This is a genomic window from Flammeovirga aprica JL-4 (genome assembly GCF_012844305.1).
Taxonomy (GTDB): domain Bacteria; phylum Bacteroidota; class Bacteroidia; order Cytophagales; family Flammeovirgaceae; genus Flammeovirga; species Flammeovirga aprica.
Window position 1 is genome coordinate 57672 of sequence record NZ_JABANE010000012.1, and the last position, 52137, is coordinate 109808.

Annotated in this window: 39 protein-coding genes (1 of these 39 cut by a window edge); 16 read left to right on the forward strand and 23 right to left on the reverse strand. The window is 35.5% G+C overall.

All coding sequences use genetic code 11. The features are described from left to right. A protein-coding gene (gene bamA / locus HHU12_RS06345) for an outer membrane protein assembly factor BamA (RefSeq protein ID WP_169655917.1) crosses the window boundary here: on the reverse strand, positions 1-1462 show its 5' portion. The gene continues 1076 nt to the left of window position 1, outside the view; 1462 of the gene's 2538 nt are visible here — the first part of the coding sequence; it begins with the start codon at positions 1460-1462; the stop codon falls past the left edge of the window. Between the two features lie 39 nt (positions 1463-1501). Then, positions 1502-2230 carry an isoprenyl transferase gene (locus tag HHU12_RS06350; protein WP_169655918.1) on the reverse strand — a complete coding sequence of 243 codons (729 nt, stop codon included), beginning with the start codon at positions 2228-2230 and terminating at the stop codon, positions 1502-1504. A gap of 245 nt (positions 2231-2475) precedes the next feature. Here HHU12_RS06350 and HHU12_RS06355 point away from each other — a divergent pair, with 245 nt between their 5' ends. Beyond that, positions 2476-2976: a TRAP transporter small permease subunit gene (locus tag HHU12_RS06355; RefSeq protein WP_169655919.1), complete on the forward strand. Its 501-nt coding sequence runs from the start codon at positions 2476-2478 to the stop codon at positions 2974-2976. Between the two features lie 4 nt (positions 2977-2980). After that, on the forward strand, positions 2981-4288 hold the full coding sequence (locus HHU12_RS06360) for a TRAP transporter large permease (protein ID WP_169655920.1): 1308 nt from the start codon (positions 2981-2983) through the stop codon (positions 4286-4288). A 192-nt stretch (positions 4289-4480) separates the two neighbouring features. Here the strand turns inward: HHU12_RS06360 and HHU12_RS06365 are convergent, their stop codons facing one another. The 8 genes from HHU12_RS06365 to HHU12_RS06400 form a co-directional block, all read right to left on the reverse strand. After that, the gene (locus tag HHU12_RS06365; RefSeq protein ID WP_169655921.1) at positions 4481-5167 is read right to left on the reverse strand and encodes a lycopene cyclase domain-containing protein; all 687 of its coding nucleotides are present in this window, start codon (positions 5165-5167) and stop codon (positions 4481-4483) included. Continuing rightward, positions 5151-5633 (reverse strand): sterol desaturase family protein, encoded by a 483-nt coding sequence (locus HHU12_RS06370; protein WP_169655922.1) that lies wholly within the window; start codon positions 5631-5633, stop codon positions 5151-5153. Before HHU12_RS06370 ends, HHU12_RS06365 begins: the two co-directional genes overlap by 17 nt. Positions 5634-5636: 3 nt before the next feature. Beyond that, entirely contained in the window at positions 5637-6302 is a 666-nt protein-coding gene (locus HHU12_RS06375) for a carotenoid biosynthesis protein (RefSeq protein WP_169655923.1), read from the reverse strand. Further along, positions 6299-7753: a phytoene desaturase family protein gene (locus tag HHU12_RS06380; RefSeq protein ID WP_169655924.1), complete on the reverse strand. Its 1455-nt coding sequence runs from the start codon at positions 7751-7753 to the stop codon at positions 6299-6301. Before HHU12_RS06380 ends, HHU12_RS06375 begins: the two co-directional genes overlap by 4 nt. A 10-nt stretch (positions 7754-7763) precedes the next feature. Continuing rightward, positions 7764-8300 carry an isopentenyl-diphosphate Delta-isomerase gene (idi, locus tag HHU12_RS06385; protein WP_169655925.1) on the reverse strand — a complete coding sequence of 179 codons (537 nt, stop codon included), beginning with the start codon at positions 8298-8300 and terminating at the stop codon, positions 7764-7766. A gap of 3 nt (positions 8301-8303) precedes the next feature. After that, the gene (locus tag HHU12_RS06390; protein ID WP_169655926.1) at positions 8304-9140 is read right to left on the reverse strand and encodes a phytoene/squalene synthase family protein; all 837 of its coding nucleotides are present in this window, start codon (positions 9138-9140) and stop codon (positions 8304-8306) included. A gap of 139 nt (positions 9141-9279) precedes the next feature. Next, the gene (locus HHU12_RS06395; protein ID WP_169655927.1) at positions 9280-10773 is read right to left on the reverse strand and encodes a phytoene desaturase family protein; all 1494 of its coding nucleotides are present in this window, start codon (positions 10771-10773) and stop codon (positions 9280-9282) included. Between the two features lie 206 nt (positions 10774-10979). Next, positions 10980-13670 (reverse strand): alpha-L-rhamnosidase-related protein, encoded by a 2691-nt coding sequence (locus tag HHU12_RS06400; RefSeq protein ID WP_169655928.1) that lies wholly within the window; start codon positions 13668-13670, stop codon positions 10980-10982. A 257-nt stretch (positions 13671-13927) separates the two neighbouring features. On the opposite strand from HHU12_RS06400, the gene HHU12_RS06405 reads away from it, so the two are divergent. From HHU12_RS06405 to HHU12_RS06415, 3 genes are all read left to right on the forward strand, one after another. After that, positions 13928-15487, forward strand: coding sequence for a protein adenylyltransferase SelO (locus HHU12_RS06405; RefSeq protein ID WP_169655929.1), 1560 nt, complete (start codon positions 13928-13930; stop codon positions 15485-15487). A 157-nt stretch (positions 15488-15644) separates the two neighbouring features. Then, positions 15645-16460: an orotidine-5'-phosphate decarboxylase gene (pyrF, locus tag HHU12_RS06410; protein ID WP_169655930.1), complete on the forward strand. Its 816-nt coding sequence runs from the start codon at positions 15645-15647 to the stop codon at positions 16458-16460. Between the two features lie 93 nt (positions 16461-16553). Beyond that, a complete protein-coding gene (locus tag HHU12_RS06415) occupies positions 16554-17549 on the forward strand; it encodes a 3-oxoacyl-ACP synthase III family protein (RefSeq protein ID WP_169655931.1) in 996 nt (331 codons plus the stop codon). Positions 17550-17643: 94 nt separating this feature from the next. On the opposite strand, the gene HHU12_RS06420 is transcribed toward HHU12_RS06415, so the two are convergent. Together HHU12_RS06420 and HHU12_RS06425 are read right to left on the reverse strand one after the other, a co-directional pair. Next, positions 17644-18396 carry a sensor histidine kinase gene (locus HHU12_RS06420; RefSeq protein WP_169655932.1) on the reverse strand — a complete coding sequence of 251 codons (753 nt, stop codon included), beginning with the start codon at positions 18394-18396 and terminating at the stop codon, positions 17644-17646. 66 nt (positions 18397-18462) lie between these two features. Then, the gene (locus HHU12_RS06425; RefSeq protein WP_169655933.1) at positions 18463-19494 is read right to left on the reverse strand and encodes a radical SAM/SPASM domain-containing protein; all 1032 of its coding nucleotides are present in this window, start codon (positions 19492-19494) and stop codon (positions 18463-18465) included. A gap of 154 nt (positions 19495-19648) precedes the next feature. Here HHU12_RS06425 and HHU12_RS06430 point away from each other — a divergent pair, with 154 nt between their 5' ends. The 5 genes from HHU12_RS06430 (at position 19649) to HHU12_RS06450 (ending at position 23074) form a co-directional block, all read left to right on the forward strand. After that, complete coding sequence (locus tag HHU12_RS06430) at positions 19649-20656, forward strand: helix-turn-helix transcriptional regulator (RefSeq protein ID WP_169655934.1); 1008 nt, start codon at positions 19649-19651, stop codon at positions 20654-20656. Positions 20657-20784: 128 nt separating this feature from the next. Beyond that, entirely contained in the window at positions 20785-21375 is a 591-nt protein-coding gene (locus HHU12_RS06435; RefSeq protein ID WP_169655935.1) for an acyl carrier protein phosphodiesterase, read from the forward strand. Further along, positions 21362-22015: an ion channel gene (locus HHU12_RS06440; protein WP_169655936.1), complete on the forward strand. Its 654-nt coding sequence runs from the start codon at positions 21362-21364 to the stop codon at positions 22013-22015. The genes HHU12_RS06435 and HHU12_RS06440 overlap by 14 nt, the downstream gene beginning before the upstream one ends. A gap of 64 nt (positions 22016-22079) precedes the next feature. Continuing rightward, positions 22080-22460 (forward strand): DUF1987 domain-containing protein, encoded by a 381-nt coding sequence (locus HHU12_RS06445; RefSeq protein ID WP_169655937.1) that lies wholly within the window; start codon positions 22080-22082, stop codon positions 22458-22460. Between the two features lie 365 nt (positions 22461-22825). Continuing rightward, positions 22826-23074 carry a hypothetical protein gene (locus HHU12_RS06450; RefSeq protein ID WP_169655938.1) on the forward strand — a complete coding sequence of 83 codons (249 nt, stop codon included), beginning with the start codon at positions 22826-22828 and terminating at the stop codon, positions 23072-23074. A gap of 90 nt (positions 23075-23164) precedes the next feature. Here HHU12_RS06450 and HHU12_RS06455 read toward each other — a convergent pair whose 3' ends face one another. Together HHU12_RS06455 and HHU12_RS06460 are read right to left on the reverse strand one after the other, a co-directional pair. Continuing rightward, positions 23165-25150, reverse strand: coding sequence for a glycoside hydrolase family 97 protein (locus HHU12_RS06455; RefSeq protein WP_205959797.1), 1986 nt, complete (start codon positions 25148-25150; stop codon positions 23165-23167). A 58-nt stretch (positions 25151-25208) separates the two neighbouring features. Continuing rightward, positions 25209-25967 carry an endonuclease/exonuclease/phosphatase family protein gene (locus tag HHU12_RS06460; protein WP_169655940.1) on the reverse strand — a complete coding sequence of 253 codons (759 nt, stop codon included), beginning with the start codon at positions 25965-25967 and terminating at the stop codon, positions 25209-25211. Between the two features lie 360 nt (positions 25968-26327). Here HHU12_RS06460 and HHU12_RS06465 point away from each other — a divergent pair, with 360 nt between their 5' ends. Continuing rightward, positions 26328-26948 (forward strand): HD domain-containing protein, encoded by a 621-nt coding sequence (locus tag HHU12_RS06465; protein WP_169655941.1) that lies wholly within the window; start codon positions 26328-26330, stop codon positions 26946-26948. 114 nt (positions 26949-27062) lie between these two features. On the opposite strand, the gene HHU12_RS06470 is transcribed toward HHU12_RS06465, so the two are convergent. From HHU12_RS06470 to HHU12_RS06500, 7 genes are all read right to left on the reverse strand, one after another. Then, the gene (locus HHU12_RS06470; protein WP_169655942.1) at positions 27063-27773 is read right to left on the reverse strand and encodes a hypothetical protein; all 711 of its coding nucleotides are present in this window, start codon (positions 27771-27773) and stop codon (positions 27063-27065) included. Between the two features lie 26 nt (positions 27774-27799). Then, a complete protein-coding gene (locus tag HHU12_RS06475) occupies positions 27800-28528 on the reverse strand; it encodes a hypothetical protein (RefSeq protein ID WP_169655943.1) in 729 nt (242 codons plus the stop codon). A gap of 130 nt (positions 28529-28658) precedes the next feature. Next, positions 28659-28940, reverse strand: coding sequence for a hypothetical protein (locus tag HHU12_RS06480; protein WP_169655944.1), 282 nt, complete (start codon positions 28938-28940; stop codon positions 28659-28661). 205 nt (positions 28941-29145) lie between these two features. Continuing rightward, positions 29146-29697, reverse strand: a complete 552-nt coding sequence (locus tag HHU12_RS06485) for an REP-associated tyrosine transposase (RefSeq protein ID WP_169655945.1) — start codon at positions 29695-29697, stop codon at positions 29146-29148. Between the two features lie 330 nt (positions 29698-30027). Further along, the gene (gene ileS, locus HHU12_RS06490; RefSeq protein WP_169655946.1) at positions 30028-33399 is read right to left on the reverse strand and encodes an isoleucine--tRNA ligase; all 3372 of its coding nucleotides are present in this window, start codon (positions 33397-33399) and stop codon (positions 30028-30030) included. Between the two features lie 333 nt (positions 33400-33732). Continuing rightward, entirely contained in the window at positions 33733-33870 is a 138-nt protein-coding gene (locus tag HHU12_RS06495) for a hypothetical protein (RefSeq protein WP_169655947.1), read from the reverse strand. Between the two features lie 235 nt (positions 33871-34105). Beyond that, positions 34106-36220 carry a tetratricopeptide repeat-containing sensor histidine kinase gene (locus HHU12_RS06500; RefSeq protein ID WP_169655948.1) on the reverse strand — a complete coding sequence of 705 codons (2115 nt, stop codon included), beginning with the start codon at positions 36218-36220 and terminating at the stop codon, positions 34106-34108. Between the two features lie 112 nt (positions 36221-36332). Here HHU12_RS06500 and HHU12_RS06505 point away from each other — a divergent pair, with 112 nt between their 5' ends. Then, positions 36333-37013 carry a response regulator transcription factor gene (locus tag HHU12_RS06505; protein ID WP_169655949.1) on the forward strand — a complete coding sequence of 227 codons (681 nt, stop codon included), beginning with the start codon at positions 36333-36335 and terminating at the stop codon, positions 37011-37013. Between the two features lie 51 nt (positions 37014-37064). On the opposite strand, the gene HHU12_RS06510 is transcribed toward HHU12_RS06505, so the two are convergent. Together HHU12_RS06510 and HHU12_RS06515 are read right to left on the reverse strand one after the other, a co-directional pair. Further along, entirely contained in the window at positions 37065-43595 is a 6531-nt protein-coding gene (locus tag HHU12_RS06510; protein ID WP_169655950.1) for a S8 family serine peptidase, read from the reverse strand. A gap of 77 nt (positions 43596-43672) precedes the next feature. Continuing rightward, complete coding sequence (locus tag HHU12_RS06515) at positions 43673-47758, reverse strand: T9SS-dependent choice-of-anchor J family protein (RefSeq protein ID WP_169655951.1); 4086 nt, start codon at positions 47756-47758, stop codon at positions 43673-43675. Between the two features lie 852 nt (positions 47759-48610). Between HHU12_RS06515 and HHU12_RS06520 the strand changes: the two genes are divergently transcribed. The 4 genes from HHU12_RS06520 to HHU12_RS06535 all read left to right on the forward strand — a co-directional run bounded on the left by HHU12_RS06520 (position 48611) and on the right by HHU12_RS06535 (position 52091). After that, positions 48611-49309, forward strand: coding sequence for a hypothetical protein (locus HHU12_RS06520; RefSeq protein ID WP_169655952.1), 699 nt, complete (start codon positions 48611-48613; stop codon positions 49307-49309). 130 nt (positions 49310-49439) lie between these two features. Further along, the gene (locus HHU12_RS06525; RefSeq protein WP_169655953.1) at positions 49440-50042 is read left to right on the forward strand and encodes a hypothetical protein; all 603 of its coding nucleotides are present in this window, start codon (positions 49440-49442) and stop codon (positions 50040-50042) included. Positions 50043-50092: 50 nt separating this feature from the next. Then, a complete protein-coding gene (locus HHU12_RS06530; protein WP_169655954.1) occupies positions 50093-50956 on the forward strand; it encodes a hypothetical protein in 864 nt (287 codons plus the stop codon). Positions 50957-51077: 121 nt separating this feature from the next. Further along, the gene (locus HHU12_RS06535; RefSeq protein WP_205959798.1) at positions 51078-52091 is read left to right on the forward strand and encodes a bestrophin family protein; all 1014 of its coding nucleotides are present in this window, start codon (positions 51078-51080) and stop codon (positions 52089-52091) included. Positions 52092-52137 lie beyond the last annotated feature (46 nt).

Consider the following 52137-nt stretch of genomic DNA (forward strand, 5'->3'; position numbering starts at 1 on the left):
GTGAGAAGTTGTTAAAGACTAGACCTACAGTACCTACGAAACCGTAGAAACCACCCCAACCACCGGAAAGTTCAATTTGGTCATTGGCTTTTTCTGTTAAACCGTACTGAATATCTACTGTACCGTTTGACATATTTGGCTTTGGCTGAATATCAATTGTTTCAGGATCAAAATAACCTAAAGTTGATAATTCACGCTGTGTTCTGATTAAATCGGCACGGCTAAATTTCTGTCCTGGTAAAGTTCTAATTTCACGATAAACTACGTGGTCGGAAGTTTTAGTATTACCATTTACGATGATTTTTGAGATGTAAGCTTGTTCACCTTCAAAAACTCTCATTTCAATATCCACTGAGTCACCTACAACAAGTACTTCTACAGGAGTAACGTTGAAGAATAAGTAACCGTCATCCATATATAATGCAGAGATATCTGCACCATTAGGGTTAAACGATAAACGTTTATTCAATTCTGTTGTGTTGTAAACATCTCCAGGAGAAATACCCAATACTCTGCCTAATTGCTCATCAGTATATTTATAGTTACCCGTCCAATTGATACTTCTGTAGTAATAACGCTTACCTTCATACATATCAATTTCTACGTTTACTAACTTCTGATTGACATCGTAAACCGAATCTCTTACGATTTCAGCATCACGGTAACCCTCTTCGTTGTAATATTCAACTAATGATTTCTTATCATTTGCATACTCTTCAGCGATAAATTTAGAAGGAGTGAAAATTCTACCAAAACGCTTTTCTTTCGTTTTCTTTAATTTTCTCTTCACTTTCTTCTCTGTCAATTCCTCAACGCCGGCAAGCTTTAATTCATTGATCTTTACCTTGCTGTTTTTATTAACATCAATTCTAAGAATTACTGAATTGGCTAAAACAGGATCTTTCTCACGTACAATTTTCACTTCCGTATTCTTAAAACCTTTTTCAGCATAATGTGCTTTAATCAGGTTTTGAGTATTACGAATCATAGATTCCGTTACGATACGGCCTCTAACCAACTGTACCTTATCAGTAAGTGTTTTTGCTTGTCCTTTTTTAACGCCTTCAAAATAGAATTTTGAAAGTTTAGGTCTCTCTTTCAAGGCAATCTGAAGATAAACATCACTACCTTGAATCTCAGTAACGTTAATCTGAACATCACCAACGATACCTAATCTCCATAGTTTCTTTACCGCTTTACTGATTGCGTCGCCAGGAATCTTAATTTTCTCTCCTACTTTAAATCCGGCGATGTTGATTAATGCATTTTTATCATTAAAATCTGCACCAACAACGTCGATACCTGCAATTGTATATTCAACAGGGGTACCATAGTCTACCTTGTACTTACCACTCTGTGAACCATAGTTTGTACCAAACTGAGCATAAGTTGTAGTTATTGCGAATGTCCAAATTGAGATGAACGTTAACAGTGTATACACTGCTTTTTTAGTTGATATCATGCGTTTTGCTTGATCTCTTTTAAGTATTGTCCTTGATCTTTACGAAAGTTGTTCACTTGTTTTACCATAACGTCTTTCACGTCCTTGGTAAGAATAAATAGCTTCGTGTAGATTGTTCTTCCTAAAGTCAGGCCAAAGTACATTAGTAAAAAATAATTCAGTATAGGCAATCTCCCACAACAGGAAATTACTCACTCTATGTTCGCCACTCGTACGAATTAGAAGTTCAGGATCTGGCATATTTGCCGTAGACAAGTAACCTTTGATTGTATCTTCGTTTACTTCATCAATTTCTCCCGCCTTAAATGCTTGACACATTTTCTCTGTAGCTTGAATCAAATCCCATCTACCGCTATAGCTAAGTGCCAACACTAATGTTAGACCCGTATTCTCTTTGGTTAGTTGCATTGACTCTTCTAATTCTTTTTGACAATCTTTTGGCAACTGCTCTAAATCACCAATTGCCTTCAAGCGAACATTGTTTTTCATCAACGTTTTTGTTTCAGAGCGGATCGTTGAAACCAACAATTTCATAAGACCAATAACTTCTGTTTTCGGTCTATTCCAATTTTCAGTAGAAAAAGCATATAGAGTCAAATAATCCACCCCCAATTCAGCACATCCCTCTGTTGCCTCACGAACTGCTTTTATAGCATTGTTGTGTCCAAAGATTCGCTTTGCACCTTTTCCTTTAGCCCAACGTCCATTACCATCCATAATGATCGCAATATGATTAGGTAAATTCGCCTTATCTAACGTATAATCCATTCTAAAAATTGTCTAAAACAAAACTGAGCTCAGTAATCGAATTTATATATTACTTTGCTGAAGGGCGAAATTAAAGATAAATAGAGCAGATAACAACAAAAAACAGATTTGAAATGAAAACAAATAGTACATATTCATAAGAATAATGTATTTTTACACAAGTTAACAATCTACATACAATAAACTATTTTACGCTGTGTACACAGTATCAATGAGATACTATTTTTTAACACAACAATTGCTCTATGAATAAATTTTCTAGCAAATTAAACTTACTGAATAAAAAAATAGGAAGTTTTGTGTCCTATTTCTCAATATTGCTGATTCTCATCGTTTGCTTTGATGTTTTAATGCGGTACTTTTTCCACACCACTTCTGCTTCTATTGCAGAATTAGAATGGCATCTGTTCGCTTGTATTTTCTTATTGAATGCCGGAAACACATTACGTCAGGACAAACATGTGAGAGTAGATGCTTTTTACTCAAAATTGTCTCATCGCTCAAAGGTTTATATTAATACGTTGGGGTTTCTATTTTTCCTCACGCCTTTTTGTTTATTGATTATTGATGCGAGTATTCCATATATCATCAATTCTTATAAAATAACAGAACATTCTACTGACCCCAGTGGCCTTCCTTACCGATTTATAATCAAAGCTACTATTCCCATAAGTATGGTTTTACTCTTACTTCAAGGGATTGGAAATACTGTGGAAGGGCTTTATTCTTTAAAAACTACAAATTAACAACATGCTTCTTGCACTTCTATTTATCTGCCTTTTCGGGGCTTTATTATTGGGCTATCCAGTTGCCTTTACATTGGCAGGCGTTTCATTGATTTTTGGCTATTTTACTTTTGGGGTTGATTTGTTTTACTTACTGCCTCTTAGGATTTTTGGAACAATGAGCAATCAGATCCTAATTTCTGTGCCCTTGTTCGTCTATATGGGGGTAATGCTTGAAAAGTCAGGTATTGCCAGCAGGTTATTGAATACCATGGCTATTCTTCTCGGGAAAGTAAAAGGCGGATTGGCTATCTCTGTGGCTATTGTTGGTGCTATGTTAGCGGCTTCTACTGGAATTGTTGGAGCAACCGTTGTCACAATGGGACTGATGAGTTTACCTAGTATGCTTAAAAGAGGTTACTCACCTGAATATTCCACAGGAATCATCGCTGCAAGTGGTACTTTAGGGCAGATCATTCCTCCAAGTATTGTATTGATTTTAATGGGCAGTGTTATGAATATATCTATTGGAGATCTATTTATTGCGGCTGTTATTCCAGGGGTACTGCTTGTGACCTTCTATATAATATATGTTTACGTTTATGCAGGTTTAAACCCAGATAAAGTACCTTCTATTCCTAAGGCTGAAATAGATGAGTTCAAGAAAACATTAAGCTTTTCATCTTTGCTAAGAACATTTGTTTTACCATTTGTTCTAATCATTGCGGTGCTAGGTTCTATTTTTATGGGAATTGCCTCTCCCACTGAAGCGGCTGGTGTTGGCGCTCTAGCAGCTACTTTATTAACTGCATTAGAAAAAAAGTTGACTTGGAAAGCTGTGAAGGAATCTGCTCTTGAAAGTGGTTCTTTAACAAGTATGGTTTTTATGATTCTTGTGGGGGCTACAGCATTCGGATTAGTTTTCAGAGGATTGGGAGGTGACGAAATATTAGTTGAGCTAATTCAAGGTTCAGATCTTTCACCTTATATGTTCCTTGCACTAGTACTATTGGGAATTTTTCTTGCCGGATTCTTCATTGATTTCATTGAAATCATCTTCATTTTTATGCCCGTTGTCACTCCTATTTTCTCTTTGTATGGATTAGATCTATTATGGGTAGCCATCCTAGTCTCACTCAATTTGCAGACTTCTTTTCTAACTCCTCCATTTGGGTTCTCCCTATTTTATCTCAAGGGAGTCGCTCCAAAAAGCATTAAAACAAGTCAGATTTATAAAGGAATCATCCCCTATATCTGCATTCAGCTCCTGCTCATTATTTTAGTGATTACCTTCCCTAAACTTGTTACCTTCCTCCCTACTATAATGGAATAGGCAATTGCACATTTAAGTTGGATTATTTTTTTTAGTCTAATCAAGGCAGAATAGAAGAGCATAGCAATAGTTACGTTATGATATTCTAACGCAGAGTAGGCTAAAAAAGAAAATCCACAACTTCCGATTTTAATTGTACAACTGCTTAAAAAAAGTGGTTTGTACTTTTCTAGAAATACAAACCACTTTTTTTTATTTTCTTTCATCGAAATCTGAAGGATATAATCGCATATTCCAACCCCTAAAACAGAGTAACATCATTCCTAAAAGATAAATAAAGTCTTCAGCTGGAATTGTGAAAATCCTCACATTGGAAAATACCTCACTGCTGTACCAAACAATTGGATCAGGCGTAAATGATCCTGTAAGGATTCCATTAAAAATCAAAAATGGAAATAACGTGATCAGATAAGACCACCAGAAAGCTTGGTTGAGAAATTTATACACTACTACCAATGCAATACAAACTACATAAAAGTTAGTAGTTGAATAAGTTCCACCATAATAAGCTTGTGAAATCGCTACTCCAATAAAAAAGTAAGCTGGGAGGTACGTCTTCTTCAGTGTATTTGGAAAATAAGCGATAACGCATTCATAAATGAATAAAAAGCAGTAGGGAATAATAAAGAAAAACATCCATTCTTCTATAGGAAGGTAAAATAAACTAATACCCACTAGATAATCAGGGTTGAAGCCCCAAAACATCATATAAGTGAAAATTATATCCCATGGGAGATAGATTATACCCATTGTAAAAAATGCAGGGATAAACCTTACCCAATTTTTATAGAAAGCTACTTTTTTGTCAAAGCTTAGTAGTAAAGGACCTAAAAGGGCCAGTATATTAATGATTAAATAGATATCAGACAGTGCTGGCATTCTTCTTTTTTTGTTTAATACTTTTTGCTTCTTTCCAAAATTTAAGAGGAACAATCAACATACCAAAACATTCACCGTCTTCTTTTGTCAATTTTTTATGATGCACCTTATGTGCTTTTCTAATCGCTCTGAAATAACGGTTGTTGGTATTGTCAAACCACTTGAATCTCCTATGAATTAAGACATCGTGCGTTAGAAAATAACATAATCCATACAAAGCAATTCCTGCTCCCATCCAAACAAAAGTGTAATGATTATATATCATTCCGAGCATAATACCCAACCATGATGGGATAGCAAAAATTATAAAAAAGTAATCATTTTTCTCGAAGAATGACTTATTAGGCTCGTGATGATCCTGATGTAAAGACCATAAAAAACCATGCATCACATATTTGTGTGCGGCCCATGCCGTAAATTCCATAAAAAGGAATGTGATCAAGACGATTAGAATGTTTAATATCATAACTTATAGTTGGATAAGCGCTAAGTTTTGGAATAAAAAATAAGTGAAAAATAAAATATAAATATAGACTGAAATCGAATTATTAGACCTTAAAAATTTCAATCGTAAAAATATAAACAACGTCATAAATACCCACCAACTGATATAATTCTTCAATGGCGGCATTCCCCCGCTCCACTTCCAAAAACCCAAGGGTTCACAGACTCTTTCTATGAACACATCCAATAGCACAACAAGTGCCGCTGATAAAATTGCTTTAAGATAGATATTTAGTTTTATTTTTTTGCTAAATGTAACTCCCGCCACAGCTAAAATCAGCCAATTGATAGCAATTAATAAAGGAACACCATCTAGTTTATAGCCTAAATTATCTAAGTAAACATATTTTCCAAAGAGAAAACCTTTGTGTACTCCTACCCACTCTACCAAAAAACTCCCTATAAAAACAAAAGTGTACCAGATTTTCAGCCGCGTATCCTTTTGATCTTCAAAGTAAAGCAACACCAAAAAAGTGGAAAATAATAAAAAGGGCGTAAATGGTAATATGAGCTGATTGAGTGGAAAAAATGCTGCGATGCATCCTACCGCGTAAAAAATAAACAAGACTATTTTTACCCACTTTTCAGCAGAGAAAGATTTTGCATTCGATATTAAAAGTGTTGCCTTCATTGGTTTGTTATTATTTCTTCAACAATTTTAGCACTATTCAAACATAATGGAATACCTCCGCCAGGATGAACACTTCCTCCTACAAAATACAAATTATTAATATCCTTTGACTTGTTTCTTTGACGGTAAAAAGCACTGTTTAGCTTATTGCTATTCAATCCATAAAGTGCGCCTTTCCAGCTTTGTGTATCTTGCTCTATCAATTTTGGAGACCAATAGGATGAGTATGAAATCAAATCCTCAAGGTTTGCATCCAATTGTTTCGATAGTATCGCCATCACCCTTTTCTCAATCTTGCGAATCACTTCAGTAGTAAATAACTCAGGTTTTGGAGGAACATTAATCATCACAAACCAGTTCTCACTTCCTTCAGGTGCATCATCAGGATTGATTTTACTGCTGATGTGAACATAGATTGTAGGGTCAGCTGGAATTTTAAACTCCTCAAAAATCTCTTGGAATTCTTTTTTATAATCTTCTGAAAAGAAAATATTATGTAGATGCAATTGCTCAAAAGACTTATTCACTCCCCAATAAAAAACCATTGCTGATGACGACAATTCTTTTTCCTTGGGCACTCTTATCTTTTTATCAAGAACATTTGGAATGAAAAAGTTGACGTCAACATTAGAAACAACAAGATCAGCATCAAAAACGCTTTCTTCTGTTTTTACACTTCTGATGCTCTTTTTATTGCTGACACTAATGCTTTCCACCTTTTGATTTTTTAGAAAAGTAACCCCTTCCTCTTCTGCCAATTTTACTAAAGAGGTCACAATTGAACGCATTCCTCTTTTCGGGAAAAATACTCCATCTTGGTGCTCCAAAGCACTGATCACTCTCATTATTGAGGGGGTTTGATAAGGATTTGAACCATTGTAAGTGGCATACCTATCAAAAAGCTGTACTAATTGAGGGTGTTTGAAATGTTTTTGATTGAATTGATGCAAAGACTCAAAAACACCGATTCTTGTTAAGACCGGCAGTGCATCCCAAACTTCTTTGGTCAGTAAGTCCGAGATTTTCGTTAAGCTATTTTCTATAAATACGGGTGAAGTCTTTTTATAGTCTTCAATAATATTCTGAAGGACTTTAGTGACATCTACACCCCATTTTTTAAATACTTCATCAGAAAATTTCCCAGGATCTGAATATGCTGTAAAAATAGATTTATCAGAAAAAAAATACTGAGTAGCTATTTCAGATTCTTCATACTGAAAATAGTCTTCAACATTCTTTCCATACAAGGCAAAAAGCTCTTCTACCAAATGAGGCAATGTAAAAAGTGAAGGCCCTTGATCAAATCGAAAACCTTCTGCTTCAAATTGCCTTAATTTACCTCCAAGTGTATCTGAGGCTTCTAAAAGAGTGACATTATAGCCTAGTTTATTAAGTCTTAATGAGGAGGCTATTCCTGCTATTCCTCCCCCTATAATTACAGCTTGTTTCATCTAGTTTTAGTTATGCGATTGCTTGATTTTTTGTCTCTCGAAAATACTTTACTTTTTCCAAACACAAACCAAACCAAGCCGTAAAATCAGTAGGTTTTTTCTTCATCCAATCTTCCAGTTCAGCTATATCAATCCATCGGATACTTTCTACCTCTTCTGGATTAGGTTTGATTACACCATCGTAATATCCCACAAATACATGATCATATTCATGTTCGATCAACCCATTACCGAAAGCTGCTTTGTAAAGTACATGATCCACCCATTCAATTTCAGTATTGAAACCCATTTCTTCTACCAAACGACGGTGGGCACCATCATGCACTTCCTCTCCTGGCTTAGGGTGGCTGCAACAAGTGTTGGTCCAAAGTCCACCAGAATGATACTTTGTCAGCGCACGTTGCTGTAATAAAAGTTTCCCTTCATTATTAAATATAAAAACCGAAAACGCTCTATGAAGCTTTCCTTCCACATGGGCTTGAAGTTTCTCCATCACCCCTACTTCTTTATCGTTTTCATCAACGAGTATTACATCATTTCTCTCCATAGCTTAAAGTATATTTACTTGGTGTCGAATATAAGACTGACAAAGAATCATGTATTTCTTTGGATCAGGTATTCTCAATCTTTCTTTTAAAATAGTTTCGGCTGGTGCGTTTTTCACTTTACTGAATAGCCTAGTATAATAAATATACGCTAAATAAACACCAAATCTTGCTTTTTTAGGCAATTGCTTGATTCCTTCAAACCCTTGATCAAAGTCTTTTTGTATGTCTTCTTCAATTTCTTTCTTGACCTCATCATTGAATACCGAAATATCAATATTAGGGAAATAAACTCTGCCCAAATCGCGTACATCTGCTTTCAAATCTCTTAGGAAATTGATTTTCTGGAAGGCAGAACCCAAAGACATTGCCAGAGGCTCCAATCTTCTGTACTCTGCTTCATCTCCTTCTAAAAAGACTCTAAGGCACATTAAGCCAACAACTTCTGCAGAACCTAGAATATAATTTTTGTATTCTTCTTCTGAATACTCTGTTTTATCCAAATCCATACGCATACTTCTGATAAACAAAGAGATCAGCTCTCTCTCAATACCATATTGGTTTACTACTTCTTGGAAGCAATGTAAAATAGGGTTGGTACTGATTTTATCATCAATCGCTTTATAACAGTCTTGTTCAAAATCGTCTAGCAGTTGTTCTTTATCATATCCATGAAAGGAATCCACAATTTCATCAGCTACTCTTACAAAACCATAAATCGCATAAATCGCAGGGCGTAATGATGGAGACAAAAATCGAATTCCTATTGCAAAAGATGTGGTATACTTTAGCGTTAGTGATTTCGATAAGTTATAAGAAAGGTCATCATAAATCTTTTTCATTACATTAAGTGTTTCAAGTTATAGTGTAATTTTGTTAGGTATGTATTAATAAGTTATTATAAATACTTGGAGAATAGATTAAATATAAAAGTTCCTTTACCTATGTTATATCCATAGATAAAGGAAAAAAATCAATGTATTAAACCACTTGCTTTGGTGCTTTCAAATTCTTCTTTTTCAAGATTTCATTAGCAACTAATTCCCCTGAAATGATAGAAGGTGGTACACCAGGTCCTGGAACGGTCAACTGCCCTGCCATCATCACATTATCGAGTTTTTTAAATCGGATGGATGGCTTCAAAAAGGCCGTTTGTTTTAATACATTCGACAGTCCATAAGCATTGCCTTTGAAAGCGTTGTAAGCTTCTACAAAATCGTTGTGTGCAAAAGTCTCCTTTACAATCAAGTGTTCTCTAAGATCAACTCCAACAGATGCTTTCAATCGATCGCACATTACATTAAAATAACGTTCTCTAATTTCTTCAGTATCTTTCAAGCCGGGTGCTACAGGAATCAAAAGCACTATATTTTCTGTACCTTCAGGTGCAATAATAGGGTCACTGACAGAAGGTGCACTCATATAAAACAACGGATCTTTCGGCCATGCAGGATTATCATAGATCTCTTCAGCATGTGGTTCGAAAGGTGAATCAAAATACAAACTGTGATGGCGAATATTTTCAATCTTCTGATCTAAACCTATGTAATATAACAGGCATGAAGGTGCCATTTTGCGTTTATCCCAATATTTCTCTGTGTAGTTTCTATATTCCTTTGACAGAAGCTTTTGTTCAAAAAAGTTGTAATCGCATGTGCCTACCCATTCATCATGCTGTAATATTTCACCATTACATTCCATTGAAACTACATTTCTCCCTTCGCAATTCACTTTATCAATAGGTGTATTGGTATGAAAAATCACTCCCTTTTCAATTGCAAGTCTTTCAAAAGCTTTAGCAACTTCACCAAAACCTCCTTTAGGATACCAAGTACCTAATTTCAGATCTGCATAATTCATCAAACTGTACAACGCAGGAGTTCTTTTGGCTACATCACCTAAAAACAACACTGGGAATTCAAGTATCTTAAGTATTTTCTCATCCTTGAAATATTTACGGATGTAACTTGCAAAGTCAGAAATCAGATGAAGTTTAGGTATATTCTTCACTACCTGCCATTCTGCAAATTCCATGATAGAGTAAGACGGACGGTGGACGAAATCATTCATACCAATCTGATATTTGATTTCAGCCTCATGCATAAACTGCATAAGTTTTTGCTTTGCGCCTTTTTCCCACTCTTCAAACAGATCTCCAAGCTTATTCACATCAGCAGGAATATCTGTGTAGTCAGTACTTGACCAATAAATTCTATATGAGGGATCTAATCGTTCTAATTCGTAGTAGTCAGACACTTTTTTTCCAAACTTCCCAAAAAAGTTTTCAAACACATCCGGCATCCAATACCATGACGGTCCAAGGTCAAAAGTGAAGTTATTAACCGTCTTAGTTCTAGCTCTACCACCAATTTGTTCGTTCTTTTCATAAACATGAACCTCATGTCCTTTGTCAGCGAGAGTAATAGCAGCTGACAAACCTGAAAAACCTGAACCTATTATACCTATTGATGCCATATTTTAGTTGAAGTATTTTGTTTAACTATTTAAGACAAGAATATAAACAAAAACGTTGAAGAATTGTTTAGTTAAATCAAAAAAAATAGGTCTTAAGCCTATATTTCAACTCATTATAAATAATATAACACAAATACCGTCATCGTTAAACAAAAAAAGGTTCCAAACACTCAATTTAGAACCTTTTCTTAACACGTACGAAAACTTTATTTTGTCTTACCGTAATATATATTTTCTATTAATGCAGTATTAACATCAACATTCATATTTTCATTGTGCTCTTTGAAAAGAATCTGTAATTTATTTTTTCCTGCTTTCAAATTCACTTTCATTCTGTTGGTATTACCAATACTTGACCACTCATCTGTTCCTCTTTGAGCCATCACAATTGTTTCAGCTTCATCACCATTTACAACCAATGAACGGATCGCACATTTATTATCAGTATTCCACGGACCACTGCCGTTAGAATAAGAGAACCATACTACATACTCTCCGGTTTCTTTTACATTAAGATCAAAATTGATTTTCTTATTCTTTGATCTTGAAATTTCCACCACATTACTCGGTGCTCCTTTGATTGACACTTTTCGGTCTACTCTAGCCACCTTTGCAATATTTTTCGATTGATAATTATTGCTCACTACAGGTTCTGAGATATAAGATAGATAGCCGTGTTTGTCTACTGCTCTTACTGCAAATTCATCCAGCATATTTTTAGAAGGAGACAATTTATATTCTGTTGCTGTTGGAGAAGCAACTACTTTCCCGTTCACTACCACTTCATATTTCACTGCTCCTTCAATGGCTTTCCAAGTTAAAGTTTCACCTTTTAATTCCGCTTGAGGTGTTTTTAAATGGAATCTATTTGGTACTTTATTACTAGATGTTCCTTCAGTGATATCATTATTGGCTAAGACAATCTCAATATTATGCGAACCACCCTCTGCTAATGAAAGAGATTTTGAAGCTACTTCCTTACCATCTACTTTAAAGCTTTTGATTTGATTACCATAACCTTCTAAAACAATTGAAAGATTAGCTCCCCATAACTTTACATTGTTCAATTGTTTCTTACCGCCATAAACTTTTGGCACAGCAGGACTGAATTTCAGCACACCATTTTGATCAATATCAATACCATAAAACACCTTATAAATCATGGCCATATTTCCAGACAAACTCCATAGCATTTCATCAGAGTTTACCTCCGTACCCATATAATCGCCATCCTCTGCTACAAAGTTTTCTTTATTGGTAAGGAAAAGTGCTGCAGGTCTGTAAATTGATGCCAAACCTTGCTCAAGCGCTGTACCGTTAGCTGTTTTTGCTGTCGCAATGTTCCAGTAGGCTTGTACAAAAGGCCAAATACCATTATTGTGATAAGGTGGAATACCAGGAATTTGAGGGTAAACACATGCTGCACCGAATGGTACAATTGGAGACTTTGTCACAATCTCTTTACTTCTTTCTGCATCACTTACACCAAAAATAATGGCCAACGCCTCACCCAATGCTTCATATTTTGGAGCTACAATCATATTGTTTCTACCATACATATATTGTGCATAATAGCCTTCTTTCTCTAACCAAAGGTGTTTGTTGATCGATTTCTTAAGATTATCAGCCAAAGTTGAATAACGCTGAGCATCTTTTCCTTTTCCAAGAACGTTTGCCATTCTTGAAGCGATATTCATTGCTTCAAAATGCACTACGTTTGTACCTAAATTCAATGAACGGTAAATATCATTATTATCCATCCATCTAGGATACGTTTGCTTTCTCCAATCCAAGAAAGAAGACTCACCTCTCATTAATCCTGTCTCAGCATCATAAACCACAAGCATATCATCTTCAATAGAATTAGAAATTACTTTATAAGCCTCTTTCAACCATGCTTTATCACCCGTCACAGAAAAAACATTCCATGCCGCCAAAGCCCAAGTCATTCTATCAGAAGACACCGGCCAAGCTCCACCAGAACCCGTATCCTGAATCACACGGTTTCTTTTTACTTTCTTTCTTAATGAAGTAATTGCTCTATCCGGATCAAGAATTGACAAGCTCAATACAATGGAATAACTGATATCTCTTGTCCAGACACCACCCCATTCTTTACCTGTTCTAAAAGTACCATCTGTTTCAGAATCTGCCACTAACTCATTCAATGCTAAATTGTACAATGCATTGATCAATGGAATATCTGAAGTAAACGTAGGGTATTTAGATATATTTTTTGAAGATTTCCATACCGGTGAAGTTTGCTTTTCAGGATCTGGCGCATTCATCACAAACGTAATTTCATAAATGCCATCACCATCTTTATCCTGCAATTGCTCTCTTTCACTCAAGTTTTCAAAGTCCCATCTTAATGGAGCACTTCCACCTGCAATGAATACACCTTTGAAATCATCTTTGTATATTTTATCTCCGTGAAGATCTTCATAATACCCTTTCTCTTTAAAAGCATTCAACACAGGAGACATATCTAACTTAAAAGTCACCTTCGTATTTTTCTCTAGCCAGTCCATCGGGTCTACTTGTTCCTCCATAGCCCAAGGCTCGCCGAATTTCATTATTTCTGTCGTAAAAGCTCCATTTTCAGGTCTTATTACCACTCTATGATTGATACCGTAAGGCAGTTCATCATCTTTTCCATTAATACTAAACTTAAACTCCACTGCTCTGCTGTACGCATCTTGCATTGGGCTTTTGTAATTGGAAGTCATTTCTTTATCAGAAACTACTTTGGCTTCATATTCTCCTTGGGTCACATGATCCTTGTACACTTTGTAGGTGTCTGAAGAATACAATAATTCATTTTTCTCTTCGGAACATGCAAAGAAACTACATGTCAGTGCAAGTAATAAAACACTCTGATTGATGTATTTTTTCATTCTCTTGATACTTGATAAATAAAGGTTCTCTATTTTGAATTATGAGTAGCTAGCTCTTTTCCTCATACAATTTACAAATAGAATGTTTATACATACAATATGATTTTTATTGCAATCGGTTCCTAAATCAATTCATTTACATTTCTTATCAAATCATTTAAAAACAACTTTACAGCAAAACAGCAAGACCTTTTTCAAAACATTTTGAAGAGTTATGAAGTCCAATGATTAACTTTGAATAAAATCATAGAAAGAACATGCATCTCAACTTAAAAAATACTTTCACTAAGCTACCCGCTGATCCTGAAAAAGAAAATTACAGAAGACAAGTCATCAACGCTTGCTACTCTTATGTAACTCCCAAAAAAACCGCAAATCCATCGATTATACACGTTTCTGATGAAATGCTTGAATCACTTGGTATATCAAAAGAGGAAAGTCAATCAGAGGAATTCAAAAATCTATTTACAGGCAATAGCACCTACCCTAATAGCACCCCTTTTGCAATGTGTTATGGAGGACATCAATTTGGACAATGGGCTGGTCAGTTAGGTGACGGAAGAGCGATAAACCTTTTTGAAGTAGAACATAATGATAAGTTATGGGCGGTTCAATTAAAGGGTGCAGGAGAAACTCCTTATTCTAGGTCTGCAGACGGATTGGCAGTATTAAGATCTTCAATTAGAGAGTACTTATGTAGTGAAGCCATGTATCATTTAGGTATACCGACGACAAGAGCATTAAGCCTTGGTTTATCAGGTGATGAAGTATTGAGAGATGTCATGTACAATGGTAACTCTGCCTATGAAAAAGGAGCTGTTGTATGTAGAACAGCTGAGTCATTTGTAAGGTTTGGCAACTTTGAAATCTTAGCCGCTAACCAAGACCATGACACCTTAAAAAAGTTGGCAGATTATATCATTACACAATTCTATCCTCACCTGGGAGCACCTTCTAAAGAGACTTATTTAGCTTTTTTCAAGGAAGTTGCTGAAAGAAGTATGGAAATGGTATTGGGTTGGCAGAGAGTCGGTTTTGTTCATGGTGTGATGAACACTGATAATATGTCTATCTTAGGATTAACCATTGATTATGGTCCTTATGGCTGGCTAGAAGGTTATGATTTTGGGTGGACTCCCAACACTACAGATTCACAATTTAAAAGGTATCGCTATGGTACACAAGGTGAAATTGTTGGGTGGAATTTATTTAAGTTGGCCAATGCAATTTACCCATTAATCGGTGAAGCTGAAGGTTTGCAAGATGCGTTGGAAGATTACAAAGACAATTACATTCAGAGGTATAATAAAATGATGCTGGAGAAACTTGGTCTTTCCGTAGCATTTGAAGAGGAAAGTGCTTTTATACAAGAACTGGAAAAAGCATTGCATAAGACGGAAACAGATATGACCATTTTCTTCCGCTTACTTTCTAATCTCAAAAAAGATAAAAGTCAAGACCCACTTTCTGTTGTAAAAGAGGCCTTTTATACTTTAGATAGTATGACTGAAGAGGTAAAAGAACAATGGAACAATTGGTTCGAAAAGTATTTTGAAAGACTTGCCTTAGAAACTAATTCTGATCAAGATAGAAAAGAAAAGATGAATAAGGTCAATCCAAAATATGTATTGAGAAATTACATGGCTCAATTGGCAATTGATGAAGCTGACGAGGGAAATTATGATTTGATCGAAGAATTCTATCAATTACTAAAACAACCTTATAACGAACAACCTGAAAGCGAAAAGTGGTTTGCAAAAAGACCCGACTGGGCAAGACATAAAGTAGGTTGCTCTATGCTTTCGTGCAGCTCATAAGTACTTCATTCCCGATGAAATTTTAACTAGAATAAAAGAGGCTTTTTCATTGTAATTTATAACTTTGCATAATTTGAGTGCGTTTTGATACTCAGAGAGATCTATTTTATAATGAAGAAGCCTTTCGCTTCTTATTCTAGTAACCGTATATAGCGTCATGACAAAGCAAGAACTTTTTGATGAGATCAAGAAAAAAGAGAGTTTTTTATGTGTAGGATTGGATACAGATCCTAATAAAATCCCAGCTCACTTACAGAAAGAAGAGGATCCCATTTTTGCTTTTAACAAACAAATTATTGATGCTACAGCTGATTACTGTGTATCATACAAACCCAATATCGCCTTCTATGAGTCTTTAGGGCCAAAAGGTTGGGAATCACTCCAAAAAACATTAGAGTACATGCCTAAATCTCACTTCTCTATTGCTGATGCAAAAAGAGGTGACATCGGAAATACTTCAAACATGTACGCCAAAGCATTTTTCGAAAACATGTCATTCGATTCCATTACAGTGGCTCCTTATATGGGTGAAGATTCTGTAACACCGTTCTTGATGGATGGTAAATGGGTAATTGTACTGGCACACACTTCTAACAAAGGTGGTTTGGACTTCCAAAGAATTGTCAACCAAGAAACAGGCAACTACTTATTCCAAGATGTTATTCTTAAAAACAGAGAATGGGCATCAAGTGATCAGTTGATGTTTGTAGTGGGAGCTACAAGAGCGGAAAGCCTTTTGGATGTTAGAAAAGTAGCACCAGACAATTTCCTTTTAGTACCAGGTGTAGGTGCTCAAGGTGGCGACCTCCAAGGTGTAGCGAAGTATGGTATGACGAAAGAATGTGGTCTATTAGTCAACTCTTCAAGAGGAATTATTTATGCTTCTAATGGTGAAGATTTTGCTGATGTAGCAAGACAAGAAGCGAAGAAACTGAGAGATGAAATGTCTCAGTTACTAGACCAATATTTATAAGCAACAGACTAAAGTTGACCTTCATTCAGCTGTGTGTGATGCTGAATGAAGGCTCAGCTCACTGATATAGAACAACATATAAACAACAACAGTATGAGTAATACTAAAATTACAGGCTTAGGATTTTATGTTCCTGAGCACGTGGTAACCAACGATGACCTTGCACAAAAAATAACAACTTCAGATGAGTGGATCCGCGAAAGATCGGGGATTGAAGAACGTAGATATGCCGCTCCTGATGAAACCAACTATCATTTAGCTGCTGAAGCCACAAAAGAGGCACTCGCCATGGCTGAAATGGAGCCAAAAGACATTGATATGATCATTTACTGTACTTTAAGTGCTGATTATATCTTCCCTGGTTCAGGTGTTCTTTTACAAAGAGAATTAGGTTTCAGAACTATCCCTGCTTTGGATATCCGTCAACAATGTTCTGGTTTTGTATATGGTATTTCCATTGCCGATCAGTACATCAAATCTGGAATGTATAAAAATGTGCTTGTTGTAGGATCAGAAATTCACTCTCGTGGATTGGATTTTTCAGATGAAGGTCGTGCTGTAACCGTATTATTTGGTGACGGTGCCGGTGCTGCAATTCTATCAGCAACTGATGAAGATTGCGGTATTTTATCTACTCATATGCACTCAGAAGGTGAGTTTGCAGAAAAACTTGCCGTGATTGACCCTGGTTTCACAAAGCCAGAAAGAAACAATCCTGATTACTGGAAACCGGGTGGATCTGCTTTCCCTTATATGGATGGTCAATTGGTGTTCAAAAATGCTGTTGTTCGTTTTCAAGAAGTTATTACTGAAGCTTTGGCCGCCAATAACTTAAAACCTACTGATATTGATTTGCTTGTTCCTCATCAAGCCAACTTAAGAATTTCCAATTTTGTACAAGCCAAAATGGGATTGCCTGATGAAAAAGTTATCAATACGATTCAGAAATACGGTAATACAACTGCCGCTTCTATCCCTATCAGTTTAGCGACTGCTTTTAAACAAGGGAGAATTAAGAAAGGTGATTTGATCTGTTTGGCCGCCTTTGGATCAGGATTTACTTGGGCCTCGGCAATTATCAAGTGGTAAAAGATCACTGGGCAATTCAACATTTATAAACAAAAAAGAGATGGCAAAATCAATTCCCATCTCTTTTTTTATTCCTATTTTTCAGATAAAGTGACTATTCATTTCTGATAGTAATCACCATCTCAGTCCCTTTATCCTCTTGCGTATTCATTTCAAAACTAGCACTCTGTGACTCCAGAATTTTCTTAGCCATCTCCAACGCTTTTAATTCATCAGGGTTTTGACCTTTGTAGCCCCACCCCTGACCATTGTCAGAAATACTAATCTGTGCTTCACCCATTGATGCATAAAGCGATAAAGTCACTTTACCATTTCCTTTGATGGTTTTAGCAGAGCAACGAATTAAGGCACCCAATGACTTTGTAAATAGATTTTGATTGACGGTCACTTTCGGAGCCCCTCCAATCTGAGTAACAATGCTAACATTATCAGGCAACGAGTTTTTCACACTCTCGATTGTATCTTCCAACAACTCCTTAGGATGCATTTCTTTCTTCTTCCCAATATTATGGGTTGAGGCGATAGTCAAATCTTCCAAGTCATCATTATCTTCCACCTCCAACATTTTGTTGCTGGACATGGCTTGCAAACGGGAAGACTGAAAAGCCGAAACTTCTTCCTGTACCTCAGCTACTTTCGGTTTATTGACCTTTGGAGGATTGTTTTTCTGCACTTCACGTTCTTTAAGCTTCTCCTCCAAATAAGCAATCTTCTCTTTCTGAGCTTGATACGAACGTTTACTGACTTTGTACTGCTTTCTTCGTACTAACTCAAGAATTATTATTCCAATAACCAATAATGCTATCACTACCAGCCATAAGGCTCTTTCAATCGTAGGATCGTTCATCTCTATGTTTATTTTTTAGCTTAACCCTAGGAGCATATTTAAAACATGCTCTAACTGTTGAAGAGATCATTCGAAAATCTTAATCCCTTCTGTACAATTTTTACAGATATCTATATTCTCTCTTCCTTCCAACAACTGCTTTCTAAAATTAGTATATGAGGGAGCATTCCAGATATCTAAAAATCTAATATAATCATTTTTTAAAGACCCTAATACATGTTCTGCATCTTTATCAAAACAGCAAGGAGCCACTTTACCGTCCCAAGTCAACACCGCCGAATGCCACATCCTCCAGCAACTTCTCTCCAAACTTCCTTTAAAAGAAAATGTACCATCAGTATTCTGTTTATAGCGGGAGTATTTTTGAATGCTGGGAATCAACGGAGAACCATTCTCATAATCATAAATCTGAGCGGTTTTAAACACAATCTTATCCACACCCATTTCATCCGCAAGCTGATTTGCTTCTTCAATTTGATGCTCATTAGGCTTCACTACCAAAAATTGAAAAACGATTCTAGGTGTATCACTTTTTAACTTCTTTTTCCATTCTATCACCCTTTTTGTTCCCTCCAGCACCTTATTGATATTACCTCCAATTCTATATTGTTCATATACCTCTTGAGTGGTTCCATCCAAAGAAACAATCAATTGATCCAAACCTGACTCCACTGTTTCCCTTGCCATTTTATCAGAAAAATAATGGGCGTTGGTAGACGTTGAAGTATAAATCCCTGCTTGATGTGCCACTTTTACCATTTGCAGAAATTTGGGATGTAAAAAAGGCTCTCCCTGAAAATAAAACGTCAAATAGATTAAGGTATCTTTTAATTCATTAATCAGCTTCTCGAACATTCCCACTGACAGCATACCGGTAGGTCTTGTAAAAGATCTTAATCCACTTGGGCATTCAGGACATCTAAGGTTACAAGAAGTTGTAGGTTCAATAGAAAGACTGATAGGGTTGCCAAGATGAATAGGCCGTTTCAACCACTTCGATAAATAGAAAGTGATCAACACCAGAAAAGCATTCCACAATTTTAATATGGAAATTTTTCGGATTAATAGCTTTGTCTCAACAATCTTTTGATTAAACATCCTAACTTTGTATGTCAAATTAGTTTTCTTTGTAGAAAATGATTGGCAACAATACCAAACATATACAATTTTAATTACTCAAAAATGCTTGTTTAAACGATAAAAAAAAATTATTTTTTGTTTAGCATTCTTATTTTTAGTTCAAACTCAGGCAATGAAAAGTAGTAAGCTTTCCTTTTTAAGATACCTCCTAATAGATAAACTCATACGAAGTAAACAATATCCTTTTCCTTCAAAACAAAGGTTGCTGGATAAATGTAGCGAAGAATTTGGTGTCAATTCTCCTTCTACCATTGAAAAAGATATTCAGGCACTTAGATATGAATTCGACGCTCCTTTAGCTTATAACAAAAGAGAGGGAGGGTATTATTATACCGATTCTTCTTACAAACTCTTAGGGGTCAGTCTTACAGGTGAACACTTGGAAGCCTTGAATTTTGTGGAAACTTTTCTTGAAGAGTTTAAAGATTTGCCAGTTTTAGGAAGTTTCTCAACAGCAGTGGATAAAGTTTTGGATGGTTTAGAAATCACCAAAAAATTTAAAAATGAGAAAAAGGAGCAATTTGAAAACTACATTCAAATTGAAAAATCAATGTATACCAAAGGCACTTCCATTTTCTCTGAACTCATCTCTGCTACTAAAGATCATAAAGTAATCAACATCGCTTACAAAAAATTTGGGGCACTTTATGAGGATAATTACACTTTTCATCCGTATCTTCTCAAAGAGTTCAAAGGGCTATGGTATATCACAGGTTATGCCGAAAATAGACAAGGGATCAGAACTTTAGCGATTGACAGAGTACAAGGCATAGAGTTGCAATCACAGTTGATGTTTTTTGAACCGCATCAGGTTGATTTTAATAGAGATGTTTATTTTAAAAACTGTCTTGGGGTAACACTTAAAGGAAATCCTCAGGAAATCCGTCTTCTTTTTAATGGAGAATACGCCGCTAACTTTATTAAAAACACACCGATACACGAAACTCAAGAAATCATTTCAGAAAACCACAACGGACTAGAAATAAAACTGCGTTTGGTGGATAATATGGAATTGAGATCTTTAATTTTAAGCTGGGGCAATCAAGTGGAAGTACTTTCGCCTTTTGCCTTAAGGAAAGGAATCGCCAATGAAATCAAAAAATTAGCCCAAAGGTATTAAGAGCATGTTTGATACATCTCTTTTATTAAAAATCTCCCCTTTCAGAACGTGAGTTTATTAATTTGCTCACAACTAAAATGGAGAATTTTTACTTCTAAAATATAGCTCTAAGTAATCAAACATATAATTTGAACTATCTCGCACACCTCTATTTATCTTATGCAGACACCGAGGAAATGTTCGGCAACTTTATTGGAGACTTCGTAAAAGGAAAAAATCTTTCCTCTTACCCTGAAAAAATCCAGAAAGGTATAAGACTGCATCGTTTTATTGATGACTTTACAGACCGGCATCCGGTTACCAAAGAAATGTCCAATAAATTAAAGCCTCATGCCGGAAGATTTTCTATGGTAGTGACAGATATTTATCATGATCATTTTCTAGCTCAAAACTGGGACAACTGTCATCAACAAAGTTTGAGAGAGTTTGCTGACTCCTTTTACCAACATCAATTATGGAATGAAAAATGGGTACCTGAAAAAGCAATGAACATGTACCCATATCTGAAATTATACGATTGGCTCAATGCCTATCAACACTTTGGTGAGCTGGAAAAAGTCTTCTTCGGTATGGAAAGAAGAATAAAAAATCTGGCTCCTATTTCAAAATCTGTGGAATGGCTTCAAAATGATTATAATTTTTTCTTAGATTGTCATCAAGCCTTTTTTCCTGAATTAGAACAAAAAGTAGAAGAATTTAGACAAAATGCTTTTGATTAGCCAAAAATTCAAAAATACACTCTACGATAAGAGGTATGTACTCTTGTTGATCTCATTGATCTCCGTTTTATGGGCACCAATTATTTTTCAAGCCTTTATCTATTCAGATGAAATATCTGATGTCACCCTATTTATTCTAATGATTGCTATTCTCAACTTTACAAAAGGGAGGGTTTTATATAGAAGAATTACCATTGTATTTTTTGTATTTGTCAGTCTCAGTAAAAGTGCTTCACTAGGGTTGCATATAGACAACATTGACTTTGTAACATGGAGTGCTATGCTTGTCTATTTTACGATGTTCTTATTTGTCTTATTGCAAGAAGTCTGGCACTCTAAAAAAGTAAATGACAATACTATTCTTGGAGCCATTGCAGGTTATATACAAATAGGCGTAATTGCATTTATCTTATTTAAAATATGTGATTTATTATATAATGGATCCGCTTTTAATAGAATTGTGGATATTTCTGATATAATTTATTTTAGTTTTGTTACTTTGACAACTGTTGGCTACGGGGACATTTCTCCCACCACAGATGAAACTAAAGCCTTTACTGTAATCTTTGCAATGGTAGGGCAATTTTATATGGCTATTTTAATGGCATTGCTAGTAGGAAAATACCAGCAGGAACATTAAAGGCCCATTTTTTATGGAAACCGGTTATAAAAGTATATATTGTTAAAAAATAACTAAACAGCGCGTGGAAAAATTATTTATCAAAAAGAAGGAATTTGTCCCGGAGGTAAACTTCGATCCTGCTAAAGGCCTATTGGAAGTTTCAGGCCAGTCATATCATGAATATACAGCTGAGTTTTTTGAGCCGTTGTTCGTTTGGGTTTCAAAATACTTAGAAGAAGGTGGTCTTAATATCACTTTAAACTACAAGATGACTTATTTTAATACAGCATCATCAAAAAGTTTTTTCAAGATCATCGAAATGCTTCAAGAATATCAAGAAAAAGGTAAAGGTGAAGCAGTAGTAAATTGGTACTATAAAAAAGATGATGAGGATATGCTGGAAACTGGAGAAGATTTCATCAGTGATTCTGGCTGGGATAAAATCAATCTTATCGCTTATTAATCAATACATTAAGCTCAAGACTAATTGAAATTTAATAATTCAGGTCCGTAGAGAACATGCTTATTAATATTTTCTAAAAAAAGCTTACGTAAGATCTTTCTGAAAAGAAAGATCTTTTTTTATATAATAAACCTATAAAACCTTACGTTTATTTATTATAATTGTATTTAATACAGAAGATTATGGATCTTATTGATAAAATGGAACAATTTTTTCTGTAACGATAAATGTATTTCTTACAAGAAATTTGAACGACATAATAACATAATTTTTAAGCTTGCGTAAGAAGTCTTAAATGAAAGTTAATATGACACGACTTACGTTATTTTACTAAATATACTATGGTTTTTTTATTTAATACTATCTTGTTAATCTACTTAGTAATTTCAAACATTGCTATTTTATTTAAATTGTACAGAGCCTTTTTACAATATTTTTCCCCATTGAAAGGTTACGCTTCTATCGCTGTTATTGTAGCCACACTTGGTGCAATCGATTTTTACGTTTATGACGTCACTAGCAGTAAATTTATTATAGCAGAAGAAAACAAAGAAGTTTTCCAGCAGATTAAAGCAAGAAATTTAGACTTAAACTTATTGTCACAAGAAGACTAATAATTTTTGTCCGAGATGAAAAAGGGTTGCTACTTCGAAAAGTAGCAACCCTTTTTTTGTTTGGTTATGAAGCCTTAGAATAATGACATATTAATCTAAGATCTTAAAGTGAATTGCTGCTCCACCTCCAGCATTCATTTGAATCAACATCGCTTCGGTAGAAGTCACGTTCTTTTCTGTAATCTCATATTTCTTAGGATCATTCAAGTGCGTTGTACCAGGAGCGTCAGCATAAATGATCGCTTTATATACCTTATTAGGCTCTAAGAAGTCAAGGCTGATACTTACAGCTCTGCCAGTAGCATCTGTTGCCGCACCAAGGAACCATTCTTTCCCTGATCTTCTTGCAGTAATTGCAAACTCGCCAATTTCTCCTGCCAGCATTTTACTTTCTTCCCAATCCGCAGTAGATGAAGATAAGAACTGAAAAGCTTCCATATCTTTTTCGTAATTCTCTACTAAGTCTGCCGCCATTTGTAATGGACTGTAAAGAATAATTGACAGTGCCAATTGCTTCACTAAAGTAGTATGAACTCTTGCTTCGTTCATAATCTCAGCAGTAGTGTTCCAAGCAACTCGGTCAGGATTATTTTCATATTGTACATCAAAAATACCTGGAGTGTAATCTACTGGACCTCCCAACATTCTTGTGAAAGGAATTGTAACGGTATGATTAGGCGGGTTACCGTCACTCCAGCCATTCCATTCCATTCCTCTTACGCCTTCCCTTGTCATCATATTCGGCCAAGTTCTGCGAATTCCTGTAGGCTTGATAGGTTCGTGAGCATCCAACATAATTTTATGCTCCGCTGCCTTTTCAACTACTTTTCTGTAATGGTTTACCATAAACTGACCATGATGATGCTCTCCTCTAGGGTAAATATCACCAGCATACCCTGTTTTTAAAGCATGAATTCCCAGCTCCTCATAAAGTTTGAAAGCTTGATCCATATACTTCTCATAAGCAGGAATATCTCCTCCAGTCTCATTGTGCATAATCAAATAAACACCTTTCTCTTTCGCGTAAGCTGCTACTTCATCCAGATCATAGCCTTTAGCTGCTGTGATATGATCAAATGCGTCTTTTTGACCCCATTTATCCCAGCCAGAGTTCCAGCCTTCTACCACTACACCTCCAATATTATTTTCGGAAGCAAAGTCAATATATTTCTTCGCTGACTCAGTAGTTGCACCTTGACGTGGGCCTTCTTTCCATTCTTTAGTACCGATATGGAATTCCCACCAGATACCTAAGTACTGCATAGGTTGAATCCATGAAGGGTCTTTGATTTTTGAAGGTTCATTTAAATTGACAATGATATTTGAATTCACTAAATCTGCTGCTTTCTGACCTACTTGAACAGTTCTCCAAGGCGTTTTCATTGGTGCAGAAGTTCTTACTTTATCTCCATTTGACCATGGCACTAAAGTCGCATTATAGGTATATTTCTTTTTATCATCCAACTTTAAAGTCATACCCGCATAATCAGTCAATGCTGCTTCATGCAGGGAGATATAAAGGTTATCTTTTGTTTTGAAAGTGACAGGAGTTGCAACCCAAGTAGCAGAATCTACATCAGTGTGATTGTACAACTTTTCATAGGTATCATAATCCGCCCAGATCCACCATGTATCATGATTGTCATTGAGTACAAACTGCGTTTTCTCATTCATGATCACAAAATCTTTCAGATTCGGTTGCTCAGGAAATTCGTATCTGAAACCTATACCATCATTAAAAAGTCTGAAGATGATATTCATTTTTCGCTTGGCTCCGTCTTTCTCTTCAAGAAAAACAGTCAACTCATTATGGTGATCTAATACTTCTTTGTTTTCACCCCAAGGTTGACTCCAAGTATCATTCATTGTATTTCTAAGCTCACCCACAACCTTGAAATTACCTGTTAAAGGAGCTTGGTCTTTCAATTCAAAACCTAAATAAGATTTTTTTACGATTGGCATTCCATTCCAAGTTACTTGGTACCAAGGTTGTCCCTCATCATCCAGGTCGAATTCTAAAATCAGGGATTCATCAGGAGAAGTGGAGGTAAGGTAAGTTGGTGTGCATGAACTCATGAACAAACTTACTAGGAAAAAATAAAGCAATATTTTAAACTTATTCATTGATTGGTAATTATTGGATTTCTACAAATACAGGTAAATGGTCTGAAGGGAATTTTTGATCTCTTGCTTCTGCAATGTGAGCATATCTTAATACTTTAAAATAACCATACGTCATAATATAGTCAATTTGCTCTTTCATTTCTGCATTATAATTAAAGGCCTGAAAAGTACCTGTCGGTCCTAGCGGATTGGTTAAACTTAGAGTTTTTGTATCCTGAAATACATTTTGAAGCTCCATTACTGCTGTTGAATTAGGAGTACTATTTAAATCTCCCATTAACACCACAGCAATTTTTCCATTATTAGAAAATTCCTGAGCCTTTTGAGCGATCAATTTAGAAGATTCAATTCTAGCTTCTTTTCCCATATGATCGTAATGCGTATTCATTACCACCAACGTTCTTTTAGAATGCTTGTGCTTCAGCTTTATCCATGTACAAACTCTAGGCAATGCCGCATCCCAACCTTTGCTAGGCTCTTCAGGAGTATCAGATAACCAAAATGTACCTGATTCCATCACTTTAAATTCTTTCGTATTGTAAAAAATTGGAGAAAACTCACCTCCTTCTTTTCCATCATCTCTGCCTACTCCCACATAAGACATGTGTGGCAACTCTTTTTCTAAATCGTGTAGCTGTTCCACCAAAACCTCTTGGCAACCTAACAGATCTACATCATTAAATTTTATCACATCACCCACCCACTGTTTACGGTTTGGCCATGCATTTTCACCGTCATTTGGAGTATTCATTCTAATATTGAAACTCATGACATTTATAGTTTTATTTTGAGCAAAAAGCCCTACCATAAAACAAACTTGAAAGAGTGATAATAATAGTATTTTTTTCATTTCTTGCTAATCTGAAGTTTTCTTCAATTTTGTATAGAAAAAGCGTAATACAGTGATTTATTTAGTATTGATAACAAAATTAAGCTATTTTATCAGTCAGGAAGATGATATTCGTTGTGCTCAATTGCACTTCATGCTTTTACATTGTTATCAACCAAAACAAAACTTATATTGTACTTGAATTTTCATTAATACCAGATTCAACATGAAATGTAAATATATTTTGAAATACAATAAATAAACTCTATATTTCTATCTTATAAAAGGCTAAACAATATCATGATGCTTAAAAATAATTTTACAACATTACTCCTTAATTACACAAACGATACTGGCAAGGTAGAAAAATACTGGCATGAGCTTGAAACCGCCTATTCTCATTCGAAAAGAAAATACCATAACCTATCTCATTTAGAGAATATGTTTGAGGAATTAGAGGAAGTGAAAGATAAAGTGGAAGACCAGGATACTATAGTGTTTGCGATTTTCTACCATGATATTATCTACAATGTTTTAAAAGGAAATAATGAAGCTAAAAGTGCTGCAATTGCTGTTGAAAGACTTTCAGATATTGGATTAGACAGTTTGATCACCACTAAATGTAAGGAGCATATTCTTGCTACAAAACATCATGTCATGACTTCTTCAAATGACACCAATATTTTAATTGATATCGATATGTCAATTCTTGGAAAAGAGTGGAGTATCTACGAAAAATATATGAGTGATGTAAGATCAGAATATTCTATTTATCCTGATTTTGTATACAACAAGGGAAGAAAGAATGCATTGATACATTTTTTAGACAATAATGTCTTTCTAACGCCTTACTTCTATGAAAAATATGAAAAGCAAGCCATCCGTAATATTAAAAGAGAAATAGAAATTCTGAGAAAATAAGGTATCGACTTGGTTTATTTAAGTCTTTTTCGATATAAAAAAGTTTGAAGTCATTTTACTAAGGAGAGATGCATTTGGAGGAACTCTCCCCTTTCTTTTAATTTAATAAAAGCACTAGCTTCCAATCCACTCCCATTTGTATTCCCCCTCACCACTATAATATACTGCTGTAGCTCCATCAGAGGAGCGAAATTTAACCACTTTTTCTCCAGGAGGAGTTACTTTCTTTCCTTCAGAACCATAACTCACCTTTACATTCTTTGCATCTTCAATGTAATAAGCAACGATATTACTAAGATCGTTATCACTACTACCAGAATCTTCACCTGCACCTAATACTATATACCAATCAGGTCTGCATTCATTTAATAAAATAAAGCCTCCCCTTTCTAAATGAACATCTTCTATACGTACTAAATATTTTTCACAACCTTCACCCCCAGCAAAATTTACTTTCAAAAAGAAAGGGTTAATGTCAGATATAATTGTATACTTTTCTGATAAAGACCTCATCGTATTAATTACCCCATTTGGTAAATGATAAGAAAAAGTGGTTTCAAAGCCAATCAACTGATCATTAATACGTAGACTGGCAAGTTTACTATCCAACTCTTTGATAACTTGTGGTAAACTATCATTTTCTTCTTGAAGAGAAACCAAATTATTTAAGGATTTGAGTTGGCTTTCTTGTTCTTGCAAACGATTTTGAAGTGAGGTATTCTTGTTGTTTAAGGCTTTTATCTGCGATTGATATTGTGCTAGTTCTTCTTTCGAAGGACCACAAGAAATAAGTAGAAAGAAAAAAGAGATGTAGAAATATTTCATGATTGTTTTCATTTGAGTCTTGAATATTAGTCTGCCTGCCAGTAAAGCTTTAATTTTTCATCTTCTAAGTAGGCAACAGAAGAAGAGAAATTGGTAAAACCAATATAGATCACTTGAGGAGATTTAATTACTGGCTCTGGCTCATCTTCTTTTATCCATACATTAGCAGTATTTGTAACTGATAAAGCTAGCGTTCCGTTTAGATCAAAACCATCTTTATTCAATTCATTTCCAGCTCCAAAAACATAGTGCTTCTCAAAGTCTCCCCCTAAAAAAACAGCTATACCTTTCTTATTATTCTCTATATTTTCAATGAATATAGCATAATCTTCCTCTTCATCTTCATTAAAATGCCCTTTCACAAAAAAAGGATTAACCGCTGGTGAAACACGATAAGTTGCAGAAAGAGTCTGGAATGATTTATATAATTTGGGAGGTAAATTAAACTCTAAGAATGAATAAAAAACCTTAGGATCTGTTTTCCCTTTTTTAGACAATCTATTGAAGTCCATTTTAAGTGTTCTTAATTGCCCTAACAATGATTCATTCGTTTCCCTTAAAGCTTCTTGATCCCATTTATCCGTCACACCTTTCAAGGTATTAATTTGAATATCTCCTTCCTTCACTTTGTTTTCTAAAGAAAGGTTGATGGAATCTAATTCGGCTATTTTTTGCTGATAGGACTCAATTTTCTGATTATTATTTCCGCATGAGAACAGAAACAATAACAAAAGAAAGTTTGTGTATGTTTTCATAGTAGCTGATAGTTAAAAAAATTCAATTAAGTACCCCTCAAAAAGTTTGCCTTAAAATTAGATCACCAAATAGATTCTCATATAAAAAAATCGCAAGTGACATCTCATGGACTAACACTTGCGACTTATATTATTTTGTTACTTGAATTAATAAATTATTCAGAACCTCTTTCAGTTCTCTAAACCTTTCTTCTTTTTTAATAGTATACGCTAAATCTAAAAATTCTATCAGATGATCTTTATGGGCATCCCTAATAAATGAAGCTTCAAACACTCCTAATGAAACATCTAACTTCATGATTAGATCCTCATAATATTTTAATTCTTTGAAAGCTTCTTTTCTATTTTCCTTGTTTCGATCTTCTATTAATGCGATTTCTAACGCATCTATTAAAGTTGTTTTTAGTTCCATATCGTTAATCGGTTTATTAAACGGGACATATAATTTACGACTAAAAAACTTTAATTGCAATATGAGAGGGATTACTTCTAAGAAACATTGGTGATAATAGAAGGCTTGAGAGTTTTATTACATAACCATATCGCAAGTGTTAAGCGATAGCGTCACTTGTGATTGCATATTGGCGAAGTCTCCTGACTTCGAAACACACCAAAAACTAAATCATTTCAACATCAAAGATCACATACTTCTTCTCTTCATAATTTCGAGCACTAGAATAGAGGTAATCAGAAGCCTCCACAACAAGACCATTACGTACAGGGTTTTGATGTATGTAATTAATTTTCTGATTTAAAATATCAGAACTATTGAGAATAATCGGATGATTATGTTGTTGCCAGAATTGATATTTTGAATTGTTTTTATTCCGTTGCCCTGTCCTTTCAAACATCCACAACATCCAATCCCTTCTACTTTCTGAAATATTACCTTGAATAGACTTAATGATATTTTTAGAAGTATACTTTTTCAAGTCTCGAACTATAGATTCTAGTTTCACTTTACCTTCTGATGATATAACTAAATGTACATGATTACTCATCACTACATACGCATGGACAATCAATCCTTTTTCCTTCTTACAATACTCAAGGCTTTCAAATAAAATATCTCTGTATTCTTTTCTTGAAAATACATCAATCCAATGAACGACCGTCATCGTTACAAAATAGCAAGCTGTCTGATCGAAAAATTTATAGTTTCTGCTCATGAATCGTTAGTTTTTGTTGCTTTATTTTCTTTTTTCAAGATAAATAAAAATATCGTAATTGTTAAGTAATAGTGTCATTGGTGATTGTTTCTTGTCTCCCAATTTCAAAATGACAATGTCAAATTAAGTTTAACTTCACACTGATTTTTGCAAATTTTGAATTGAAATATGTGTTTCGAAGTCAGGAGACTTCGCCAATGGTTAGTCACAAGTGGCGCCTATCGGCTTAACACTTGCGACATGGTACCTATAACATAGATTTTTGACAAGCACAAAAAAAACGGGTAACATCTCTGCTACCCGTCTTCAATATCAATATGTAAGCTAAGATTACTTGCTTACTTTTAATTTTACTTCTACACCGTCAAGGTCAAGTACTGTTGCGTCTGCAACGCTGTCTTCTACCGATAAAGAAACTGCTTGTGTTTCTTCACAGATATAATCCTTGAATGATTCAAAAGCACCATTTACCAATTCATCACCTTTTTCGGCAACGATATTGATTTTGTCCTGTACTTCTAAGCCAGTGTCTTTACGGATGTTTTGCACACGGTTTACAATATCACGAGCGATACCTTCTTTCTTCAACTCTTCTGTTAAAGTGATATCCAATGCTACTGTAATGCCTTGATCTTTTGCCATTGACCAACCTGGGATATCATCCGAAGTGATCAATACATCCTCAATTCCAAGAACTACTTCATTTCCGTCAACATCAAATGTGTAAGAACCTGTTGATTCAATTGCTTTGATGTCATCTTGAGACATTTGGTTTACTGTTCCAGCGATGCCTTTCATCAATTTACCGTACTTTCTACCTAATGTAGCGAAGTTTGGTTTGATGTGCTTCACAAACATACCTTCGTTCTCTTCTGTCAAGAACTCGATCTCTTTGATGTTCACCTCATGAGCAATTACTCCCTCAACAGCTTTGATTTGAGCAGTTACTTTAGCGTTTACATCTGGAATCAAGATACGTTGCAATGGCTGACGTACTTTCAATTTGTCCTTCTTACGGATAGAGTGCGTCAATGATGAAATCACTTGTGCCAAGTGCATTTTTTCTTCCAAGTCAATGTTGATCAACTCTTCATTTACTTTAGGGAAGAACGCTAAGTGTACTGACTCTGCTTGATCTTTACCAGTTGCTGCATTCAAGTCTTGGAATAAACGATCCGAGAAGAATGGAGCGATTGGCGACATCAATACTGAGATCGTTTCCAAACATGTATAAAGTGTTTGGTAAGCGGCGATCTTGTCAGAAGCATACTCACCTTTCCAGAAACGCTTACGGTTCAATCTTACATACCAGTTCGACATGTCTTCGATTGTAAACGCTTGGATGGCTCTTGCTGCTTTCGTTGGCTCGTAATCATTTAAAGCGGCATCCACTTCTTTGATCAACGTGTTCAAACGTGATAAGATCCAACGGTCTGACTCGTGACGCTCTTCCATAGGAACTTCAGCTTCTGAGTACGTGAAGTTGTCTAGGTTAGCATATAATGAGAAGAAAGAATACGTGTTGTATAACGTTCCGAAGAACTTACGTTTTGTTTCTTTTACGCCTTCTAAGTCAAACTTCAAGTTATCCCATGGGTTTGCATTAGAGATCATGTACCAACGAGTTGCGTCCGCACCGTGCTCGTCCATCGTTTCGAATGGGTTGATCACGTTACCTAAACGCTTCGACATTTTAGTACCTGTCTTATCTAATACAAGACCATTTGAAATGACGTTTTTGAACGCTACGTTGTCTTGAGTCATACCTGCAATGGCATGTAATGTAAAGAACCAACCACGTGTTTGATCCACACCCTCAGCAATAAAGTCTGCTGGGAAAGAACCGTCAAATACTTCTTTATTTTCAAATGGATAGTGCCATTGTGCATAAGGCATCGCACCTGAATCAAACCAAACGTCAATAAGGTCTAATTCACGAGTCATTGGCTTACCGCTTTCTGACACTAAGATAATATCATCTACATACGGACGGTGTAAGTCAAACTCCTCTGTCAATTCACCGCTGTCAGTGATGTACTTCGGATCTCTTGGCATTACGCCTGCCGCTACTGATTTCTTTACTTGCTCTCCTAATTCTGCTACTGAACCGATGCAAATTTCTTCGTTACCGTCTTCAGTTCTCCAGATAGGAAGTGGTGTACCCCAATAACGTGAACGAGACAAGTTCCAGTCTACTAGATTTTCTAACCAGTTTCCGAAACGTCCTTCACCTGTTGCTTTTGGTTTCCAGTTGATTGTTTTGTTCAATTCAACCAAACGGTCTTTCACAACAGTTGTACGGATAAACCATGAATCCAATGGATAGTACAATACTGGCTTATCAGTTCTCCAACAGTGAGGGTAACTATGGACATATTTAGCTACTAAAAACGCTCTGTTTTCCGTCTTTAATTTAATAGCAATACGAACGTCCATTGATTTGTAATCCTTCGCACCAGATACTTCATCTTCTTCGTATTCTGCTTTCACGAATTGCTCACCGAACTCTCCCATTTCTTTTACATAGCGACCTGTTTTGTCAACTAATGGAAGTGGATTGCCTTTTTCGTCAAATACTACGATTGGAGAAATACCTGCTTGATTAGCTACTCTCTGGTCATCTGCACCAAAAGTTGGAGCGATGTGAACGATACCAGTACCGTCTTCAGTAGTTACATAATCGCCAGGGATTACTTCAAATGCTTTTCCTTCAGGTTTTACGAACTGTAATAATTGCTCGTATTTTACACCTACAAGTTCAGCACCTTTATATTCACCTACTACTTGAGCAGGAACTAATTTTGCACCTTTTTCATACGCATCGAAGTCCGCATCTAATTGCTTCTTCGTTACATAAGCATTCAAACGATCTTTGGCTAAGATCACTGTGATAGGCTCATGTGTATACGCATTGTAAGTCTTCACTTTTACATAATCGATCTTCTCTCCTACTGCCAAAGCGGAGTTAGAAGAAAGTGTCCATGGCGTTGTTGTCCAAGCTAGGATAAAAACATCACCGTGAGCATTTTCATATAAAGCAGCAGACTTATCGTCTTTTTCTACTTTAAATTGTGCTGTGATTGTAGTATCAGTTACATCTCTATAACAACCTGGCTGGTTTAATTCGTGAGAAGAAAGACCAGTACCTGCTGCTGGAGAGTAAGGCTGGATTGTATAGCCTTTGTAAAGAAGATCTTTATTGTATAATTCTTTCAATAAGTACCATAGAGATTCCATGTACTTCTTGTCAAATGTGATATACGGATCATCAAGGTTCACCCAATATCCCATTTGCTTTGTCAATTCATCCCATTGAGATTTGAATTCCATTACAGTTTGCTTACAAGCTGCATTGTAATCATCAACAGAAATCTTAGTACCAATATCCTCTTTTGTAATGCCTAACTCTTTTTCAACTTTCAACTCTACCGGTAAACCGTGAGTATCCCATCCAGCTTTACGCTTTACTTGAAATCCTTTTAATGTTTTGTATCTATTGAAAAGGTCTTTTACAGCACGGCCCATTACGTGGTGAATACCAGGTGCACCATTTGCTGAAGGAGGTCCTTCATAGATAACATGTGACGGATTGCCATCTCTTGTAGAGACAGACTTATCGAAGATATTTTGCTCTTCCCAATATTGACGAATTTCTTTATTCGCCGCAACTAGATCAAGCCCTTTGTATTCCTTAAATCCCATTGATTATAGAATGAAATTGTCTAATTTTTTTTGCTTTGCCTGTACACAAGGGTACAGATCACGCAAATATCGTAATTTGTTTTTAAATCAGAAACTAACTTTTGATGATCTTCGATATTATTTACAAGAAGGGATTAATATTCAAAGAAATAGTGATTTTTATAGATTCTATTTCTTTGAAAAGTGAGTGATTTAAGCCTTCAAGGTACTACTTTCAAGCTTCTTTGCTCTTCATTTTTGTCTTGAAACAAAAACAAAGCAAAAAATTCAAGGCTTTGAAGGCAAAGGACGTTGATACAATGTAAACCAAGTTTTAGTTATTTATTCTATTTATTAGAAATCAGGAGATTTCTGATGATCTGTTGGACACGAATGACGCTTTCGCTTAACATTCGCGCCAGTGGGTTTTCTACCATTTTTAGTTTGGTAGTGCTCCCCCGGCCTTGAAGGGAAAAGCGTTAAGAATTCCATGGATTGAGCCGTTAAAAATGATTTTCTTGTTTGAGCTTTAGCGAGTTTAAAATCATTTAGGCGAAAGGAATGGAATTTAGCTTTTGACTTCTAAGCCTAGATTTTTTGCTTCGTTTTTCATCAATGGAAAAATGAAGAAGAAAGAAGCTTGGAAGTAGAACATAAAAAGCTTGTAGAAATGTCGATTAACGAGATAATGAAAGCTTAGTTTACAATGTAGCTAACTTCTCATCCGTTATTTTAAACAAGGAATTTCCAAAGAGAATGTAGAACCTTGTTTTAATTCAGATTTTAATGAAATTTCTCCTTTCAATAATTTCACAAACCTGGCAGTCATTGGCAATCCAAAACCTAAACCTTCTCGATCTGGGCTTGGGGCCACAAAACTTTCAGGCATCCTAAATATTGAATCCATTTTTTCTTCTGTGATACCTGGGCCATGGTCTGTTATTGAAAGTGTAAAACTGCTTTCAGTTCTTTGAGATAAAATCTTTATTTCACCTCCTTCTGGAGAATATTTCATAGCATTGGACAAGAGGTTTCTTACACTAAAACTTAGCAATTGATAATCGGTATCTAATATTGTATTGGAAGGTAAATCGATATCAAAGACAATCTTTTTACGATCGATGACCTGCTGGTATAAGCTTAAGTTGGCTTCCAGAATCTCTTTAAAATCTACTTTTTCTATATTTAACTCTATCTTTTCGTCTTGCAACATGGCCCAGTTCAGTAGGTCATTGATTAATCGGATGACGTTATCAATTAGAATTTCAGAATTGACTAATTCTTCATACACGGTAGATTCCTTATCCACCTTGCCAATCAAGCCAAAAACTTGATTTCTTACACTAATCAAAGGGCCTTTTGCATCATGCCCAATCACTGAAAACATTCTGTCTTTTATTTGATTGGCATTGAGTAGTTCTTTTTGAGATTGAGACAACACACTATTAATCATCATCAGTTCTTCGTTGTGATCTCTTGCTACCTTTGCTTTTTCTCTTTCAAGTTTTGCATTTTTTCTGGTTTGAATAAACCATAATACTAAAAGCACACCACCCAACAGTACCACAATTAAAAGAACAATCAAGAGGCTGGTTTTCTCTTTTTCTTGTTCTAGAATAAGGTCTTTAATGTATTTGTCTTGTCGTAAATCAATGATTTGCAATTCCTTAAAATAAGTATCAAAATAAGCATTGGAATAAGAAATCGCTTCCATTTCTTTCTGTTCTGTACTTTTGGATTGGGCAATTTTTGAGTTCTTTAATAACTCGTTTGATAACTTGAAATCTTTTCTTTTTACGGCCACTTCTGATAAACCTACTAATGCTTCTTCTAAGTTTTTAAAATCTTGGAAACGTTTGGAGTACCAAATGGCTGAATCGTAATACATCTTGCTTTCAGCCAATTGATGATCTAAAAGAGATATATCACCAAGTTCATTGAAAATAAATGCTTTATCAGAATCATAATTGTTTCCCATATTTCCTAAAGCTTGGAGATAATAGGATTTACTGACGGCATATTTTCCTTGATTAAAATTAAATTTACCAAGGTTTTTAAGCACTAAATAATGGTTTTTGGTACTTTTGGATGAGAAAGATAGTGCTAGTAAAAATAGGGAATCGGCAGTAGAATACTCTTTCAGGAGCATTTGACTTTCTCCCATATAACTATAGATTTTTGATGCTCTCAGTGAATCTTTTGATGCAATCGTATAGGGAAGTGCTTTATCAAAATAAACTAAAGAACGGTCATATTTCTCAATTGCAACAGCCAATCTTCCAATCTGATAATTCACCTCTGCAATGCAACTGCTGTCGTTTAAGTTTTGAGCTAAAACCAATGCTTTTTGAAGGTTGTCATTGGCATTTAAATAGCTGTAATTATTATAATAATAGGCTGATAGTTTGATTAATACATTATAATTTTTTCGCCAGAAAACCTCCTCATCATTGCTATTGATAAACTGATCAAAAGTGAGGTTATTACTGTGCAATATCAAGTGATTTTGACTTATGGAAAGTAAAAGCTGTTCTGCGGTTTCTCTTGGAATTTCATTGATGTATTCCACCCCAACATAGAGGCTATCCAATGACCTCTGATAGTTTTCTTTAAAAGTATAATACCTTGAAAGGTTAACGTAAGCACGTACAATTTCATGCGTAGATGACATGTTAGTGGCCATTACTAAAGCCTTCTCTGCCATTTTATAACTTTCTAAAGGAGAATCATAAAAAAGATCTTCTGCAGAATCATTGTAAAACTTAGGTGTTTCTTCAGCGTAAACGTTATTAATCAATAATACTATTAATGATGAAAGAATATATGGTAGTTTGTTAATCATGAGATAGAATAAAAAAAGAAGATTTAAATTAGCTGGAAATGTATATTGTAATATTTGATTTTTTCAGAATTTTCAACTATATAACATTACAAACTTAACAATCCACAATATAATGTGTAATACCAATTCAATTTTACTTGTTGACGACCACCCTATTGTACGCTCAGCTCTTATTCCAATTATTGATGTTATTCCTAATACTCAAATCATTGGTCAAGCAGAAGACGGTGAAGACGGATATCAAAAAGCCATATCATTATCACCTCAATTAATTATAGCCGACATCGAAATGCCTAAAATGAATGGTGTTGATATGGTTAAAAAAATAAAATCTATAGCACCTAATACAAAAGTTATTTTTATCACAAGTCATAGTGACCTGTTTACTTTTGAAGAAGCATTAAGCCTTGATGTGGACGGTTATATCTTCAAGGAAAATGCGATGAAAGAAATAAGGAGCTGTATAGACGCTGTATTACAGAATGAAAAGTTCACTTGTGAGAAATTTAAACAATTCATTCAGATCAATCAAAAAAAAATTGATAGAATACGAAAAAATAAGCTTTTAGTCACCCAATTAACCAAAACGGAACTAGAAGTACTGGGGCTTATTTCAAAAGGCAAGTCATCTCCTCAGATTGCTGATCAGCTTTTCAAAAGCATCAAGACCATTGAGAATCATAGATATAATATCTGCAAAAAGCTGGAAGTAACTGGTAACAATCAATTACTCACTTTTGCAGTAAAGCAACGAAAAATACTAGCAGAATTTATGGAAACTGATAAAATATAAAAAAGTGGGCTACAAAATTGTAGCCCACTTTAAATCACGCTCTATTCAAATCTATTTGATGATGAGTTTTGTCAACCATAACTCTGATGTCTGTCCTTCAAATCGGACAATATACATCCCTGACAATAGATGACTTAAATTCAATTGATTTTGACTTATCCCTAATTCCTGAGTAAATACTTTTTTACCATTCATATCCATGATAAAAATAGTCCCTGCCTCATGATGCTTGATTTTCACCTCTCCTTCCGTAGGATTAGGGAACACATTAATCACATCTTTAGAGAAAGTAATGATAGATGTTGGATCAGTGTTGTCTTTCACCTTTACGGTATAAGTTTCCTTCGTTAATTTATCTTCTGAGAAAACTTCAAACTCTAAACCTTCTTCCAATACTAAACTATCCACTCCAGACGTCTGAATCCATTGATCTTGTGTCATCACCGCTCCTGTAGATAATTTGAAACTGATGACTAACTTTCCTTCAATGTCAAACAATGACTCATCCAATAAAATCTCCTGATCAGTGATTTCAGCTTCAATATCCTCTGCAAGGTGATCATTTAAACCTGCTAGAAGGGTGAAAGATTGAAGTTCCGCCTGATCGTTTTGCTGTCTCGCAGTAGTGACTGTATAGTACTTTGTTTTACTTAAATCTTCTGAAACTACCTTCAGCATAAAATCATCAGAGTGATTCACTTTCGTTTCATCTGTCATCAAAGTATCTGATCCCATTAAGATGATAGATCTATTTGCTTTTTCGATGGATACCAATGCATTTGTCAGATTGTCTTCTTTATGAGCATCGATTGAAATTCCATCAGTGGTTACAACTCCTTCAATGTCAGTCACAAGATCATTATTCAACAAACTTGAGATGGCATAAGATGTGATTTCTGCTTCATCATTTAATGGAGGCAAGCATTCTATAGACCATAATGACGCATTAGATTGATCAAATGATCGTACTTCTACCACAATTGGAGCTGTGAGGTCAAATACCGAAGTGTAATCCACTTGTTTGCCTTTATAATATAACTGAGCACCTGGAGAAATAGAGAATTGTAATGTCAACTCCGCAATATCCATTTGCTTAGCTGGAATCAGTTTGATCTCTCTGTTTTCCTCATCAATTGTCCCGAAAGTCGATAATCCTTGAATTTTTACACTATTAATACTGTGTAATGATTCTGCTGTTTTTTTGTCATAGAACATAGAGAAACCAATCGCTTTGCTCAAACCTTCGTTGATCACACCTTCCTTAAGAGAACCAGACCAAGGATCTACTTCCCATATTTGATAGAAGTCTGTCGTCAACTGATTGTCTCTTGATGCCAAATACATTTTACCAATATTATGATCAAAGAAAAGGTGCGGATGTGGAGAAGTTCCGGTGAAAATTGGTAATGAACTGATTTTTGTAGTTGTCCAATCTTCATCGTTGATGATATAGATATTACCAAGTTGATCCATTCCATACAGCACTCCTGAAATATCACAAGTAATGGTTTTGATGGATGTATTCGTTAAGGTACCTTCCAAAGTAGATGCTCCCGTTGTTCTATCGATACTGTAAATTTCAGGTGTATAATATGCCATACCGTAAAGTTTGTCTTTCGGCTCGCTGTAGCACATATCTCTCAACTCAATATCAGAGAATCCAATATTGCTGATTTCACCCGTAAATGGATCAATTGTAGAAAGCATTCCGCCAGTTGAACTGTTGTACCATTTGTTCTTGGCAATTGTACCCGCATAAACATAAAATCCATTCACCTGCTTAATATTTCTTGGCTGTTTGATGTTCTGCATATGGAAACTGATCGGTCCCGGATAAACACCTTCTGCACCTAAAATATTATAAGCAAAAACAGTATTCAATGGCTGAACATTAATTGTCTTCTGAAGAATATTGTTGCCAATCACTTCATCTGTAGAAGAAATTAACTCAATTTTAATTTCAGTAATTGTTTCTACTAAATCAATGCTAGAAAATAAAACCTCCTTCATTGATTTACCTTCATGACCACTCACTTCAACCACCTCTTTTTCTACACCATCTACAATTAATTTCAATTGATATGATTCCGCGTTAGGTGTTTTATTTTCAATCATGACAGGAATCGCGTAAGCATCCGGTGTGATGTATTTTTCAAGCGCAATACCTTTTACAGCTAGATCATGCTTTGGTGCTTGTCCTTCTAAAATAATGGAATAATCTTCCACTTCTCCTGTAAAAACAATTCCTTCAGGATTCATTTCACCAAATGATAAAACACGAATTCTCAACCTCTTTTTCCCTGGTTCAACATCATAAGGCGGATCAATAATGCCTTTCATTTGCTGAGGATTGATAGGTTCAAACTCAAACCCTTCTTCCTCTTCAAATTTTCCGTTGAAATTCCAGTCGATCCAATATTTACCTGCACCAGAACCATCATTTTTTGTCACAATCAATTCCGCAGTTTCACCATATTTGATTGTTAATTCCTGCCCTGAATAATCTTCATACATATTATCACCAGAGGTTTGATTGATATCACCCATCATTACATTCGTGATATACACACCACCAAATCCTAGTGCTGGTTCATAATCTGATTTAAACCTTACCACTGAAGAGTCGTTTCTTCCTACTCCATCATTTTCCAAAATAGTGTAAGCCTTCACTTGGTATTGAATTCCAAAAGTGTTGAATACATCTGGCTCATCAAATTCAATATCTACAGACCTCCCCGATTCCAGAAGACGGTTTACATTTTGAACTTTTGGAGTACCATCATTAATGGTATAAGCCACTTTGAAAGATGAAATGTCTTCTTTACCAAAATTGGATACTGTTAGATATACTCTTTCTGCACCTGTTAAGCCTACATGAGTAACAGGGTGCTGAATTGCAGTAACACCGGCATCAAAATCAACACTGTGTTCTACTTGAGATACCGTAGCCACCCAACCTTCTTCGTTGACTGCTTCATCAGAATAAAATATGAAACTTAATCCACCACCTAATACTGTTGAAGTAAATGTAGTTTGATTATTATCGCCTAAAGCACCGTTCAATACTGCAATTGGTTCGCCTCTGGCATTTGTTCCATCAAATACATACAGGTAATCATATCCTTCCTCCAATTGGAAAGAAGTAAATTCAACTTTTACTTTTTTCGTTGGATCAGCCGGAACAAAATTGTGGACACTTCTTGTGTTATCAGGATAATTAAACACTCTTGTACCGCCATCTGTGAAAACAACATCATCACTTACAGTCGTTGTTTGTGTGTAATCATGAGCGGCCATAGGCACGATGTTACCGAAATTAAAGAACCCACTTCCTTGAAGCGTATTATTTTCAATTTTGGAGTCGTTAGCATGTTCTGCATTACCTTTTACATAATATAAAGCATCCTCTTCAGAAAAATCTCCTAGGGCAACAAACGTGTAGTTTTTAGTGTTGAAAGTTGGTAATTCAGTACTAAACGTTTCTTTTTCTTCTTGATTCAATACGCCATTTTTATAGACTTCATAAGAGAAATCAAACGTCTCTAGATCTTTTGATCCAATATTGGCAATCATAAATTTCACCTCTGCTTCCTCTAAACGTAATGAATGATTAGGATGATCGATTTCCAATAAAGCCACGTCGTATTCTGCTTTTTCAGAAAGGTGAATATTATCAATACCGACTTGATCTCCTTCAATAGCCCAAGAGATCACACCTGATGGGTAACGGCAAAGTGCTTTCAATTCGATCTGAATTGGTTCGCCAAGAAAAGCCGTTAAGTCAAAGTACATTTTTTCTCTTTTCAGAAAGGCTGTTTCACTGCCCAAGAAATAACTTTGTCCTTTGATGTCTGAAACAGGCTGACCGTTGACATACACTCTGAAAATACTTTGGTTTCTAGAAACAGAGTAAGCCATTTTGGCATCTAAAGTGAATAATAATGAGTTAATCCCATCAGGAATTTCGGTTTTTAGCGTCGCCGTTGAAATAAATGTAGGGTTGGCATTCCAAACCTCCTGAGTAGAACCATCACCGTAAAAAGTGGTGCCTGTAAGTCCTCCTTCAAATTTCAAGTAATGAGAGTTAACTTCAGTGTCGTAGTTGATCGTTGCGTTACCCGCTTTTGATTTTTCAATGGTCAAATAATTGGAAGCTCCGTCATCAAAGCCTTCATCAAAAGGGAAATTACTAATTGCTCCTTTTACACTCAAATCAACCGCTTTCGATCGTACACCTACTATATTCTTCCCTTTATTGACAGCTCTTACGGCATACCAATACTGCCCTGCTTCAGGTGAAAATTGTGTGGAGGTTACTTCATCAATCACTTTCATTTCTCCCTCTTCCATTCTCATTACTTCATAAGAAGTTGCTCCAACAACACCTGTCCAGCTCATCACATCTGATGAACTACTTACAATTTCAGGACGGCCAATAACACTAAACCCAGTGGTGCTTTCATCAAAATATTTACCATTGATCACTCTTACTTTCAAATTACCTTTTGCTTCTGAAGAAGTAGCGTAAGTGTAATTTCTAGCACTTGGAGCCAATTCCGCAACAGTTTGATAATTCATTCCGCTGTCTTCTGAGATTTGAACAACAAACTCGTCAGTATTATTTTGAGGAGCTGACCAATAAATCATCATTTCCTTCTCGGCTACGTAAGATTCACCTCCAACTGGAGACAATAAAGTCACTCCTTTTTCTACAAAATCCCATGTGATGCTAAAGTTTTGAGGGCCTTGAGGAATTGTATTACCATTCACTACAAATTCATAGTAACCTGATTCAGGAAGGTCAATCACCACTTGCTCAATATTGTTTAAATGATCCTCTTTGTTTGTGGCCAATTGTGATGGGTTTTGAGCATCTAACACCAAAGGAAGAGTTGTTGCTCCGTTGTGTACTACCGTTAAATCTAAATCATTAATCAAAGCATTGGGTGTGAAAGGAATGCTTGGATAATCACTCCACGAAAGCATTACTTTTAACTGACCTGTTCCTTCTGGCACCCAAATTTTGAACGTTTCTTGATCACCTGTCTCTACATTACCTGATGCAAAATGATTATTCTTAATCACTTTCGCCGCTCTTAAAGCATTCATTTCACCATAGCCATAAGCGAAGTCTGGTCCTGCTTCACCTAAATCTGTAGCTGTATTACACAACACTCCTTTGATCAAATCAGCTCTAGGCAACTCACTATTTTCCTTTTTGTATAATTCATAAAGTTGAATGGCCACACCAGATACCAATGGAGTCGCTTGAGAAGTACCATCCATCAACTCATAATCATTAAAAAATGAGCATGAATATACATCTACACCTTTTGCAGCAATGTGCGGACCATGTCGGCCATCATCTACAGGACCCCAGCTAGAGAAACTACTCATTGCTCCTGTTTGTGTTAGCGCTCCAACGGTCAGGATATTTTTTGCTGTTTTAGAACTTGTCCCATATTGGAAATTACCTCTTGAATTACCTGAAGAAAAAACATGCAATACATGAGGCTGTTCCCAAGTCACTTGATCCAATTCTGCATCACTGTTGATATAAGGCCATAAAAAACCACCTGGGTGAGGAATACCATATGAGTTTTGAGTAATAGAAACTTCATTTTCTAAAGCGGCACCCATCATTTCTTCACCAGTTGTCAAGCCATTTCTACCCACATTGAAATTCCAAGATTCAATCTTTACGTTATGAGCAATACCTACACCCATAGGGTCTACCAAACCACGGCCGGCCATAATCCCTGCCACGTGATTACCATGAGCAAAAAGGTGATCTTCTAATTCGTGTGAAGTTACTCTGCCATTGAAATCAAGGTGAGGTTCAACATCTTGATCCCAAATACCAACCGTAATACCTTCTCCTGTCAGCATCTGATCAGCCCCCAAATAGCCCATCAAGGCATCTTGACCAACCATTTTCTGCCCTACCATATCGTCTTTCTCCACTTTTGGTGGGATTGGCCCTGCATACTTCAACCAAGAAAAAGCATTGATTTCCTTTAGCTGATCAATATGTACTTGACATCTTACTTTGTTGAAATAAGGTGAAAAAGCGATAGACTCAGCGCCTAATGTTTCTAAGTCTGATTGTACTTTTTGAGTATTCACCCCAGAAAAGAAAAGTAAATCCAACACAATTGAGTGCTTGCCCGACATTGCATACTTTGGCAATTCTGACTTCATCAACAATGGATCTAATTTCTGTACATCTACAAGGTTTACTATAGATCGAATAGTGCTTATATCAATACTGCTATTCAATGAATTGATCTCTGTTAAATAGGCATTATTTCCTAAATAATCGTTGAGCAAAACACCGTTGTTCATCAAATTAGAACGTTTCTCCTTGTTCGGAATTTGATAAAACTGAAGTATAACGTAGGCGGATTGATCAGAAGTTTGAGATGTTCTTTTATTCGAAAAATAAGCATTGGCATTTTCAGGCAATTCCACTGCAACGCCATTATAAGTTACTTCTTCTAAGCTATTTTTTGTTTGGGCACCAACGTAGGTGTTCATCCCCAGTACACAAAATAGTAAAAGGAAAATAAAGTTCTTTTTCATTATAAAATTTATAGATAGGAAGGTAATGACTGCCAACTTGTTTGGAAGTTGACAGCCTATATTATGGTTAGTATGAGTTACTGTTTTTGAATCTTATAAGTCTTCGTAGCACCTCCGCTGTTCACTTGAACAACATACCATCCTTTTACAAGGTCAGATACTTTAAATTGGAATTGTGATGCTTGAGATAAGTCTTCGTAAGATTTTACTTTTTCACCAATTAAACTGTAGATATAAACACTTTCAATTTTTTCAGCTCCTTTGAGGATAAATTGATCAGTCATTGGGTTCGGGTACAACATAATCGTGCTTACATCAAGAGATGCATCCGTCACCTGCTTCTCTTCTACCGTGACTACAATTTCTTGTTCGATGCTCCAATTCGATTGAGAAGCTACAACTACTACAGTTGAAGTTTCCATCAAGCTACCTGTCAGCGTGGCCGTTCCATCGTTATTGTCCGTTAATTCCACTCCTTCCATAGCTTCTTTTAATGCTAATGAAATCGTCAATCCTTCCAATCCTTCAACCGCTACTTGGTGTTCGAAGCTTTCGTCTTCCATCACAAATAGTGAGTCTCCAGAAGTAAACATCAATGGGTTCTCAATATCTTCCACTTTCAGTGAATACGACTGACTTAATTCCCAAGATGCAACAGAGGCTTTCAATGTCACCACATTACTTCCTGTAGCATCAGGCGTACCGCTGAGCGTATATTTTCCTTCCATTTCCTCTAATGATAACCACTGAGGACCTTGTACCAACTCCAAAGTAACTGCTTCATCAATTGCACAATCTACCTCAATTGCATATTCATAAGTACCATATACTTTCACGGATAATTCAGGGGTTGAAGTGAAAGCTAGTGGATTATCAATATCTTCAATCTCTAAATTAAACTGATGACTAGCTGATTGCTCTCCTGAAGTGGCGTTTACTCTTACATAATAAGTTCCTTTTTTAGTTGTCTTCCCTGAAAGAGTTGCCGTTCCATCACCATGATCTTCAATTGACAACCATTCTGGTGCATCTTCTAGTGAGAATTCAAGTGCTTTCTCTTCTTTATGTGAAGCTGTAATTACATAACTGTAATCATGATAAATCGCTCCTGTTTCGATAGGTGTAGATGTAAAAGTGATTGGGTTTTCTTTCGCAATATCCAACTCTACATTATCTAAAGTAAGTACACCTGTAGGCGTCGCTGTTTTAGCATAAAATGCAATAAACATTGATTTTGTTTTCGGTGCTTCAAACGTAACGCTCACATCTTTCCATGCATCCTCCACAGTGGAAGTTTTCACCAACGCTTCTTCACCCAAAGCCGTTTTCTTATTCTCCTCTACCAAGTACACCTCTAACTCTTCCGTGTGCCATTTCCCTTCTAGTTCATCCAATTCCGTTCTAATAGAGAACGATAAATCATAAGTTGTACCTTTCTCCAAAGCTAGAGGCACCGAATAAAGAATATCATCTTTTTTACCAGAAATCTGCATTGCCCCAGAACCCTTCACCAAATCATTTGATCCATCATCTGTAATCTGTTTCCATTCGTTACCGTCAAGATTCAAATCGTCTATTGACCAACCCATTGGTTTTGTCGTTCCTTCTTTCATTGTCTCAAAATTTTCAAGATATGGGAGAGTCTCAACAGTTGGATCAGGGATGGTTGTAAATGACCATACTGGAGCATTAGGCAGTTCACCATTACTATTATAAGGCACTACTTGCCAATAGTATTGGGTGTTATATTCTAAGTTTTCTAATTTCAATTCGGCCGTTTCTAAGTCCACTTCTTGATTAGCAATCATGTTAGTAGGCGGGTAATCTGTCCCTACATTGATTTTGTATCCTTCAGTAGCTCCACCACCATCATTCCATGCTAGTTTCAAACCTTTCATGATGTCAACATCCACTGCGTTTGTGGTTGGCGATACAGGAACTGCAGCAAGTGGGAATCCGTTTGAAATTTTTTCCCAAGAAATATCATCAATTAAAGCGGCGGTTACTTTTTGCTCTCTTCCTCCATGTCTGAAAGCAATGTAAGGCCCTTTGTCAGCATGGCTGAATAGTAAATTGAATTGTTTATATGCACTTGTCAACTCAAATGTTTCTTTCAATACGAAAGTAGAAGAATCTGTTGGGTCCGTCATTAAACCTACTTCAAGCGTCAAGTCATATGCATCATTTGATTTTTTTGCTTGGAAAACGATTCTGTTGGTATCAAAGTTTTTCACCCCTGGAGATACTAAAATCACATTCGATTCAAAATCATTCAAGTTCATCAAACGAGCACAATGCGGGCCTGTAAAGTACTCAAGCGCACCGTCTATCACTTGTACACTTGTGTAATTGTCCCAGCTACTTCTGATTTGGCTCCATTTAGCCGGCATCTCAGTACTGTTATCAAAATTCTCAAAGAAATCAGTAAGCGGTTGATAAGCATTTCCTATTAATGTAATATCGTTAGTACCTGAAGTTGCATTCGATTCAAAAGTGAATACATTCTCGAAATCACCTGCAGAAGTAGGTTCAAAATATAATTTGATATCCGCTGATTTTCCAATATCAATCGTTCCTGTATAATCAGTCGAGAACGGTCCAGTAGAAGTACCTCCTCTAATAATCAATGGTGCCTTACCTGTATTTGTTACTGTTACCGATTGACTGATCTTACTGCCAACACTAACTGAAGCATAAGTAAGTTTATCCGTTGCAATTTGAATCTCTGGCTCCATTTTCTGTTCTTTAATAACGATATCATCTATCCAGAAGTATTTTGGGCTCCAGCTAGAAGTTTCGTGATATCTAAAACGGATATAAACATTTTCACCAGAATAATCTCCTAGACTGAAAGATTCGTATTTATACTCTTCCATATCTCCTTCAAGCATCATTGATGCTACTTCAGACCACGTTTCCTTTCCATCTGTAGAGATCTCTAAATAAGTCCCACTTGATGGTGAATTAGAGCCCGTTCTCCAATAAAAAGAGATCTCACTGTTTTCTGGCAGGTTCATTCTAGGAGTTGTTAGTGAATAATCACCCGTCCTCCAAGCAGAAACGTAACCTGTCATTTCACCTTTGTAAATTCCTTCCGGAAAACCATCAATATCACCAGTACTCCAATACTCATCGAATTCCCAATCAGAGTCATCAGGAAAGTTGGTATTAATAGTTCTATTTATCCTATTACCTGTAATTTGACTGATATAGAAATCTTCAAAATCAACGATAAATGGGTACTCTTCAATATACTTTTGAGCTGTAAATGAGATAATTGGAGAAGAGATCTCTTTATCTCCTTTTTTAGCAACCACCTTATAATAATAAGTCTTTTTAGATTCCCATAATGTCTGACTGTTATAAGTATATGTGCCATCTTCTGTTACTGCTTGATCAGAAACAATAAGTTGCAAATTGTCTTCTTCAGTACCTAAATAGAAATCATAACGATCTGAATTACATAAACTAAACTCTAAAGCCTGATCTACTTTCACTTTAGTATCCTTATTCTCAGGTGATACGGCCAAAGGAGTACATGGTGTATCATTACTCACTAAATAATGAAACCTGATGTTCGGCGTAGCATTATTAAAAGGCCTCCAACCTGCTACCCCTGTCGGAAAGTTATTATCACTACCGCTCACTGCTTGATGATCTTGATTGACTGTACCATAAAATAATCCAGAAGTAACATAACTCTCTCCTGAATGATTCTGCCAATGGATGATGATATCACTCGTTCCGTCGTACTCAAAATCCTCAATATCAATATCCATCCAGTCTGCACCATTGGGAGGATACGTTACAGTTCCGTCAAATACCTTTGTATAATTATTCAAATCTGGATACGACAACGGCACATCATCTCTGCTTACTAAAGAGATATAAATCTGTTGATTGGCAAACGATTTTTCCCATCCACCGAAATTCTTATATCCATAAAATGAAATTTTGCTGATAGTTTTAGCTTCTCCTAAGTCGTCACTTTTATATAAAAAACTACCCCAAGCATATTTCCAGCTGGAGTAAATTGGATCAGTAGTTGGTGTTTGCCCTGCTCCAATCTCTACAAATGCAGTAGGAGCCGAATCCTCCGTAGCATACGCAAATTGCCCTATACAGAATAAGACAACTAGCGGAAACCATAATAGTCGTTTCATCTTTGATTTAGTTTAAATAATTGAATTGCTTTATGACTTCAATTTTAGGGAGATATTAAGACTTTGTAAATAGGGGCTTCCACTCAATTTAACTAAACATAAAACGTAAACAACTAACTATCAATTATTTAATCTATATCAAATAAACTTTTTACAAAAAGAAAAACAGATGATTGAAAAAAATAAGAAATGATGATTAACTTCATCTTATATAAATTGTCAACTTCTAATTACTAATTTATAATCTCTCATAGGTTATTGAATAACTCAAATGGGTTACAAAAACTAAACTAATCTTTCATCAAAAATTAATTCAAAATGCAAAAGACTTCACTTATTCTTACAGTTCTGCTGATAACATGTTATACTTTCTCATTCGGGCAAAACCAAATAATTTCTCTTGATAGTCAGTATATATCAAAATATGTCGAGCACTTTACTATTAATGAAAATGGATTAAAAGGTAAGGGATATCGACTATTAGAAGAATAAATTAAAGGTTCACAATTCTTTGTTTTAGGTGAATACCACGGATCGTCTCAGATCTCAAAATTAACAAAGACTCTTGTTCCAATTCTAGCTAAGAACAATTATACAGTTGCCACTTTTGAAATAGGACCTAATTCAGCTAATAAATTAACAAGCCTCACTGTAGCTAAAGAAAATATAGTAGAATAGCTTCATACATTCTATTCCAACTATTATTATGAAGATTTTGATAACATTAGTATTCCATTTTTTGATGCTGTAGAGGATGCTAAGTTTCTAAATGCCTTCTCTCAACATCATTTCAAAATTTGGGGATGTGATCAAGAGTATTACAATTCAACATTGTTTTTAGGTGATATGATTTTGGAAAAGTCAAAAAATAGAAAAGATATTCTTGAAATTTCAAAAGCATGGGATGAGGCTAAAAAGCAGACCATAACACTTTACAGAAGAGAAATTGATGAGGATATACAATTATTTGAAGAAATTCAAAAAGATGAAAAGTTTGTGGCTTTCACCAATTATTTTGATGAAAACGACACCATTGCTTTTCAAATATTGAATGATTTGAGCGAAAGTTGGGCTATCTATACAAATTACAGAAAGTCGCATAAAGATCGTGTCAAACTTATCAGAAGAAACTTTTGGGAACAATACCTTGTAAATGAGCAATCAAATCCCAACTCAAAATATTTCATCAAAATTGGCAGTCTGCATGCAGGTAAAAAAGACTTGTCATTTGGTAATTATGACATAGGGGCCTTGACTGAAGAGTTAGCTCAACTAAATAACTCTAAAAGCCTGAATATATGCATTAAAGTAGGCTATTATGATGGAGATGATGAGTATAAAAAAATGCTAATGCCCTTTACAAACTTTGCTCAGTTAGAACAATGGACAATTATTGATTTAAGCTCAATTCAATCAGAAATCAAAAGTGGAAAATTGAGTATCATTGGCATTAAAAATTATAATGAAGTGGCTAAAACGCTGGATAACTATGATTTAATTATCATCCCTCCCAATGATTATGACCCTACTCCTAATTATACTTCTCAATAAAAAACTAGACGAAAAACATATTTTTTATCACTATTCCTGCAAGATTAACATTTTAAACGCAACCTAATTAAATAAAGTAACGTGTAAACACATGTAAATAAATACTATCTCTTTGACTATCTATTTTTTTATGTCTAGTGTAAACGTTTATATCCCCCTCGACCTCAATGGAATAGTAAAAAAGCCAAAGTACTATGGAGGTTTTACCTTTGCTCAAATCATGACTTATGCAGGAGCTTTAGCTTTAGGGTTTGATGCTGTCAGTTACCTTCGTGAAATTTTATTTACAGAAGTTACTTTTTCTTCTTTTCTCAAAGATTTTTGGTTTGATGATCTTATTTTTTTCGGAGAAGTAAGCTTTCTTCTTGCCATAAAACCCTACCTAAGTAATTCCCCTACTGCATGGTATAAAAGCTTTATATATTTTGATGGCGATGAACTTATTGTCAATAGAACGGGCTTTAATCGAAGAAGTGTGAACCTAAATGATGTGGTAAGTTTCGAAGACAGAGATAAAAGTTCTTCAAGAAGCTTTCTCACTTTTACGCACAAGAACGGTGAAAAAACTAGTATTCCTTGGTTACTTGGGCATGAAATAGAACAAGACGATGAAAATACGGTAAAGGGTTTATTAACGTTGATACAAAGAAAAATAGACAATAACACCTCTCAATTCTCAGAAAACAAGACCCTTATCAACGCTTCTATTCTTACGTTTCAATCTTTTGAATAAAATCACTAATTTACTTTGAATAGAAATATTCGATTTAAAGTAAGCTATTCGTGAAAAAATTTTTAACAATACCCAATCCTTGTCACGAGAATTGGGATCAAATGACTCCCGTTGAAAAAGGTAGATTTTGCAAAGTATGTTCTAAAAAAGTGTATGACTTAACAGACTTATCTACTTCTGAAGTTGAAAATCTTTTTGAGGAAAAGGGTGAAAACATTTGTATTAGAATCAAACCGACACAAAATTTCTTACCGATTCGAAAGAAGCAAACATTTAAATTTTCTCCCTATAAATTAGCGATGAGTGCTATCATAGCGAGTTCTTTAACATTGAGCACAGAAACTTTTAGTCAATCATTAACTACCTATAATCAAGATAAAATTGATATTACAGATACTGATCAATTTGTAACTATTAAAGAGCAAATAGAATGTTCCTATGATCAAGATAAGGTTGACTTTAAACACATGAGAGTAGCTTTGATAACTTTAGATCAGGTGTATTCCACATTCACCCAAGAAGATGGAAAGTATTCCATGAAAGTTCCCCAAAATATAATTGGAGAGAAAAATATTATCCGTGTATTTCCAAATGAAATTAGTATTGATACATTCTCCAGAACGTATACATTTTCAAAACAGGATATTTATGAAACAAATATCAAATTCGAAAATATAATAGCGGTAATAGGCGAACCTATATTTTTTGAAAAAGACTCAACGAACATTATTTATAAAGGGAAGCCAATAAACACAAGTCAAGAACGAGAATTAATGCTAATTGACCAGGAAACAGGATGTTGGAACTTGAAAAATGATCTTCACTTTGAATATTTCTGGGGAGAAACAGCTAAAATCTTATCCGACAACAAATTTGAGGAACTCATTATTTTATACGAGCTAAATCAATTGTAAACTAAAAAAGCAAGTTGTACTATAGTCTCAATAGATGGTCAGAAATAAATAATCTCTTTTTTATAATTCCCATTTAATGATTAGATTCATAGATACTTAAAAACATTATTTTTTCGAATCTATGCTGATAAAAAAATACTTCTCGGTATCTGAAATGTTTCTTTGGACACGAAAAGAAACATTGTTTTTTGTGATGCTTGCTACAACAGTTACTTTCATTTATGAAGTTTTAGAACAAAAATGGATTGCAATGCCTTGGACTCCCATTGCATTAGTGGGTACAGCTTTGGCTTTTGTCATTGGTTTTCGGAATAATGCTGTCTATGGCCGCCTTTGGGAAGGACGGAAAATATGGGGAGGAATAGTGAATGACTCCCGAACATTTGCAATATACGTTGGAGACATGGTCACTAATGAGTACGCAAAAGAAGGGCAGGAACTTTCTAAGGAAGAATTATCGAAACAGAAAAGAATATTAGTTCACAGGCATATGGCTTGGCTGACGGCATTGCGTTATGCGATGAGAGCTAAAAAGCCATGGGAGAGTTTTATGGATCACCCCACCAATAGAGAATGGGCTCAAAAAATTCATACACCTGAGTTCGTAGTTCCTGAGGAAGAAGCTTTAGCCCATTATTTACAGCCTGATGAACTTAAGAAAGTCATGGATGTTGGTGGAAATAAAGCGGCACATATTATTAAGCTACAATCCAATCATTTACGCTCTCTTAAGGAAAAAGGACTGATTTGGAAATTTTCTTTTCTGAAATTGGAAGATATTTTAAGAACTTTACTGGCATTGCAAGGGAAATCTGAAAGGATCAAAAACTTTCCTTATCCAAGACAGTATGCTACTTTGAATGTATTCTTTGTATGGATTTTCATCTTTATTTTACCATTTGGCCTAGTTCCAGAATTTGCCAAACTCGGTGAAAGTCTGATTGGTATTCATCCTTTTATTGGAGGGTTGCTGGTTTGGATGGGCATTCCTTTTGCCGCTATGGTATCATGGGTATTCCATACTATGGAAAGGATTGGTACTGTGGGTGAAAATCCATTTGAAGGCTCTGCAAATGATGTTCCTATCTCTACAATATCAAGGTCTATTGAGGGAGTCTTGGTAAATAGACTCTAGCACTCACTAAAATCAGGATATTTATTCTTTTTGGTGAGTGTTTTTG

What these genes read in the sequence shown, in the direction of transcription:
- HHU12_RS06475 (WP_169655943.1), bottom strand. Translation starts at nt 28,528, where the DNA reads ATGAAAACATACACAAACTTTCTTTTGTTATTGTTTCTGTTCTCATGC.
- HHU12_RS06470 (WP_169655942.1), bottom strand. Translation starts at nt 27,773, where the DNA reads ATGAAATATTTCTACATCTCTTTTTTCTTTCTACTTATTTCTTGTGGT.
- HHU12_RS06515 (WP_169655951.1), bottom strand. Translation starts at nt 47,758, where the DNA reads ATGAAACGACTATTATGGTTTCCGCTAGTTGTCTTATTCTGTATAGGG.
- ileS (WP_169655946.1), bottom strand. Translation starts at nt 33,399, where the DNA reads ATGGGATTTAAGGAATACAAAGGGCTTGATCTAGTTGCGGCGAATAAA.
- HHU12_RS06455 (WP_205959797.1), bottom strand. Translation starts at nt 25,150, where the DNA reads ATGAGTTCATGCACACCAACTTACCTTACCTCCACTTCTCCTGATGAA.
- idi (WP_169655925.1), bottom strand. Translation starts at nt 8,300, where the DNA reads ATGGAGAGAAATGATGTAATACTCGTTGATGAAAACGATAAAGAAGTA.
- HHU12_RS06405 (WP_169655929.1), top strand. Translation starts at nt 13,928, where the DNA reads ATGCATCTCAACTTAAAAAATACTTTCACTAAGCTACCCGCTGATCCT.
- HHU12_RS06440 (WP_169655936.1), top strand. Translation starts at nt 21,362, where the DNA reads ATGCTTTTGATTAGCCAAAAATTCAAAAATACACTCTACGATAAGAGG.
- HHU12_RS06380 (WP_169655924.1), bottom strand. Translation starts at nt 7,753, where the DNA reads ATGAAACAAGCTGTAATTATAGGGGGAGGAATAGCAGGAATAGCCTCC.
- HHU12_RS06535 (WP_205959798.1), top strand. Translation starts at nt 51,078, where the DNA reads ATGCTGATAAAAAAATACTTCTCGGTATCTGAAATGTTTCTTTGGACA.
- HHU12_RS06425 (WP_169655933.1), bottom strand. Translation starts at nt 19,494, where the DNA reads ATGTTTAATCAAAAGATTGTTGAGACAAAGCTATTAATCCGAAAAATT.
- HHU12_RS06420 (WP_169655932.1), bottom strand. Translation starts at nt 18,396, where the DNA reads ATGAACGATCCTACGATTGAAAGAGCCTTATGGCTGGTAGTGATAGCA.
- HHU12_RS06430 (WP_169655934.1), top strand. Translation starts at nt 19,649, where the DNA reads ATGAAAAGTAGTAAGCTTTCCTTTTTAAGATACCTCCTAATAGATAAA.
- HHU12_RS06360 (WP_169655920.1), top strand. Translation starts at nt 2,981, where the DNA reads ATGCTTCTTGCACTTCTATTTATCTGCCTTTTCGGGGCTTTATTATTG.
- HHU12_RS06370 (WP_169655922.1), bottom strand. Translation starts at nt 5,633, where the DNA reads ATGATATTAAACATTCTAATCGTCTTGATCACATTCCTTTTTATGGAA.
- HHU12_RS06480 (WP_169655944.1), bottom strand. Translation starts at nt 28,940, where the DNA reads ATGGAACTAAAAACAACTTTAATAGATGCGTTAGAAATCGCATTAATA.
- HHU12_RS06485 (WP_169655945.1), bottom strand. Translation starts at nt 29,697, where the DNA reads ATGAGCAGAAACTATAAATTTTTCGATCAGACAGCTTGCTATTTTGTA.
- HHU12_RS06460 (WP_169655940.1), bottom strand. Translation starts at nt 25,967, where the DNA reads ATGAGTTTCAATATTAGAATGAATACTCCAAATGACGGTGAAAATGCA.
- HHU12_RS06465 (WP_169655941.1), top strand. Translation starts at nt 26,328, where the DNA reads ATGATGCTTAAAAATAATTTTACAACATTACTCCTTAATTACACAAAC.
- HHU12_RS06375 (WP_169655923.1), bottom strand. Translation starts at nt 6,302, where the DNA reads ATGAAGGCAACACTTTTAATATCGAATGCAAAATCTTTCTCTGCTGAA.
- HHU12_RS06510 (WP_169655950.1), bottom strand. Translation starts at nt 43,595, where the DNA reads ATGAAAAAGAACTTTATTTTCCTTTTACTATTTTGTGTACTGGGGATG.
- HHU12_RS06525 (WP_169655953.1), top strand. Translation starts at nt 49,440, where the DNA reads ATGTCTAGTGTAAACGTTTATATCCCCCTCGACCTCAATGGAATAGTA.
- HHU12_RS06350 (WP_169655918.1), bottom strand. Translation starts at nt 2,230, where the DNA reads ATGGATTATACGTTAGATAAGGCGAATTTACCTAATCATATTGCGATC.
- HHU12_RS06500 (WP_169655948.1), bottom strand. Translation starts at nt 36,220, where the DNA reads ATGATTAACAAACTACCATATATTCTTTCATCATTAATAGTATTATTG.
- HHU12_RS06390 (WP_169655926.1), bottom strand. Translation starts at nt 9,140, where the DNA reads ATGAAAAAGATTTATGATGACCTTTCTTATAACTTATCGAAATCACTA.
- HHU12_RS06505 (WP_169655949.1), top strand. Translation starts at nt 36,333, where the DNA reads ATGTGTAATACCAATTCAATTTTACTTGTTGACGACCACCCTATTGTA.
- HHU12_RS06355 (WP_169655919.1), top strand. Translation starts at nt 2,476, where the DNA reads ATGAATAAATTTTCTAGCAAATTAAACTTACTGAATAAAAAAATAGGA.
- HHU12_RS06365 (WP_169655921.1), bottom strand. Translation starts at nt 5,167, where the DNA reads ATGCCAGCACTGTCTGATATCTATTTAATCATTAATATACTGGCCCTT.
- HHU12_RS06400 (WP_169655928.1), bottom strand. Translation starts at nt 13,670, where the DNA reads ATGAAAAAATACATCAATCAGAGTGTTTTATTACTTGCACTGACATGT.
- HHU12_RS06495 (WP_169655947.1), bottom strand. Translation starts at nt 33,870, where the DNA reads ATGGAATTCTTAACGCTTTTCCCTTCAAGGCCGGGGGAGCACTACCAA.
- HHU12_RS06415 (WP_169655931.1), top strand. Translation starts at nt 16,554, where the DNA reads ATGAGTAATACTAAAATTACAGGCTTAGGATTTTATGTTCCTGAGCAC.
- pyrF (WP_169655930.1), top strand. Translation starts at nt 15,645, where the DNA reads ATGACAAAGCAAGAACTTTTTGATGAGATCAAGAAAAAAGAGAGTTTT.
- HHU12_RS06395 (WP_169655927.1), bottom strand. Translation starts at nt 10,773, where the DNA reads ATGGCATCAATAGGTATAATAGGTTCAGGTTTTTCAGGTTTGTCAGCT.